This is a genomic window from Pseudomonas sp. JV241A (assembly GCF_900275665.1).
GTDB classification, from domain to species: Bacteria; Pseudomonadota; Gammaproteobacteria; order Pseudomonadales; family Pseudomonadaceae; genus Aquipseudomonas; species Aquipseudomonas wadenswilerensis.
In genome coordinates this window covers 1-57,671 of sequence record NZ_OPYO01000025.1, presented here as the reverse complement: position 1 = coordinate 57,671, position 57,671 = coordinate 1, and the positions used below count along the sequence as shown (strand labels likewise).

Annotated in this window: 41 protein-coding genes and 1 other RNA gene (1 of these 42 running past the window's edge); 14 read left to right on the top strand and 28 right to left on the bottom strand. The window is 63.4% G+C overall.

Annotated elements, in window-relative coordinates:
* The 6 genes from ligA to JV241A_RS16285 form a co-directional block, all read left to right on the top strand.
* Nucleotides 1-1,132 carry the end of an NAD-dependent DNA ligase LigA gene (ligA, locus tag JV241A_RS16310; RefSeq protein WP_134063521.1) on the top strand. It extends 1,223 nt beyond the left edge of the window, so only the last 1,132 of its 2,355 coding nucleotides appear in the window; the start codon falls outside the window, past its left edge; it ends in the stop codon at nucleotides 1,130-1,132.
* Between the two features lie 60 nt (nucleotides 1,133-1,192).
* Nucleotides 1,193-2,344, top strand: coding sequence for a putative zinc-binding metallopeptidase (locus tag JV241A_RS16305; protein WP_134063519.1), 1,152 nt, complete (start codon nucleotides 1,193-1,195; stop codon nucleotides 2,342-2,344).
* A gap of 76 nt (nucleotides 2,345-2,420) precedes the next feature.
* Nucleotides 2,421-7,079, top strand: coding sequence for an NEL-type E3 ubiquitin ligase domain-containing protein (locus JV241A_RS16300; RefSeq protein ID WP_134063517.1), 4,659 nt, complete (start codon nucleotides 2,421-2,423; stop codon nucleotides 7,077-7,079).
* A 191-nt stretch (nucleotides 7,080-7,270) separates the two neighbouring features.
* An RNA gene (gene ffs / locus JV241A_RS16295) (signal recognition particle sRNA small type) lies at nucleotides 7,271-7,367 on the top strand.
* A gap of 242 nt (nucleotides 7,368-7,609) precedes the next feature.
* The gene (gene dnaX, locus JV241A_RS16290) at nucleotides 7,610-9,634 is read left to right on the top strand and encodes a DNA polymerase III subunit gamma/tau (protein WP_115087990.1); all 2,025 of its coding nucleotides are present in this window, start codon (nucleotides 7,610-7,612) and stop codon (nucleotides 9,632-9,634) included.
* A gap of 69 nt (nucleotides 9,635-9,703) precedes the next feature.
* Nucleotides 9,704-10,030 (top strand): YbaB/EbfC family nucleoid-associated protein, encoded by a 327-nt coding sequence (locus JV241A_RS16285; RefSeq protein WP_010226011.1) that lies wholly within the window; start codon nucleotides 9,704-9,706, stop codon nucleotides 10,028-10,030.
* A gap of 49 nt (nucleotides 10,031-10,079) precedes the next feature.
* Here the strand turns inward: JV241A_RS16285 and JV241A_RS16280 are convergent, their stop codons facing one another.
* The 4 genes from JV241A_RS16280 to JV241A_RS16265 all read right to left on the bottom strand — a co-directional run bounded on the left by JV241A_RS16280 (nucleotide 10,080) and on the right by JV241A_RS16265 (nucleotide 15,093).
* Nucleotides 10,080-11,069 (bottom strand): fimbrial protein, encoded by a 990-nt coding sequence (locus JV241A_RS16280; RefSeq protein ID WP_134063515.1) that lies wholly within the window; start codon nucleotides 11,067-11,069, stop codon nucleotides 10,080-10,082.
* A 17-nt stretch (nucleotides 11,070-11,086) separates the two neighbouring features.
* Complete coding sequence (locus tag JV241A_RS16275) at nucleotides 11,087-13,555, bottom strand: fimbria/pilus outer membrane usher protein (protein WP_134063513.1); 2,469 nt, start codon at nucleotides 13,553-13,555, stop codon at nucleotides 11,087-11,089.
* 186 nt (nucleotides 13,556-13,741) lie between these two features.
* Nucleotides 13,742-14,488: a fimbria/pilus periplasmic chaperone gene (locus JV241A_RS16270; protein ID WP_115087986.1), complete on the bottom strand. Its 747-nt coding sequence runs from the start codon at nucleotides 14,486-14,488 to the stop codon at nucleotides 13,742-13,744.
* 59 nt (nucleotides 14,489-14,547) lie between these two features.
* On the bottom strand, nucleotides 14,548-15,093 hold the full coding sequence (locus JV241A_RS16265; RefSeq protein WP_115087985.1) for a fimbrial protein: 546 nt from the start codon (nucleotides 15,091-15,093) through the stop codon (nucleotides 14,548-14,550).
* A 364-nt stretch (nucleotides 15,094-15,457) separates the two neighbouring features.
* Here JV241A_RS16265 and recR point away from each other — a divergent pair, with 364 nt between their 5' ends.
* Nucleotides 15,458-16,060, top strand: a complete 603-nt coding sequence (recR, locus tag JV241A_RS16260; RefSeq protein ID WP_115087984.1) for a recombination mediator RecR — start codon at nucleotides 15,458-15,460, stop codon at nucleotides 16,058-16,060.
* Between the two features lie 78 nt (nucleotides 16,061-16,138).
* On the opposite strand, the gene JV241A_RS16255 is transcribed toward recR, so the two are convergent.
* From JV241A_RS16255 to ccoN (JV241A_RS16180), 16 genes are all read right to left on the bottom strand, one after another.
* Nucleotides 16,139-16,687, bottom strand: a complete 549-nt coding sequence (locus JV241A_RS16255; RefSeq protein ID WP_115087983.1) for an adenine phosphoribosyltransferase — start codon at nucleotides 16,685-16,687, stop codon at nucleotides 16,139-16,141.
* 54 nt (nucleotides 16,688-16,741) lie between these two features.
* A complete protein-coding gene (gene fnrA, locus JV241A_RS16250; protein WP_010226003.1) occupies nucleotides 16,742-17,476 on the bottom strand; it encodes a Crp/Fnr family transcriptional regulator FnrA in 735 nt (244 codons plus the stop codon).
* Nucleotides 17,477-17,691: 215 nt separating this feature from the next.
* Nucleotides 17,692-19,074 (bottom strand): oxygen-independent coproporphyrinogen III oxidase, encoded by a 1,383-nt coding sequence (gene hemN / locus JV241A_RS16245; protein ID WP_134063511.1) that lies wholly within the window; start codon nucleotides 19,072-19,074, stop codon nucleotides 17,692-17,694.
* Between the two features lie 83 nt (nucleotides 19,075-19,157).
* Nucleotides 19,158-19,841, bottom strand: coding sequence for a sulfite exporter TauE/SafE family protein (locus JV241A_RS16240; RefSeq protein WP_010226000.1), 684 nt, complete (start codon nucleotides 19,839-19,841; stop codon nucleotides 19,158-19,160).
* Nucleotides 19,834-20,046 carry a cbb3-type cytochrome oxidase assembly protein CcoS gene (gene ccoS / locus JV241A_RS16235; RefSeq protein ID WP_010225999.1) on the bottom strand — a complete coding sequence of 71 codons (213 nt, stop codon included), beginning with the start codon at nucleotides 20,044-20,046 and terminating at the stop codon, nucleotides 19,834-19,836. Before ccoS ends, JV241A_RS16240 begins: the two co-directional genes overlap by 8 nt.
* A gap of 12 nt (nucleotides 20,047-20,058) precedes the next feature.
* Nucleotides 20,059-22,512 (bottom strand): heavy metal translocating P-type ATPase, encoded by a 2,454-nt coding sequence (locus tag JV241A_RS16230; protein WP_134063509.1) that lies wholly within the window; start codon nucleotides 22,510-22,512, stop codon nucleotides 20,059-20,061.
* 102 nt (nucleotides 22,513-22,614) lie between these two features.
* Nucleotides 22,615-23,154 carry a FixH family protein gene (locus tag JV241A_RS16225; RefSeq protein WP_115087979.1) on the bottom strand — a complete coding sequence of 180 codons (540 nt, stop codon included), beginning with the start codon at nucleotides 23,152-23,154 and terminating at the stop codon, nucleotides 22,615-22,617.
* A 12-nt stretch (nucleotides 23,155-23,166) separates the two neighbouring features.
* A complete protein-coding gene (ccoG, locus tag JV241A_RS16220; protein WP_115087978.1) occupies nucleotides 23,167-24,582 on the bottom strand; it encodes a cytochrome c oxidase accessory protein CcoG in 1,416 nt (471 codons plus the stop codon).
* A gap of 252 nt (nucleotides 24,583-24,834) precedes the next feature.
* A complete protein-coding gene (gene ccoP / locus JV241A_RS16215; protein WP_115087977.1) occupies nucleotides 24,835-25,815 on the bottom strand; it encodes a cytochrome-c oxidase, cbb3-type subunit III in 981 nt (326 codons plus the stop codon).
* Complete coding sequence (locus tag JV241A_RS16210; RefSeq protein ID WP_010225992.1) at nucleotides 25,812-26,009, bottom strand: CcoQ/FixQ family Cbb3-type cytochrome c oxidase assembly chaperone; 198 nt, start codon at nucleotides 26,007-26,009, stop codon at nucleotides 25,812-25,814. Before JV241A_RS16210 ends, ccoP (JV241A_RS16215) begins: the two co-directional genes overlap by 4 nt.
* 5 nt (nucleotides 26,010-26,014) lie before the next feature.
* Nucleotides 26,015-26,623, bottom strand: coding sequence for a cytochrome-c oxidase, cbb3-type subunit II (gene ccoO, locus JV241A_RS16205; RefSeq protein ID WP_115087976.1), 609 nt, complete (start codon nucleotides 26,621-26,623; stop codon nucleotides 26,015-26,017).
* A complete protein-coding gene (gene ccoN / locus JV241A_RS16200) occupies nucleotides 26,623-28,065 on the bottom strand; it encodes a cytochrome-c oxidase, cbb3-type subunit I (protein WP_115087975.1) in 1,443 nt (480 codons plus the stop codon). The genes ccoO (JV241A_RS16205) and ccoN (JV241A_RS16200) overlap by 1 nt, the downstream gene beginning before the upstream one ends.
* A 487-nt stretch (nucleotides 28,066-28,552) precedes the next feature.
* On the bottom strand, nucleotides 28,553-29,500 hold the full coding sequence (ccoP, locus tag JV241A_RS16195; RefSeq protein WP_115087974.1) for a cytochrome-c oxidase, cbb3-type subunit III: 948 nt from the start codon (nucleotides 29,498-29,500) through the stop codon (nucleotides 28,553-28,555).
* Nucleotides 29,497-29,694 carry a CcoQ/FixQ family Cbb3-type cytochrome c oxidase assembly chaperone gene (locus tag JV241A_RS16190; RefSeq protein WP_115087973.1) on the bottom strand — a complete coding sequence of 66 codons (198 nt, stop codon included), beginning with the start codon at nucleotides 29,692-29,694 and terminating at the stop codon, nucleotides 29,497-29,499. Before JV241A_RS16190 ends, ccoP (JV241A_RS16195) begins: the two co-directional genes overlap by 4 nt.
* A 5-nt stretch (nucleotides 29,695-29,699) precedes the next feature.
* Nucleotides 29,700-30,308 carry a cytochrome-c oxidase, cbb3-type subunit II gene (gene ccoO, locus JV241A_RS16185; RefSeq protein ID WP_115087972.1) on the bottom strand — a complete coding sequence of 203 codons (609 nt, stop codon included), beginning with the start codon at nucleotides 30,306-30,308 and terminating at the stop codon, nucleotides 29,700-29,702.
* Between the two features lie 10 nt (nucleotides 30,309-30,318).
* Nucleotides 30,319-31,743, bottom strand: a complete 1,425-nt coding sequence (ccoN, locus tag JV241A_RS16180) for a cytochrome-c oxidase, cbb3-type subunit I (RefSeq protein WP_038996264.1) — start codon at nucleotides 31,741-31,743, stop codon at nucleotides 30,319-30,321.
* A gap of 49 nt (nucleotides 31,744-31,792) precedes the next feature.
* Between ccoN (JV241A_RS16180) and JV241A_RS16175 the strand changes: the two genes are divergently transcribed.
* A complete protein-coding gene (locus JV241A_RS16175) occupies nucleotides 31,793-32,482 on the top strand; it encodes an alpha/beta family hydrolase (RefSeq protein WP_134063507.1) in 690 nt (229 codons plus the stop codon).
* Between the two features lie 108 nt (nucleotides 32,483-32,590).
* On the opposite strand, the gene JV241A_RS16170 is transcribed toward JV241A_RS16175, so the two are convergent.
* Entirely contained in the window at nucleotides 32,591-32,875 is a 285-nt protein-coding gene (locus JV241A_RS16170; protein ID WP_010225980.1) for a pyrimidine/purine nucleoside phosphorylase, read from the bottom strand.
* 71 nt (nucleotides 32,876-32,946) lie between these two features.
* Nucleotides 32,947-33,498 (bottom strand): exonuclease domain-containing protein, encoded by a 552-nt coding sequence (locus JV241A_RS16165; RefSeq protein ID WP_115087970.1) that lies wholly within the window; start codon nucleotides 33,496-33,498, stop codon nucleotides 32,947-32,949.
* A gap of 207 nt (nucleotides 33,499-33,705) precedes the next feature.
* On the opposite strand from JV241A_RS16165, the gene JV241A_RS16160 reads away from it, so the two are divergent.
* Both JV241A_RS16160 and JV241A_RS16155 read left to right on the top strand, forming a co-directional pair.
* Nucleotides 33,706-34,467, top strand: coding sequence for a transporter substrate-binding domain-containing protein (locus JV241A_RS16160; protein WP_134063505.1), 762 nt, complete (start codon nucleotides 33,706-33,708; stop codon nucleotides 34,465-34,467).
* A 61-nt stretch (nucleotides 34,468-34,528) separates the two neighbouring features.
* Nucleotides 34,529-35,542: a GNAT family N-acetyltransferase gene (locus tag JV241A_RS16155; protein ID WP_115087969.1), complete on the top strand. Its 1,014-nt coding sequence runs from the start codon at nucleotides 34,529-34,531 to the stop codon at nucleotides 35,540-35,542.
* 60 nt (nucleotides 35,543-35,602) lie between these two features.
* On the opposite strand, the gene JV241A_RS16150 is transcribed toward JV241A_RS16155, so the two are convergent.
* Nucleotides 35,603-36,133, bottom strand: a complete 531-nt coding sequence (locus JV241A_RS16150; protein WP_115087968.1) for an RNA polymerase factor sigma-70 — start codon at nucleotides 36,131-36,133, stop codon at nucleotides 35,603-35,605.
* A gap of 336 nt (nucleotides 36,134-36,469) precedes the next feature.
* On the opposite strand from JV241A_RS16150, the gene JV241A_RS16145 reads away from it, so the two are divergent.
* Nucleotides 36,470-49,432, top strand: coding sequence for a non-ribosomal peptide synthetase (locus JV241A_RS16145; protein WP_134063503.1), 12,963 nt, complete (start codon nucleotides 36,470-36,472; stop codon nucleotides 49,430-49,432).
* 4 nt (nucleotides 49,433-49,436) lie between these two features.
* Here the strand turns inward: JV241A_RS16145 and JV241A_RS16140 are convergent, their stop codons facing one another.
* The 4 genes from JV241A_RS16140 to dsbD all read right to left on the bottom strand — a co-directional run bounded on the left by JV241A_RS16140 (nucleotide 49,437) and on the right by dsbD (nucleotide 53,302).
* A complete protein-coding gene (locus tag JV241A_RS16140) occupies nucleotides 49,437-49,916 on the bottom strand; it encodes a DUF417 family protein (protein WP_134063501.1) in 480 nt (159 codons plus the stop codon).
* Between the two features lie 76 nt (nucleotides 49,917-49,992).
* Complete coding sequence (gene dsbG, locus JV241A_RS16135; RefSeq protein WP_115087965.1) at nucleotides 49,993-50,757, bottom strand: thiol:disulfide interchange protein DsbG; 765 nt, start codon at nucleotides 50,755-50,757, stop codon at nucleotides 49,993-49,995.
* Nucleotides 50,742-51,599, bottom strand: a complete 858-nt coding sequence (locus tag JV241A_RS16130) for a TlpA disulfide reductase family protein (RefSeq protein WP_115087964.1) — start codon at nucleotides 51,597-51,599, stop codon at nucleotides 50,742-50,744. Before JV241A_RS16130 ends, dsbG begins: the two co-directional genes overlap by 16 nt.
* Entirely contained in the window at nucleotides 51,599-53,302 is a 1,704-nt protein-coding gene (dsbD, locus tag JV241A_RS16125; RefSeq protein ID WP_134063499.1) for a protein-disulfide reductase DsbD, read from the bottom strand. The genes JV241A_RS16130 and dsbD overlap by 1 nt, the downstream gene beginning before the upstream one ends.
* Nucleotides 53,303-53,477: 175 nt before the next feature.
* Here dsbD and JV241A_RS16120 point away from each other — a divergent pair, with 175 nt between their 5' ends.
* The 3 genes from JV241A_RS16120 (at nucleotide 53,478) to JV241A_RS16110 (ending at nucleotide 57,056) form a co-directional block, all read left to right on the top strand.
* A complete protein-coding gene (locus JV241A_RS16120) occupies nucleotides 53,478-54,161 on the top strand; it encodes a response regulator transcription factor (RefSeq protein ID WP_134063497.1) in 684 nt (227 codons plus the stop codon).
* Nucleotides 54,158-55,483, top strand: a complete 1,326-nt coding sequence (locus JV241A_RS16115; RefSeq protein WP_134063495.1) for an ATP-binding protein — start codon at nucleotides 54,158-54,160, stop codon at nucleotides 55,481-55,483. The genes JV241A_RS16120 and JV241A_RS16115 overlap by 4 nt, the downstream gene beginning before the upstream one ends.
* Before the next feature lie 160 nt (nucleotides 55,484-55,643).
* Nucleotides 55,644-57,056 (top strand): aspartate aminotransferase family protein, encoded by a 1,413-nt coding sequence (locus JV241A_RS16110; RefSeq protein WP_115087960.1) that lies wholly within the window; start codon nucleotides 55,644-55,646, stop codon nucleotides 57,054-57,056.
* Between the two features lie 382 nt (nucleotides 57,057-57,438).
* On the opposite strand, the gene JV241A_RS27825 is transcribed toward JV241A_RS16110, so the two are convergent.
* Entirely contained in the window at nucleotides 57,439-57,564 is a 126-nt protein-coding gene (locus JV241A_RS27825) for a hypothetical protein (RefSeq protein ID WP_275670888.1), read from the bottom strand.
* Between the last annotated feature and the right edge of the window lie 107 nt (nucleotides 57,565-57,671).

Genomic DNA, 57,671 nt, shown 5'->3' with positions numbered 1-57,671 from the left:
GCACATCCCCACCGAGTGCCCGGTATGCGGCTCGCAGGTCGAGCGCACCCAGCTGGTCAAGCGCAGCAAAGGCAAGGAGACCGTCAGCGAAGGCGCCGTGTACCGCTGCGTCGGCCGCCTGGCCTGCGCCGCCCAGCTCAAGCAGGCGATTATCCACTATGTTTCGCGCCGGGCCATGGACATTGAAGGGCTGGGCGAGAAGAGCGTCGAGCAACTGGTGGATGAAGGCCTGATCCGTTCACCGGCCGACCTGTACCAGCTGACCTTCGAGCAGATCGTCGACCTTGAAGGGTTTGCCGAGCTGTCGAGCAACAACCTGCTGGCAGCGATCGAAGCCAGCAAGAAGCCCGGCCTGGCGCGCTTCATCTATGCGCTCGGCATTCCTGATGTGGGCGAGGAGACGGCCAAGGTCCTGGCCCGTTCCCTGGGCTCGTTGCAGCGGGTCATGGCAGCCTTGCCGCAGGTGCTGACCTACCTGCCGGATATCGGCCTGGAAGTCGCTCACGAGATCCATAGCTTTTTTGAAGACGAACACAACCGGACGGTGATCGCCCAACTGCTCGAGCGCGGCCTGCAGTTGCAGGACGAAGGTGAGCTGAGCGCCGAATTCGCTGCCAGCACCACGCTGGCCGGTTTGATTGCCAAGCTGGATATTCCTTCGGTCGGGCCGACCGGCGCCGAGAAACTGGTGGCCAAGCTCGACAGCCTGGAGAAGATCATCGCTGCCGACGGCATCGACCTGCGCCAGGCCCTGGCAGCCAAGCCGGCCGAGGCGGTGCGTGCGTACTTCCAAGTGACGGAGAACGCTGCCCTGGCCCTGGCCATCGAAGCGCAGCTGCGCGACTTCGGCATGCACTGGTCGAGCGAGAAGAAAGTCGCCGAAGGCTTGCCCCTGGCCGGCCAGACCTGGGTGCTGACCGGCTCGCTGGAACGCATGAGCCGCGATGTAGCCAAGGACAAGCTGGAAAGCCTCGGGGCCAAGGTGGCCGGTTCCGTGTCGGCTAAAACCCACTGCGTGGTCGCCGGCCCCGGTGCCGGTTCCAAGCTGGCCAAGGCCAATGACCTGGGCCTGAAGGTGCTGGATGAAGATGCCTTCGTCGGCTTCCTGGCCGGTCACGGCATCGAGGTGTAAACACGGCACTCGCGGCGGTCGCCATGGTCTAGTCTTGGCAAGCAGCCAGGAGGGATCGCCATGTACCGTTTTTTCGAACAGCTGGGCGCCAGGATCGCGGCGCCCTTTGTCAGCCAGCAGCAGCGCCCGGATCGGGTCTGGCAGTGCCAATGCGGGCAGTCGGTGTTCTTTCGCAACAGCCAGTGCCTGGCCTGCCAATCGGCGCTGGGCTACTGGCCGCCGAGCAACCGGGTGGCGAGCCTCTTGCCCGGGCCTGCTGCGCGGCTCTGGCTGCTCGATGGCGAGCCTGAGGCCGGGCCGCTGCGGCGTTGCGCCAACCTCGATACCCCGGCTGCCTGCAACTGGCTGTTGGCCGACCGCGAGCCGGATAGCCTGTGCCTGGCCTGTCGCCTGAACCGGACCATTCCGGACCTTTCCATCGCTGACAACCACCTACGCTGGCGCAAGCTGGAAACCGCCAAGCGCCGGCTGACCGCGCAGCTGTTGCACCTGGGCTTGCCGGTGGAGCCGAAAGGCGAGGAGGGTGGCCCGGGCCTTGCGTTCGATTTCATCGGCGTCGATCTTGAGGGCAACGCACCAGTGACCGGTCATGCCAATGGCCTGATCACCCTCGATGTGCGCGAGGCCGATGATGACTGGCGCGAGCGGGTGCGGGTGCAGCTGCACGAACCCTATCGCACCTTGCTGGGTCACCTGCGTCACGAAGTCGGTCACTACTATTGGGACCGTTTGATTGCCGACAGCCATTGGCTCGACGGCTTTCGCGACCTGTTCGGTGACGAGCGCGAAAGCTACAGCGAGGCATTGGAGCGCCACTACCAGCAAGGTGCGCCGAGCGACTGGGCCGCAGCTCATGTCAGTGCCTACGCGATCATGCACCCGTGGGAAGACTGGGCCGAAACCTGGGCGCATTACCTGCACATGACCGATGCCGTCGACACCGCGCTGGCATTGGGCATGAATGCCAGCAGCCTGGAGCTGGACTTCCCGCCTTTCACCCGTGAAGACCTGTACCGCCCGGATGACCCCGGGGCAAAAGACTTTCTCGCCTTTATCAATGCCTGGGTCGAGCTGTCAGCGATGCTCAATGAGTTGTCGCGCAGCATGGGCCAGGTGGATTTCTATCCGTTTGTGCTGCCGTCGGCGGTGGTGGCCAAATTGCACTTCATTCATCTGCGCATTGCCGACTGTCAACTGGCGCCGGTGGCATAGCTATGTAGTGCAGCTGCTGCAGGACAATTCAATAGCCTCGTGTCTTTTGTGAAGCCATCACTGACAGGAGGACAGCATGACCCGCGCCCGCCAGAAAACCGACCCGGATGCCGAACACAGTCATCGGCAGAACAATCTCGATACCCTGGCACGCGCCTGCCCCGAATGGTTGTTGAAGGCTGATCTCTCCACCCGTCAATCCTACAGTCGCAGCCTGAGCAAGGCGCACAAGGCCGGGCGCGCGGCCAGGCAGGTCATGCAACGGATCGAGCCGCTGGAGCGGTTTGCGATCTCGCTGCTGAGCGAGAAACTGATCCAGCGTTTTCGCGTGTCTGTCGATGTGACGCAGGTGCAGCTCGATCATTACACCTGGTATTTATCGGCGCAGATCGGGTCGCCTTCGAACCTTCAGCGGGTCTCCAGACTGTGGCAGCAGGGCAGCCTTTTGCACATGGCCCTGCAGAATTTTACCGCTGCGCAAGCGGACGCCGTCGAGTCGGCACCAGGGTCGAAAGTGCACCTTGCCCAGGTGCAGATCAGCGCCATCGCGGCTTCTGACTTTATCGCCCTGTGCCGGGAAGTCGATATCGGCCGCCGTTACCAGGAACATCTCGCCTCGGTGCTGGCGCCAGGGCAGCCGGGCAGTACCTGGACCGGAGAGCCCAGCGCATCGGTGTTGTCGACCCTGGCCAGCACCAAAGCGGCCAATCTGGAACTCTCGGCACAGGTTGCATTCATGCGTGGGTATATCAGTTGGTCGGCTTACCAGATGCTGCTGGCGGTCAGCAATGGCGAGCAGTCTGTGCCCTACGACCTGCAACCGCTCGAATGCTGCCAGCTGGTGCTGCATGGTCATGTGCTGGAGGGCGTGCTGGTGTTTCGCCAGGCGCAGTCGCTTTACCCTTACCCGGTGTCTCGCAAGCGGGTGCTCTATGTACCGCAAGGGGCTGCGGGCGAGTTGCGTGAGTACGCTGATTTACCCTTCATGGTTACCGCGCTTTCCCGCCAGCTGATCTACACCACATTCAGGCAGGCCCTGTTGCGCCACGCGCCGCTGACCGAGCAGGCAGTGCTGAACAACAAGCTTGAAAGCGGCATCGACGGGCATGTCCGGGAACAACCGCTCAGTGGCAAGCTGTGCGAGCAACTGGTCCGGCGCCAATGCCTGCAGCGGCGCCAGGACAGCCTGGTGCTGGCAGTACCGACGGCGCAGGTCGATCATCAGCAACGCCAGCAACTGCTGGAAACCCTGGAAAGCGTCGGCTTGCAGGTGCTCAATCTGGTATCGCTGTTCGTCCCGGTGCTCAATGCCGCGATGCTGGCCTATACCGCCTATGACCTGATGTCCGAGGTGTACCACGGTATCGAGGACTGGAGCGAGGACAGGACCGATGAGGCCATGGAGCACTTGCTTGGCGTGGTTGAAACCATCGCCGTAGGCGCGGTGCTCGGGCTTGCGGCGCACAAGGTCGGGCGATGGGTGAACGAGCACGGCTTTTTTCAGAGTTTGCGGCCGGTGCAACGCTTCGACCGCTCCCTGCAACTCTGGAGTCCGGAACTCGAGCCCTATCGCCAGCGCCTTGAAGTGACGCCTGCAGCCATCGATCAGCGCGGGCGCTTGCTGGCCCATGGCAATGATCATGTGGTTATCGAAGGTCATGCCTACCGCGTCGAGCAAGATGGCGCCGGTGGTTCCTGGCAGATTGTCCACCCTGAACGTCCCCAAGCCTTCAAGCCCAGGCTTGAACACAATGGCGAAGGGGCCTGGCGGCATCAATGGGAGCGCCCCTGGGAGTGGTCTTCGGCCCGCTATGCCTTTCGCCGACTGGGGCCGCTGGCCCAGGGCATGGACGATGCGGACATTGCCCGCGTATTGCGCTGGGCCGACGTCGATGCGGCGCAGCTCTGCCAATTGCACATGGACAACGCACCGGTACCGGCTCTATTGCGCCAGGCCTGCGTGCACTGGCGTCTGGACAGGGACATCAGCGGATTCATCGCGGCGCTTGGGACGACGACTGTCAGCGATAACGCCATGGCGATTTTCCTCTTGCCGCATCTCCCGGGTTGGGACCCGCAACTGACGCCGCGCATCCAGGCCGCACAGGATTCGCTGCTGTTGACGGTGTTGCGGGATGCGCTGGGCGAGCAGCAGCTTGAGCAACTGGGCATCGAAGCCGAGGCGCTCGACACGCTGGCGCAGCAGAAATTCTGTGAGTTACTGGCGACCGAAGCGCAGGGGCAACGTCAGGCCCTGTTCGATTTCTGTCAGAGGCGGGCTGAACCGGCTGTGCAGGAAAGCAGCTTGCTAAGGCGGGATTTTCCTGGTTTGCCGGTAAGAATGGCCGAAGAGCTTCTGGGCCAGGCCCGCGAGGATCTGGTCGCCCGCATGCATCGTCAGGCACGGGTGCCCCTGGCAATAGCCCAAGGCGCCAGAAGGCAACTGAGTCAGTACCGATTCCTGTGTGTCCGCCAGGGCTTCGAATGGCCCTGGCGGCGCGATCACCGGTTCGACCAACTGGTCTTCGGTTTGCTCGAACATCTGCCTGGCTGGCCTTCCGGCTTGCGCATCGAACTGCACGGCCAGGACAGTGCCGGCGTGCTGCTGGCAAGTGCCGGAACAAACCTTCCGGGCCAGGTGCGCACCGTGGTCAAAAGTGCCGAGGGGCATTTCAGCATCGAGGGGCAGGAGGGGAGCGATACCGACCTGTTTACAATGTTGAACCCGTTATTGCCAGAGGGCGTGCGCCAGGAGGATGGCCAATCACTGGCTCAGGCACTGGCGGAGTTGGCCGATACCGACCGTAATCGCGCCCGACGCCTGAGTGGCCAGGTATTGTTGGAGGACCGGTTCAGGCCTCCGGTGCGCCTGGCCGATGGGCGGGTCGGCTATCCCTTGAGTGGCCGCGGTGCAGCGGACGAGCAATGGCAGTTTTATCGCGACCAGGCCAAGCAGTTGTTTCCGCGGCTCACGGATGCTGAACTCACCGATTACCTGCAAGGCCTGTCGATGGCCAGTGTCGATGTGCCCAGGCTGCTCAGGGAGAAAGCCGAGGAACTGGCCAGTTTGCGCGAGTCTTTGAGTGAGTGGGTGCAGGATCGTCCTGGGCCGCACTCCAGTGGCATGCAGCGGCGGCGTCAGCGTGTGGCTGACACGCTCATCATGGCCTGGCGCCGGCAGACACCTCGGGAATTCGGCGATACCGGCGAGCTGCGCGGCTACCGCCTGGACCTTGAAGGCGCCGACCTGGGTTCGCCGCCGCTGTTCCCGCTTGGCGTGGACTTCAGCCATGTTCAGCGCCTGTCGCTGAAAAATACTGGCCTGACGGCCATCCCCAACGGTTTTCTCGATGCATTCAGCAAGCTGCGCGTGCTCGAGCTTGGGCGTAACCGGCTCACGGAACTGCCCGCCATCATTATCGACATGACCCGCCTCGAAGAGCTGCGTTGCGCCGATAACGACATACAGTTGACCGAACGAACGGCGGGTATCCTGGGCAATCTGCGCCGGCTGGAGGTGCTTGACCTGAGTAACAACCCCTTGGGCACGCCTCCGCATCTGACCGGCCTCACCGGCCTGCGAAGCCTGAACCTGCGTTTCACCTCAATCGATGCGTTTCCGCAAGGCTACGTCGAACTGACGCGGCTGGAACTGGCCGATCTGCGTGACAACCAGTTGAGTGAGCTGCCTGAAACGCTGTACCAGTCACAGTCGCGCCCGGCGCGTGCCCTGTATTTGCAGGACAACCCGCTGTCGGCGTCGACAACTACGCAAATCGAGGCCTATCGTCAGCAGACCGGAATCAACCTGGGTGGCCTGGTCGAGTCGAACGAGATCGGGCCGGAGCTGTTCTGGACCCGGGGCGACAACGAAGCGTTGACACGCCAGCGTGAGGTGAAGTGGTTCAGCTTGCGCAAGGAGGCGGGTAGCCAGGAGTTCTTCCGCATCCTGGGCGAGCTGAGCATGACCGCCGAGTACGACGTGGCGCGCACCGAGTTGTTCGACAGGGTCTGGCGCATGATCGATGCTGCCAGCGCCGACAGTCAGTTGCGTGCCAAGTTGTTCAGGCTGGCGGGCCATCCGCGTACCTGCGGTAACAGTATTGCGCTGAACTTCAGCTACCTGGAAATCCAGGTCCAGGTCTTTCAGGCCCTGGCGACGAGCGAGAACTCCCAGGTGACCGCCCGGCTGCTGCGTCTGGGCAAGGGCCTGTTCCGCCTGGACAAGCTCGACAAGGTGGTGCTGGACGATATCAGGCTGCGGCGGGAAAGCGCCCAGGGGCGCTGGCGCGATGTCGAGGAAGTGGAAGTCAGCCTGGGTTATCGGGTCAGGCTGGCCGAAGCGCTGGACCTGCCGGGGCAGCCATCGGCCATGTTGTTCCCGGACCTGGAGATGATCAGCCCCGAGCAGATCGAGGCGGCCAGGCAGGCGATACAGGCTGCCGAAACGCCCGCGGCGCTGGCCGAGTACCTTGGCATGCAGGACTTCTGGTGCGACTGGTTGCGCCAGCGCGACACCCCGGCATTCCTTGCCCTGCGTAACTCGCTGGAGCAACAGGAGCAGGCGTTGGAAGAGCGTCGGGCCTCGATCAGCGATGTCGAGTACTACGCCGGCTACTCGAGCCTCTTCCAGGTGTTTCAGGAAAAAACCGCCGAACTGATCCAGAGCCTGAGCGAAGAGGCGGTGGGACGGGACCTGGCGGATGTTGCAAGCCTGCGTCACCTGCAAGGGTAAACATGCAGTAGAAGCCGCCTGCAGCGTGCCTGGGTGCAGGCGTTACTGAGCACGTTGCAGGCGCTGCCGGCTTTGCCCGAACGCCAAGTCATTGAGTAATGATGAGTTTTTAGCAATTAAAGGTTGTAACTTGGCTTGATGCCGTTACAATGGCGCGGCTCGTCGCCAGATGAGCTGCGTTATGGTGACCCCATCGGTCCCCCCGCAACGATCAACCGTGAACCCGGTCAGGCCTGGAAGGGAGCAGCCGCAGCGGTGACATTGTGTGCCGGGGTGTGGCTGGTGGGGTTGCCACCCATCATGCCTGTTGGCACTCTGTATTCCCCCCCCAGTTCGAACACCCGCCCGCGGATTCCTCCGCAGCCAGTATTTCTCCGCAGCCGGTTTAGTTGCCTGCGTGCCTGCGAGTCCAACCGTGTGGTGCGGGCTCCCCCAGATGTCTTCATCCGCGGTTGATATCGGCAGGGTGCAATTTTGCCCCCGCTCCGCTACGATTAGCGGTCTTCAGCTTGCAGTCGCGACGGTTTTCGATGAGTTATCAGGTTCTTGCACGTAAATGGCGTCCGCGCTCGTTCCGCGAAATGGTCGGCCAGACCCATGTGCTCAAGGCCTTGATCAACGCGCTGGACAACCAACGCCTGCACCATGCCTACCTGTTCACCGGTACCCGCGGCGTGGGCAAGACCACCATCGCGCGGATCATCGCCAAGTGCCTTAACTGCGAAACCGGTATCACCTCGACGCCCTGCGGCACCTGTTCGGTGTGCCGGGAAATCGACGAGGGGCGTTTTGTCGACCTGATCGAGATCGACGCCGCCAGCCGCACCAAGGTCGAAGACACCCGCGAGTTGCTCGACAACGTGCAGTACGCACCGAGCCGTGGGCGTTTCAAGGTCTACCTGATCGACGAAGTGCACATGCTCTCCAGCCACTCGTTCAACGCCTTGTTGAAAACGCTGGAAGAGCCGCCGCCCTACGTCAAGTTCATCCTTGCCACCACCGATCCGCAGAAACTGCCAGCGACCATTCTGTCCCGTTGCCTGCAGTTCTCGCTGAAGAACATGACCCCCGAGCGGGTGGTCGAGCACCTGAGCCATGTGCTCGGCGCCGAAAACGTACCCTTTGAAGACGATGCCCTGTGGCTGCTCGGCCGTGCAGCCGACGGCTCCATGCGCGATGCCATGAGCCTGACCGACCAGGCCATCGCCTTTGGTGAAGGCAAGGTACTGGCAGCGGATGTGCGGGCGATGCTCGGCACCCTGGATCATGGCCAGGTGTATGGTGTGCTGCAGGCCCTGCTCGAAGGGGACGCCCGGGCCTTGCTCGAAGCCGTTCGGCACCTGGCGGAACAGGGGCCGGACTGGAATGGCGTGCTGGCCGAGATGCTCAATGTGCTGCATCGCGTGGCCATTGCCCAGGCACTGCCGGAGGCGGTCGATAACGGTCAGGGTGATCGCGATCGGGTCCTGGCCCTGGCTCAGGCATTGCCGTCCGAGGATGTGCAGTTCTACTACCAGATGGGGCTGATCGGTCGACGCGACCTGCCATTGGCGCCGGATCCGCGTGGTGGCTTCGAGATGGTCCTGCTGCGGATGCTGGCGTTCCGCCCCGCCGATACCGACGATGCGCCGAAACCGGTGCTAAAGCCGGTGGGGATCAGCCAGGCCACAGCTGATTCTGCAAGCACGGTGGCAGCCGCCACCCAGGCTGCGCCGGTCATGGCTGTTGCACCGGTTGCGGCGCCAGCGCCAGTGGTTGCCGAGCCTGAACCTGTTGCCGAACCAGAGCCAGCGCCTGAACGTGTACCCGAGCCGGTCGAGGCCCCGGCGCCTGAGCCGGTTGTCGACCTGCCCTGGAACGATCCTGTCGCCTGCGAACCTGAAGTCGAGGCCACGCCGGTTGCTGTAGAGCCGCCTGCGCCTGCGCCGGTTCAGCAAGTTGCGCCACAGGACCTGCCCGCGCACGACGACGGTATTGGTTACAGCCCGGCCGGCATGGATCGCGACGACGAGCCGCCGCTGGACGAAGACTATTACGAGCCAGAAATGGACCCGGCCAGCTACAGTTATCTGGATGAGCTGGCCATCGAGCATGCCAACGAAGTTGACGCGCCGCCTGCCGAGCCATTGCCCGCCGCGCAACCGGCCACGGGCCTGGCGCTGAAATGGCTGGAATTGTTCCCGCAGTTGCCGATTTCCGGGATGACCGGCAATATCGCCGCCAACTGTACGCTGATCAGCGCCGAAGGCGACGACTGGCTGCTGCACCTGGACCCGGCTCACAGCGCCCTGTTCAACAGCACGCAACAGCGGCGCCTGAACGACGCGTTGAACCAGCACCTGGGCCGCACGCTCAAACTGACCATCGAGCTGATTCGCCCTGAGCAGGAAACCCCCGCCCAGGCCGCAGCCCGCAAACGGGCCGAGCGTCAGGGTCAGGCCGAGGCCTCGATCGAGGATGATCCGCTGATCCGGCAGATGATCCAGCAGTTCGGCGCCATGGTCCGCCACGATACGATTGAACCTGTCGACGCCCCGGTTGCCCAGGGCGAGTAACGGATAAACAGCAGCGGCCCGGGCCTGACCCGCGCCGCACCCCGTAACCTAATATTTGAGGTGATCCCCATGATGAAAGGTGGCATGGCCGGCCTGATGAAGCAGGCTCAGCAGATGCAGGAAAAAATGGCCAAGATGCAGGAAGAGCTGGCCAACGCCGAAGTGACCGGCCAATCCGGTGCCGGTCTGGTCAGCGTGGTGATGACCGGTCGTCACGACGTCAAGCGCATCAGCCTGGACGACAGCCTGATGCAGGAAGACAAGGAAGTGCTTGAAGACCTGATCGCCGCCGCCGTCAACGACGCCGTGCGCAAGGTCGAAGCCAACAGCCAGGAAAAAATGGGCGGCATGACCGCCGGCATGCAGTTGCCGCCGGGTTTCAAGATGCCGTTCTGAAGTCGTTGCACGGTTAAAAAAGCCAGGCTATTGCCTGGCTTTTTTGTGCTCAGTCGTAACTCATCAGGAACGTCGCCCGGCCTGGAGCAGAGCCGGGGGTTACCTGGGCGGTGGTCTGTACGTACTGTGCGCGCAAGGGGATCCGGTGCGTCACCGGGCCAGATCCCACGGTACCGCCTGGTTGCCGGGTGCCCAGCACGATTGGGGTGTTGTCGTTACGCAGCAGACGAATACCGATACCACGCGCAGTGGCGTGACTGGCCAGGCTGATGGTTGAGGACTGGTTGCCCGGGTTGCTGGCGTCGGTGATGGTATAGCTGACGTTGAGGCGGCTGCCACTGCTGCCGCCGACACAGTTGAGACGGATCTCAAGTGGCTGGGGCGCGGTGACCTTGCCCACGGCGTCGAAGAATCTTGCCGGATGATCCAGCAGATTGACGGGGATAGTTCTCGAACCTGGGTCGACGGCGCAGGTAGGCTCGGCTGAGACAACCTCGACTCTGGTTTGCACCATCGTCAGCCTGGCGGTGTTGGCCGGGGTATGCGGCTCAAAGGTTTGGCTAATGATTGTCTGCGGGAAAAACAGGACCCCGCTGTTCACCGGTCCGGTCTTGATCAACTGCAGTCTGTACCAAGGGGTGACGTCGGTAGTGCCGGCCGGATGCGTGATAGTGGGGACCGGCCAGCTATAAAAACGACTGGCGCCGGCTTCGGAGCCCGTGATCTTGATACCGATACCCTCCAGATTGGTTTGATGAATGCCTTCGCCGATGTGGGTGAAGACCGCGGTAAAACCGGCTCGCTGCCCATGGGCGGCAGAGCAGCGGTAGGCCATGCGTGTCGCGTACCGGGTGCCGCTGTCATAAATCACCTTGCCTACCGGATCTATTGCAGACACCGTCAGCTGCGAGTTTATGGTGATGTAGGCTTGGGAAGGGCTGGAGCCGATATGTACACAACTGGCGGTACTGATGCCGCTATGGGCCAGCAGCAGCAATCCTGTCGCGCCGGCGATGCGCGCGGGTAAAGAACAAAGCATGGGCAGGTCTCGACGGTTCAAGGGTGGGCTGGCGTTGCAAGGCAAACGGACTGAATGTTTTGCGGCGCGGCGCCCGCAGTTTTTTTCGCGGCGGCGGGCAGGGCATAGGTAATCCGGCAATTGCCTGTCGAGCCGTTGTCCCAGCGCACGATGATTTCACCTTCATCCTGAAGGCCGCGGGCGAACAGTTGGCTGCCTTGTCCGACGGCACCCAATTCATTGCCGTCGGTATCCACCACCGCTGCGCCAAACGGCAATGGCTGGCCATCGACCTGGCGGGCGTGGATAACGGCCGAACGCCCGGAGCGGGTCTGGAATACCAGCAGTGGAATGGCGCCGGCCCGCGGCACGGTCTGCTGGCTGCTCGATTGCAACTCGACGTCGGTCGACAGCCCCTTGGGGTCGATGGCAACCGTGTTGCGCCGGTAAGGCGTAAGGTTTGGTACTACGGCATAGCCACTGCTGTCGACTTTCAGCGCGGTGCCGGAGGTGACTCGTGCGCCATCGGCGTCTTTGGCGTGAATCAGGCCGAAGGTTTCACTCAAGGGTTGCGACAAGGTTAAACCGTCGGCATGGGCGACGATGGCGCCGCGCAGGCCAAGCGAGGCTTGCGAAGTGTGCCGTCCCTGGCTGAGTGAACCGCTGAGCTCGGCGGCCGAGCCGCGATAGAGTAGGTTGCTGCTGAGTGTATGGTTGTTCTGGCCATGATGGCGGTCCTGGCTGGCGGTGATGCCGTAGCTCAGGTGCTGATCGTCACTGGTGGCGCCCGTAAGGGTGGCCTGGGCCCGGCTGTTGCCGTTGCTGTCCCTGGAAATACTGCTGCTGAGGCTGCGCACACGCTCGCTGCCCAGTGGTAGGGACAGGCTCAGATAGAGGGTGTTGCCGGCGCGCCCGAAGCGGTCACGTTCCCGAGTACTGCTGAGGGTGTAGCCCAGGGTCTTGTAGTGATTGCTATAGCCGATCGAGTAGCTCAGATCACTGCCGGCATGGTCCCAGTAGCTCGACGCCGAGGCGCTCAGGTGCAGTTGGCCGTAATTTAGTGCCAACGGTTGGGCTAGTGACAGGGTGGTGCGGCTGCGATGGCGCTGGTAGCGCTGATCGCCGGCATCGCGCAGGAACTGGCGGCTGAGCTGGGCGTCCTCCAGGCCATAGAAGCCGCGGGTGGAGTAGCGATAGGTGGCCAGGGCGATCTGCGTGTCGGTTTCGCTCAGGGTCTTTGCGTAGCTCAGGCGCAGGCTCTGGCCTTGCTGACTGCCAAGCCCGGGCAGGTGGGTACGGGCCTGGGTAAGGTCGGCGCCGAACGCACCCAGCTCAGTGTTCAGGCTACCACCGAGCAAGGCTGAGCCATACCCGGATGCCAGGGTCATACCGCTGTAGGTGCTGACCAGGTTGTTCAGGCCATATTGCCAGGTGCCTTCGACGAACACCGGGTCGCTGTTCAGTTGCTGGTTGCGCAAGGTGCCCAGCGTTGCACTGTAGCGGCTGGCACCGGCGCGCAAGGACAACGGAACGGCGGCGTAAGGCACGGAGAAACTATGTTCGCGGCCGTCCGCCTCGGTCACTGTGACCTCCAGGTCGCCGCCGTAGCCGGTTGCATACAAGTCATCGATTTCGAATGCGCCCGGTGCGACGGTGGTTTCGTGCAGGGTTACACCGCGTTGTCGGATCAGCACTCGTGCGTTACTGCTGGCGATACCGCGCACCACTGGTGCATAGCCGCGCAGCGAGGCGGGCAGCATGCGATCGTCGCTGGCCAGGCGTATGCCGGTGTAGCTCAACGAATCGAACAGCCCGCCCGAGGTGTAGCTTTCACCCAGTGTCAGTTGCGAGCGCCAGGGGGTGATATCACGTTGGGCATAGCTGGCAATGCTCTGGTAGCGCTGCTGGCCTTGGTCGCTCCAGTTCAGCGAACCATCATGGCGCAGGCGCCACGGCCCGATATTGAGCCCGGCACCGAGCCCCAGGTAGGTCTGGCGAAAATTGCCCTGGCTGCGATGCTGGGTGCCGTAGGTGTTGAGGTTGTAATCGAGAAAACCCGCTGTTATGCCGCTGTCCCATTGTGACGGGTCCACCGTTTCGCGGGCGCTGCGTTTGACCGCGATTTGCGGCACCGACAAGTACAGGCGCTGGTTGGCAAAGTCCAGGCGGCTGCTGGCATCGTCCAGTGCTCCGTCGATGGGTATGCAGGCCTCGGCGGCAGAAAGTTGCTGTTGCGCGTGCGGGTAAAACTTGCTGCTATCCAGGCCGAGACGCTCTAGCAGGGCATTGTCGAAACAGGCCAGGGCTTCTTCGTTACCAGGCCGGGCCTTGAAACTGAGGTTGAAGCGCCCGTGCCACTCGTCGTTGACCACAACGTCCACATTGTAGATTCCAGGGCTTGCGACGTTGCGCCGCTCGAAGCGCGACAGGTCCACGGGCAGGTTACTGCCGTTGCCCAGGAATGCCGGTTCAAATTCAACCTGCGCGGATAAGGCGGTGTCGGCCATGACCGAAACGTGCCATGACAACAAACCGGACAGACCAACAGATAATCGGCTTATTGTTGAGACTGATTTTTTTCGGGGCGAGCGAAAGTGTAATGATATTAAAGTCATTTTCAGGGGTGCCAATATTAAACTTGGGCACGCACGAAAACTTCGAGAACGCCCGGAGTGTCGAGGAGGGAGAGTGGGCTAAGGGGATGGAGTACTGGCAGGCGTAGAGCTCAATAGTTGGTTATGGTTATTCCCGGCGCCGTAGTCGTTGATACTGGTGAAGTTGACCGTTGAGCGCGGGTTGACAGGTGACGAGGATATGAAGTGTCCCAGTGAATAAGGCGCAATGTAGCCCGTGCCCAGTGAAGTCGACTTGCCGTTATATTCAATTTTTATTTCACCGAGATTGACGTAGTAGGCCGACGGGTTACGGCCAACCAGCGTTTCAGGCTTGCCGTCTTGTCCAGGCGCTCGGTGCCAGGTCACCAGGGCCGGTGCGTCCTCGGCCTTGCCCGGCAGGCCCTGCGGGCGGTACAGCAGCTTGATACGGGTACGGAAGGCCAGTTGCAGGACATTGCTGTCCTTGGTTTTTGGCGGAACCTCAAGCATGTTGAACCAGAACAGCGACTCTCGATCACTGGCCATTGGACTGCCGGTATGCAGCAGGCGAATACTTTGCCCTTGTGCAGGTTCGACACGGGCCAGCACTGGCGTCACGGTAAACGGCACCTGGATGGTCTCGGGCGCGGCACGAGTATCGCCATCGTCTACCCAGACCTGGACCAGGCTGGGGTCTTTGCCATTGTTGACAAGGTTGACGGTGGCTTCGCGCTCTTGAGCCGCAAAGATGATGCGGGTACCGGTAATTACAACGCTGGCATGCACGGGCACACTGGCCGCCAGTAGCGCGAGGGCCGTCAGCAGGGAGGGGAAAAAGCGAGTCATGAATGCGAAATCCGACCTGATTAGGGGTAGCAGGCGCGCTGAGCGCGCCTGCCGGTTCATTACGGGAGATTGATCAGGTACTGAACACGGGAGTTGGCGGCACCCGGGGTGACCGTTGCGGCAGTGGCGTAGTACTGGCTGGTGTAGCGCAGGGTTGCCGCGCCGTCTTCAAGGTCAACCGGAATGGTGTTCTGCGAACCGGTTGGCCCGCCGATAATGATCTGTCCGCCTTGTTGGTTGAGCAGTTGGTACTGCACGTTGGTTGCGCTGGCAGGGCCGGCATCCATGTTCAGGCGGCCGTTTTGCACCAGGGCGCCTCCCAGGAACTCGATGTCTACCTGTCCGCCGCTACCGGCGGCACAGTTGGTCAGGGAGATCTCGAAGGTGCGAGGCTGGGCAATGCTGCCGGCCCCTGAGAACTCGCTGGTGTGCGCCGGGCTCATGGGGACGGTGAAGTTCTGGCCGCCAGGGCCGCCGTTGATGGTGCAGGTGGTGCCCGAGATACTGCCGGTGAATTCGATCTGTCCATCAGTTGCCTGGGCATGGAGGCTGATACCGGCCAGCAGCGGTAAAGACAGTGCAAAGCCCAAAGTACGTTTGTTCATTTGTTTTCCAGCTAGATTGATAAAGGTTGTGCGTTAATAAGTAAGTGAGTTGTTGTGGAGGCATATTTACTTGTTTTTTAACGCCGGGAAATTATGCGGTTTATTTGATTAGCTGGATGTAGGAAAGAGGGTGGTGGCAACGGGAGGATTTAGCCGGATGCTGTACGATTGGGAGTCTTTAGATGGGGTGTGCTTCTGCAGGTGTTTGAAGGTGTGCCAATTGCTGTATGTTATGTAGGTAATGTTCCTGCTTAAGAAATAGAAATATTATCTTCTTACGATGCTAATCTAAATGTCTGTAAGATTTGACGTTGGCCAGTCTGGCAGGTATAAACCGCCTTCACTTGCATCAAGGCCTTTTCCCATGAGTTTCAGCCCGCTTATCCGACAGCTGATCGACGCATTGCGCATCTTGCCTGGTGTCGGCCAGAAAACCGCCCAGCGCATGGCCTTGCAGCTACTTGAGCGTGATCGCAGTGGGGGGACTCGTTTGGCCCAGGCCTTGAACCAGGCCATGGAGGGCGTCGGGCACTGCCGCCAATGCCGGACCCTGACCGAGCAGGAACTGTGCCCGCAATGCTCCGACCTGCGGCGTGACGACACACTGTTGTGCGTGGTGGAAGGTCCGATGGACGTCTATGCCGTTGAGCAAACCGGTTATCGCGGCCGCTACTTCGTGCTCAAGGGGCATCTGTCGCCGCTGGATGGCCTGGGCCCGGAAGCCATTGGCATTCCGCAACTGATGGCGCGAATCGAAGAGCAGGGCAGCTTTACCGAAGTGATCCTGGCTACCAACCCGACGGTGGAAGGTGAAGCGACCGCCCATTACATCGCCCAGTTGCTGGCCGACAAGGGCCTGGTCGCTTCACGTATCGCCCACGGCGTGCCCTTGGGCGGTGAGCTGGAGCTGGTCGATGGCGGGACCCTGGCGCATTCGTTCGCCGGGCGCAAACCGATCTCGCTGTAATCCAGGCTCTTTATTCGCGGGGCAAGCCCGCTCCCACAGAACCTCAGCCTGTGGGGGCGGGCTTGCCCCGCGATGCTGTCAATACTCGCTCAGCGAGAACTCGGTCAGGCAAAAGGTCGGTACACCCGCCTCATTCAGGCGCTGCGAGCCGCCCAGCTCCGGCAGATCGATGATCGCCGCTGCCTCGAACACCTGCGCACCCATGCGCCGCACCAGCTTGGTGGCGGCCAGCAAGGTGCCGCCGGTGGCGATCAGGTCATCGAAAATCAGCACAGAGTCGCCTTCGCAGAGGCTGTCGGCGTGCACTTCGAGGAAGGCTTCGCCGTATTCGGTCTGGTAGCCTTCGGCGAGTACATCGGCCGGCAGCTTGCCTTGCTTGCGAAACAGGATCAGCGGTTTGTTCAACTGGTGGGCGATGATCGAGCCGATCAGAAAGCCGCGCGCATCCATGGCCCCGATATGGCTGAATTCGGTTTCGACGTAGCGTTCGATAAAGGCATCGGCGACATGGCGCAAGCCCCGCGGTGACTGGAACAGCGGGGTGATGTCGCGAAAGATCACGCCAGGCTTGGGGAAGTCCGGTACCGGGCGGATGAGGGCTTTAAGGTCGAAAGTGGCGCTGGGCATGAGGCGGGTATCCTGAAAAACGAATGCCCGCCAGTATACCTGTTATCCGAGGGGTCAGCTTTCCAGCGAACCACCGGCCAGGGCGCACAGCTGGATCGGGTCAAGGATATGGATTTCCTTGCCTTCGGCCTGGATCAGGCCGTTCTGCTGGAAGCGCGTGAACACCCGCGAGACAGTTTCCACTGCCAGGCCCAGGTAGTTGCCGATCTCGTTGCGCGACATGCTCAGGCGGAACTGGTTGGCCGAGTAGCCACGGGCACGGAAGCGCGCCGAGAGGTTGACCAGGAAGGTGGCGATGCGCTCATCGGCGGTCTTTTTCGACAGTAGCAGCATCATCTGCTGATCGTCGCGGATTTCGCGGCTCATCACCCGCATCAACTGGCGGCGCAGCTGTGGCAGTTGCACCGACAGCTCATCCAGGCGTTCAAAGGGGATTTCGCAGACCGACGTGGTTTCCTGGGCCTGGGCCGACACCGGGTAGGCCTCGGTGTCCATGCCCGACAGGCCGACCAGTTCGCTGGGCAGGTGGAAGCCGGTGATCTGTTCTTCGCCACTGTCGCTCAGGCTGAAGGTTTTCAGGGCGCCGGAGCGCACGGCATAGACCGAGCCGAAATTGTCGCCCTGGCGGAACAGAAACTCGCCTTTTTTCAGCGGACGCCCGCGTTTGACGATTTCATCCAGTGCATCCATGTCTTCCAAGTTCAGCGACAAGGGCAGGCACAGAGGCGCCAGGCTGCAATCCTTGCAATGGGCCTGGTTGTGGGGGCGCAGTTTGACTGGCTCGGACATTTCTTCAATCCTTGTGGGAATGCACACATAAGCCGTAAGGGTAACCCAGGGCAGGGTGTTTCGGCCAGCTTGGACGATTGTGTCGTCGGCAGGCGCAAGGATGCCATCTATAGACGGTGAGGCTTACAGCCTGTGCGCTGTAGAGCCTCTGAGCGCTGCTTGGCCCCGGTTTTATTGGGCGAAGCCAGAGAAAACTGCGACAAAAAACCTCAGTATCAGATCACGCGGGAAAAGCGCTGACGGTTGTGCAGGTCCAGGTAGGCGTCGAACACCATGCACACCGAACGCACCAGCAGCCGCCCGGCCGGCAGTACTTTGATGCCCACGTTACTCAGCTCGATCAGCCCGTCCTTGTGCATGGCCTGCAGGGCGGGCCACTGGTCCTTGAAGTAGCCGCGAAAATCGATGGTGAAGGCCCGTTCGATGGTCTCGAAATCCAGTTCGAAATGGCAGATCAACTGCTGGATCACCGCCCGGCGCAAGCGATCATCCTCGGTGCAGATCAGCCCGCGGCTGGTGGCCAGCTGGGCCGTGGACAAGGTGTCCTGGTAGGTGGTGAGGTCGCTGCTGTTCTGGCAGTAGAGGTCGCCGATCTGGCTGATTGCCGAGACCCCGAGGCCGATCAGGTCGCAATGGCCATGAGTAGTGTAGCCCTGGAAATTGCGCTGCAGGGTCGACTCTTCCTGGGCAATCGCCAATTCGTCGTCCGGCAGGGCGAAGTGGTCCATGCCGATGTACACGTAGCCGGCGGCCGTCAGTTGCTCGATGGTGTTGTGGAGCATTTCCAGTTTTGCCGCCGGGGCCGGCAAGTCAGCGCTGTCGATACGCCGCTGGGGCATGAAGCGCTCCGGCAGGTGGGCGTAGTTGAACACCGAGAGGCGGTCCGGTTGCAGCTTGATGACTTCTTCGACGGTGCGGGCGAAGCCTTCCGGTGTTTGCTTGGGCAGGCCGTAGATCAGGTCGAGGTTGATCGAGCGAAACTGCAGGGTGCGCGCGGCTTCGATGATCGCCCGGGTCTGCTCCAGGCTCTGCAGGCGGTTGATCGCCCGTTGCACCAGCGGGTCGAGGTCCTGCACGCCGAGGCTGACGCGGTTGAAGCCCAGTTCACGGAGCAGGCCCATGGTCGACCAGTCGGCCTCGCGCGGGTCGATCTCGATGCCGTAGTCGCCGGAGTCGTCGTCCAGCAGGTTGAAATGCTGGCGCAGGTGGGCCATCAGCTGGCGCAGTTCGACGTGGCTGAGAAAGGTCGGGGTGCCGCCGCCAAAGTGCAGTTGCTCGACGGTCTGCTTGGGGTCCAGGTGACAGGCGATCAGCTGGATTTCCTGCTCCAGGCGCTGCAGGTAGGGCGCGGCGCGGCCACGGTCCTTGGTGATGACCTTGTTGCAGGCGCAGTAGTAGCAGATGTTGGCGCAGAACGGCACATGCACATAGATCGACAGTGGGCGTACGGCGCGACGGCTGTCACGCAGGGCGTGCAGCAGGTCGAAGGAGCCGACTTCGCTGTGCAGTTGCACCGCGGTCGGGTAGGAGGTGTAGCGTGGGCCGGCCAGGTCGTAGCGGCGAATCAGGTCGGAGTCCCAACGAAGAACGTCGAGCATGCGGGCAGTCCCCAGAAAGAGCAGCAGTGTCCGGAGTCTAGGGAGCGCGGGGCAAACCCGTGTTGATTTGTATCAACGCCGCTTCAGTGGCCCATCAGCCAGTGTTGGTGCGGGCCCGGCAGGGTCCACAGGCCGAAGAGCATCACCAGCACACCGCCGGCAATGCGCACGCCACGCTGGCGCAGCAGGGCGCTGGTGCGTTCGGCGGCGAGGCCGGTGGCGAGCAGCACCGGCCAGGTGCCAAGGCCGAAGGCCAGCATCAGCAGTGCGCTGTCGGCGGCATTGCCCTGGCTCGCCGCCCAGAGCAGGGTGCTGTACACCAGCCCGCACGGCAGCCAGCCCCACAGGGCGCCAAGCAGCAGCGCGCGCGGCAGGCTGGAAACCGGCAGCAGGCGGTTGGCCACGGGTTGGATATGCCGCCACAGGCCTCGACCCAGGCCTTCGATGCGGGTCAGGCCGCTCCACCAGCCGGCCAGGTACAGGCCCATGCTGATCAGCAGCAGCGCTGCCAATACGCGCATGGCGGTCGCCACCGGGCTGTTGGCCACCGCCCAGCCGGCCAGGCCGAGCAACAGGCCGGCCAGGGCGTAACTGAGGATGCGCCCCAGGTTGTAGGCCAGCAGCAGGCGAAAGCGGCGGCTGCGTTGTTCCTTGGGGATGGCCAGGGTCAGCGCGCCCATCAGGCCGCCGCACATGCCCAGGCAGTGGCCGCCACCGAGCAGGCCGAGGATCAAGGCGGAGCTGAGCAGGGGTAGAAGTTCAGTCACGAGGCGGCGTACCGTCGTCGGGTTTCTTGCCGTCGGCCTCGTCCATGGCAGCCTGGTGCTGCGGGTCCTGGTCGTCGAACAGGATGCTGTGGGCCGGGCCGTCGAGGTCATCGTACTGGCCGCTGTCCACTGCCCAGAAGAAGATGTAGATGGCGATGGCGACGATCAGCAGGGCGGCCGGGATCATGATGTAAAGCGCGGGCATGGAGGCTCCTGGTCAGGCCGTCGCGGGATGCGTGGCAGTGGCTGGCGCATGGCTGGCCGGCAAGCCGCTGGCGCGGGTCAGGCGCAGGGCATTGAGGACCACGATCAGCGAACTGACCGACATGCCGACCGCCGCCCAGATTGGCGTGATCCAGCCCAGCGCGGCAAACGGCAGCATGACGCCATTATACGCCGTGGCCCACAGCAGGTTCTCGATAATGATCCGCCGGGTGCGGCGGGCCAGGCTGAAGGCCTGGACCAGGGCGTCCAGGCGGTTGGACAACAGCACCGCGTCGGCACTGGTCTTGGCGAGATCGGTGGCCGAGCCCATGGCGATGCTGATATCGGCAGCCGCGAGTATCGGCACATCATTGACCCCGTCGCCCAGCATCAGCACCTTGCGCCCTTGCTGTTGCAGGGCCTTGAGTTTTTCCAGTTTGTCGTCCGGGCGCAGGCCACCGATGGCCTGGTCGATCTGCAGTTCGGCAGCCACGCTCTGGACCATCGGCGAGCTGTCGCCGGACAACAGCAGGGTTTGCCAGCCACGGGCACGGCAGGCAGCCAACAGGTCGGCAGCGTCGCTGCGCAGGCGGTCGTCGAGGACGAACCAGGCCAGCGGGCCTCGCTGGTCACCGAGCAGCAACCATTGCCCGGCTTCGTCCGGCATTGCCGGTGCGGTGGTGCCACTGAGGGCGCAGGCGAAGCCCGCTTCGCCGATGCGTAGGCGCTGCCCGCCGACTTGGCCTTCCAAGCCCAGGCCGGGCACTGCCTGGACCTCTTCAGCGGCCTGGCTGGCGCGGCCAAACGCGCGGGCGATGGGGTGCTCGGAGCGGTTCTCGAGTGCCGCGGCGAGCATCAGGCAGCGGTCGGCATCGGTATCGCTCAAGGGGCGAATCGCCCGCAGGGTCAGGCGGCCTTCGGTGAGGGTGCCGGTCTTGTCGAAGATCACCGTGTCGATCTGGTTCAGGCCTTCCAGTACATGGCCGCGGGTCAGCAGCAGGCCGAGCTTGTGCAGGGTGCCGGTGGCGGCGGTCAGCGCGGTTGGGGTGGCCAGCGACAGGGCGCAGGGGCAGGTGGCAACCAGCATGGCCAGGACGATCCAGAACGCCCGCGCCGGGTCGATCTGCCACCAGAGCAGGCCGATGGCGGCGGAGGCGATCAGGGTGAACAGCAAGAACCATTGCGAGGCACGGTCGGCGATTTCCGCCAGGCGCGGCTTTTCCGACTGTGCCCGTTCCAGCAGGCGCACGATGGCCGAGAGGCGGGTGTCCTGGCCCAGGGCCTGGACCTCGACGGTCAGCGCGCTTTCGACGTTCAGGGTGCCAGCGGTGACTGCGTCGCCGGCACTGCGTGGTTGCGGCAGGTATTCGCCGGTCAGCAGCGATTCGTCGATGCTCGACTGGCCGCTGACAATACGCCCGTCGGCGGGGATCACATGACCTGGCTGGATCAGCACGCAGTCCTTCAGGCGCAGCTCGCTGAGCAGGATCCGCTCGCTCTGCCCGGCCGCGCCCAGGCGCAGGCACGAGGCCGGCAGCAGGTTGACCAGTTGCGCGGTGGCGGCGGCAGTGCGTTCGCGGGCGCGGCGTTCAAGATAGCGCCCGGCCAGCAGGAACAGGGCAAACATGCCCACCGCGTCGAAGTACAACTCGCCGCTGCCGGTGATCGCGGTCCAGATCCCGGCGCCGTAGGCCAGGCCGATGGCCAGTGACACCGAAACGTCCATGGTCAGGTGGCGGGTGCGCAGGTCGCGGGCGGCGCCGCGAAAGAACGGCGCGCAGCTGTAGAACACGATCGGCGTGGTGAGGAACATCGCCACCCAGCGCAGGATGGTGTGCAACTCAGGGCTCAGGTCGATGTTGAATTCCGGCCAGGTGGCCATGGTTGCCATCATTGCCTGGAACCATAACAGCCCGGCGACGCCCAACTGGCGCAGGGCTGTGCGGTTTTCGCTGGCCAACTGTTCGGCGGCGCGATCGGCCTGGTAGGGGTGAGCGGCGTAGCCGATATGGCGCAGCTCGGCGAGCAGTTTCGAGAGCGGCAACTGGCTGTCGGCCCAGCTCACCTGCAGGCGGTGATTGGACAGGTTCAGCCGCGCCTCGGCCACGGCGGGAAGGTTGCGCAGGTGTTTCTCGATCAGCCAGCCGCAGGCGGCACAACTGATGCCTTCGATCAGCAGAGTGGTTTCGGCCAGCTCGCCGCTGTGACGGACAAAGGGTTTTTGCACGTCGGCGCGGTCGTAAAGAGCCAGTTCGTCGACCAGTTGCTGAGGCAGGGCGTCAGGGTTGGCGCTGGCTTCACTGCGGTGCTGGTAATAGCTTTCCAGGTTGCCGGCGACGATGGCTTCGGCCACCGCCTGGCAGCCCGGGCAGCAGAACGCCCGCGGCTGGCCAAGCACCACGGCGGTGAAGTGGCTGCCGGCAGGCACGGGCAGGGCGCAGTGGTAGCAGGGCGTGGGGCTGGTCATGGTAGTCGTCGCAGATTTTTAGGGTGGCCGCATCGCTGGCAAGCCAGCTCCCACAGGGATAGTGCAACCTGTGGGAGCTGGCTTGCCAGCGATAGGGGCGACTCATTTTTCCAGGTGTTCAGCCCCTTGCAGAGCCTCGTCACCGAGAACCAGGGTCTTGTCGTGGGCGACTTCTTCTTCCTCGAACAGACGCCAGACATGCTCATCCTGGCTGCCCAGCAGCTCGACGAAGCGCCGGCCTTCGACCTTGTCGCTGAGCTGGCCGAGGTAGCGACCGGCTTCGCTGTCGCTGCGGGTCAGGACGATCTTGCGGTCTTTCTCCGGCTGGGTCGGCGAGATCAGGTTCAGTTCCAGGGTCTGCGGCTGGCTGTTGCCGGTCAGGCGCAGGTCGACTTCGCCGGTCAGCTCGTCCAGGTGCACGCTGGCCTTGAGGTTGAGGGTCTGGGCCAGCAGTTCACGGTCCAGCGAGCGGTTGATGCCTTTGCCGGCCTCGTAGTAGTTGTCGTTGACCAGGTTGTCCGGGTTGTTCACCGCAATGGTCACCATGGTCAGGCTGAGGGTCACCGAGGTGGCCAGCACCCCGATGATGATCCACGGCCAGAGGTGCTTGTACCAGGGGCTAGCGGCAGTTGCAGAAGGCATGGGCTCAGTCTCTTATCGAATTTGCGGGCCGATGAAGCGGCTCTTGGCTTCAACCTGGGTGGCGCTGTCGTCAGCGTCCTTGAGGGTGAAGATGACTTCGTTGGTGGTCGACGGCAGTTGTTCCGGGGCCATCGACAGTTGTACCGGCAGGCTGACGATGTCGCCGGCGGCGACGCGGATTTCCCGTGCGCCTTCAAGTTTGAGGTCAGGCAGGCCACCGGCCTCGAGCACGTAGACGTGATCGCGCTGGTCCTTGTTCATGACCTTCAGGCTGTAGACGTTCTCGATCCGCCCCTGGGCGTTCTCACGGTACAGCACGCGGTCCTTGCTGACGTCGAATCCGACCAGCGAACGCATGACAAAGGCGCTGGCCAGCAGGCCGATCATCGCCAGCAGGACTACGGCATAGCCGATCAGGCGCGGACGCACCATGTGGGTTTTCTGCCCCGACAGGTTGTGCTCGGTGGTGTAGCTGATCAAGCCTTTGGGGTAGTTCATCTTGTCCATGATGGTGTCGCAGGCATCGATGCAGGCGGCGCAGCCGATGCACTCGATCTGCAGGCCGTCACGGATGTCGATGCCGGTCGGGCACACCTGTACGCACATGGTGCAGTCGATGCAGTCACCCAGGCCCTTGGCCTTGTAGTCGAGGTCTTTCTTGCGCGGGCCGCGGGTTTCGCCACGGCGCGGATCGTAGGAAACGATCAGGGTGTCCTTGTCGAACATCACGCTCTGGAAGCGCGCATACGGGCACATGTACACACACACCTGCTCGCGCAGCCAGCCGGCATTGCCGTAGGTGGCCAGGGTGAAGAAACCGACCCAGAAGTAGGCCCAGCCGTCGGCCTGGCCGGTGAAGAACTCAATCACCAGCTCACGGATCGGCGAGAAGTAGCCGACGAAGGTCATGCCGGTGACAAAGCCGATGCTCAGCCACAGGCTGTGCTTGGCCAGCTTGCGCAGGAACTTGTTGCCGCTCATCGGGGCCTTGTCGAGCTTCATGCGCTGGTTGCGGTCACCTTCAGTGACTTTCTCGCACCACATGAAGATCCAGGTCCACACGCTTTGCGGGCAGGTGTAGCCGCACCAGACGCGGCCAGCGTAGACGGTGATGAAGAACAGGCCGAAGGCGGCGACGATCAACAGCCCCGAGAGCAGGATGAAATCCTGGGGCCAGATGGTGGTGCCGAAAATGTAGAACTTGCGCTCCGGCAGGTTCCACCAGACGGCCTGGTGACCGCCCCAGTTCAGCCATACCGTGCCGAAGTACAGCAGGAACAGGACGGCGCCGCCGACCATGCGCAGGTTGCGGAACACGCCGGTGAAGGCGCGGGTGTAGATCTTTTCTCGGGAGGCGTAGAGATCGACGCTGCTGTTGTCTTTACTGGCAGGCGGGGTGACGTCATGTACCGGAATCTGCTTGCTCATCATTGAGTCCCACGGCAGTGGTGAAGTGCCGCGGCCAGTACATGCCGGCCGCAGTCGGAAGCTTGCTGCTCTAGGGCGCATGATACGCCTGTGTTGCCGGTAGGGGGGAGGGGTGCGACCTTTGGCCGCGTTGGGGAATCGCAGGTAATAGTGTATTGGCCCGTGTCAATTGACGCAGATCATGGCTAGGGGCGGGGGTCTATAAAAAAGCCCCGGCAGTTTTACTGCCGGGGCTTTTGCCAGCTGGGCGAATTACTTCGCTTCAGCGGTTTTCTCAGGCTGGTGCGACAGACTGTAGACATAGGCCGCCAGCAAGTGGACCTTGTCGTTGCCCTGGATCGCTTCCTGGGCAGGCATCTGGCCCTGGCGGCCGTAACGGATGGTCTGCTGCAGTTGGGCGAAGCTCGACCCGTAGATGAACGCGGTCGGGTGGGTCAGGTCAGGCGCACCCATGGCCGGGGTGCCCTTGCCTTCAGGGCCGTGGCAGGCCACGCAGTTGGTGGCAAACAGCTTCTGGCCGTTGGCCGGATCGGCTTTGGCGTCCTTGGGCAGGGTGCGGCCATCGAGGTTGGTCAGCACGTAAGCGGCCACGTCGGCAACGCCTTGCTCGCCGATCACTTCGGCCCAGGCCGGCATCACGCCGTGACGACCGCCCATGATGGTGGCCTTGATGGTTTCCGGCTCGCCACCCCAACGCCAGTCGTTGTCGGTGAGGTTGGGGAAGCCGTAGGAGCCCTTGGCGTCGGAGCCGTGGCACACCGAGCAGTTGGAGGCGAACAGACGGCCACCCATCTTCAGCGCTTGCGGGTCTTTGGCCACTTCTTCAATGGGCATCGAGGCGAATTTGGCGAAGATCGGCCCGAACTTGGCGTCCGAGCGGGCCATTTCCTTCTCCCACTCGTGCACGCCGGTCCAGCCGGCCTGGCCGTTGGCGAACTCGGTTTTCTTGTCGTTGTCCAGGTACTGGTAGCCCGGCAGCAGGCCTTTCCAGTTACCCAGGCCCGGGTACAGCACCAGGTAGCCCAGGGCAAAAACGATGGTACCGACGAACAGCATGAACCACCATTTTGGCAGCGGGTTGTCGTACTCCTCGATGCCGTCGTAGGCGTGGCCCACGGTTTCTTCGGTGGTTTCGCTGCGCTGGCCCTTGCGGGTGGACAGCAGCAGCCAGGTCAGGGCGAAGATGGTGCCCAGACTCAAAACGGTGACGTACAGACTCCAGAAGGTAGTCATTCGTTGTTACTCCTAGACGCTTTCGCTTGCGCTTGCTCGACGTGCTTGCTGGCTTCGGGATCATCCGCGAAGGGCAGCATGGTCGCTTCGTCGAACTCGGACTTGCGCCGAGAACTGAACACCCACAACGCCAGGCCGATAAAGGCCACCATCACTACGACGGTGCCCAAGCCACGAATCATCCCGATATCCATCAATGTCACCGTTTGCTTTTGATGATGGTGCCCAGGCCTTGCAGGTAGGCAACCAGGGCGTCCATTTCAGTCTTGCCCTTGACCGCGTCGCGGGCACCGGCGATGTCTTCATCGGTGTACGGCGTGCCGAGGGTGCGCAGGACTTCCATCTTCTTCACCGTGTCCTTGTCGTCGAGCTTGTTCTCTACCAGCCACGGGTAGGCCGGCATCTTCGACTCGGGCACGACGTTGCGCGGGTTGTACAGGTGAGCACGGTGCCAGTCGTCGGAGTAACGACCGCCGACGCGGGCCAGGTCCGGGCCGGTACGCTTGGAACCCCACAGGAACGGGTGATCCCAGACGCTTTCGCCCGCGACCGAATAGTGGCCGTAGCGTTCGGTTTCGGCGCGGAACGGCCGGATCATCTGCGAGTGGCACTGCACGCAGCCTTCGCGGATGTAGATGTCGCGGCCTTCGAGTTCCAGCGCGGTACGTGGCTTCATGCCCTCGACCGGCTTGTTGGTGACGTCCTGGAAGAACAGCGGGACGATCTGGGTCAGGCCGCCGATGCTCACGGCGATGACCATGAAGAAGGCCAGCAGGCCGATATTCTTCTCGACTACTTCATGCTTCATCAGTGAGCTCCAACTACAGCGATCTGAGCGGCGGCTTCAGCTTCGGCCGGCTTCGAGGCGCGTACGGTACGGAAGACGTTGTAAGCCATCAGCAGCATGCCGGAGGCGAAGAACGCACCGCCCAGGGCGCGGACGATAAAGCCCGGGTGGCTGGCTTGCAGGGCTTCGACGAAGGAGTAGGTGAGGGTGCCGTCGTCGTTGATTGCACGCCACATCAGGCCCTGGGTGATGCCGTTGACCCACATCGAGGAGATGTACAGCACGGTACCGATGGTCGCCAGCCAGAAGTGTGCGTTGATCAGGCCGGTGCTGTGCATCTGCTCGCGGCCGTAGACCTTCGGAATCATGTGGTACAGGGCGCCGATCGAGATCATCGCGACCCAGCCGAGGGCGCCGGCGTGTACGTGGCCAACGGTCCAGTCGGTGTAGTGCGACAGCGAGTTGACGGTCTTGATCGCCATCATCGGCCCTTCGAAGGTCGACATGCCGTAGAACGCCAGCGATACCACCAGGAAGCGCAGGATCGGGTCGGTGCGCAGCTTATGCCAGGCGCCCGAGAGGGTCATCATGCCGTTGATCATGCCGCCCCAGCTTGGCGCCAGAAGGATGATCGACATGGCCATGCCCAGCGACTGCGCCCAGTCCGGCAGGGCGGTGTAGTGCAGGTGGTGGGGACCTGCCCAGATGTACAGGGTGATCAGTGCCCAGAAGTGCACGATCGACAGGCGATAGGAGTAGATCGGGCGCTCGGCCTGTTTCGGCACGAAGTAGTACATCATGCCCAGGAAGCCGGTGGTCAGGAAGAAGCCCACGGCGTTGTGGCCATACCACCACTGGATCATCGCATCGGTGGCACCCGAATAAGCCGAGTAGGACTTGAACAGGCTGACCGGCAAGGAGGCGTGGTTGACGATGTGCAGCATCGCGGTGACCACGATGAAGGCGCCGTAGAACCAGTTGCCCACATAGATGTGTTTGGTCTTGCGCTTGACGATGGTGCCGAAGAACACCACACCGTAGGTGACCCAGACAATGGCCAGCAAAATGGCGATCGGCCATTCCAGCTCTGCGTATTCCTTGGTCGTGGTGTAGCCCAGCGGCAAGGTCACGAGCGCGCCGACGATCACCGCTTGCCAACCCCAGAAGGTGAAGGCCGCGAGGCTGTCGGAAATCAGTCGCGTCTGGCAGGTTCGCTGCACGACATAGTAGGAAGTGGCAAACAGTGCACAACCACCGAAGGCGAAGATCACCAGGTTGGTGTGCAGCGGGCGAAGGCGTCCGAAGCTCGTCCACGGCAGGTCCAGGTTAAGCTGGGGCCAGACCAGTTGCGAGGCGATGAAGACACCAAGCCCCATGCCAAGGATCCCCCAGACCACCGTCATGATGGCGAACTGGCGGACGACCTTATAGTTATAAGCAGTCGGACTGATTGCTGTGCTCATTCTAAGGTTCCACGGTTTGGGTGTTTTTATAGGGTAAAAATCGGCGCAAGTATGTATAAACCGTGTGGTTATTGCAACGCGATGGCGCCCGCGCCGATCCTTGCCAACGCCTGCTCCACAGCGGTTTCGAGCCTTTTCGGCGGGCAAATTGTACACAATTAATTAGTTGATATGTGTACCAAAATTTGATTTTTCGTCTAAGGCAAAGGCTTCTGCCGAACGCTTGCTCAGTGCCGTTGATCACTCGCACATCGGCGCTTGAGTCGGCCCCATCAGCCTTTGCGCAGAACCGCTGACGAAAAATGCCCCAAAAAGGTGCAAGCGCGCCGGCTGTTTCAGTCGCTGTGGCAACAAGCTTAGTTGTGATCGAGGGGGGTGCAAGGCGTGGGCAGGGCGGGGTGCGACACTTGGTCGCAAGGGGCGAAGGGAACCGCCGCATCGGGTGCCGATGCGGCGGTTTGAGTCAAGGCTCAGTTACTCAATCGTTTTACTTGGCAGACAGGGTTTCGCCTTGGGCAGGTTCCTCCTGGGACAGGCTGTAGACATAGGCGGCCAGCAGGTGGACCTTGTCGTTACCCTGGATCGCTTCCTGGGCAGGCATCTGGCCCTGGCGGCCGTAACGGATGGTCTGCTGCAGTTGGGCGAAGCTCGAACCGTAGATGAACGCGGTCGGGTGGGTCAGGTCCGGTGCGCCCATGGCCGGGGTGCCCTTGCCTTGCGGGCCGTGGCAGGCCACGCAGTTGGTCGCGAACAGCTTCTCGCCGTTGGCAGGGTCGGCCTTGGCTTCCTTCGGCAGAGTGCGGCCATCGAGGTTGGTCAGGACGAACGCGGCCACGTCGGCAACGCCTTGCTCGCCAATCACTTCGGCCCAGGCTGGCATCACCCCGTGACGACCACCCATGATCGAGGCCTTGATGGTTTCCGGATCGCCGCCCCAGCGCCAGTCCTTGTCGGTGAGGTTAGGGAAGCCGTAGGCACCCTTGGCGTCCGAGCCGTGGCAGACCGCGCAGTTGGAGGCGAACAGACGGCCGCCCATTTTCAGCGCCTGGGGATCCTTGGCCACTTCCTCCACCGGCATGGCGGCGAACTTGGCGAAGATCGGTCCGAACTTGGCGTCGGCCTTGTTCATTTCCTTTTGCCATTCGTTGGTCTGGGTCCAGCCGTCCTCATAACCGGGCAGGATGCCTTTCCAGTTGCCCAGGCCCGGATAGAGGATCAGGTAGCCGACCGAAAACACCAGGGTGCCGACGAACAGCCAGAACCACCACTTGGGCAGCGGGTTGTCGTACTCCTCGATGCCGTCGAAGCTGTGGCCCATGGTCTGGTCGGTGGTGCCTTTGGTTTCGCCCTTGCGGGTGCCCAGCAGCAGCCAGGTCAGGCCGATCAGGCTACCGATGGTCAGTACGCAGATGTACGTACTCCAGAAGGTGGTCATTGCCCGTTACTCCTCGGTTCGGGTTCGTTGGCGGCAGGTGCCAGGCGCTCGTCGGCGAATGGCAGCAGGCTGGCTTCGGCGAATTCACGGTCACGCCGGCCGTTGAACACCCACAGCGACAGGCCGATGAAGGCGATGGCCACCAGCAGGGTGCCCAGGCCTCGTAGCTGGCCGATATCCAGTGTGAAGTCCATGGCGCTTACCTCTTGTTCTTGATCGCGGTGCCGAGCACCTGCAGGTAGGCGACCAGCGCGTCCATTTCGGTCTTGCCCTTGAGCGACTCCACCGCGCCGCTGATGTCGGCGTCGGTGTACGGCACGCCGAGGGTGCGCATGGTGCGCAGCTTGGTCTCGGTGTGGCTGCTGTCGACCGGGTTGGCGACCAGCCATGGGTAGGCCGGCATCTTCGACTCGGGCACGACGTTGCGCGGGTTGTACAGGTGCGCACGGTGCCAGTCATCGGAGTAGCGGCCGCCAACGCGGGCCAGGTCCGGGCCGGTACGCTTGGAACCCCAGAGGAACGGGTGGTCCCAGACGCTTTCACCGGCTACCGAGTAGTGGCCATAACGCTCGGTCTCGGCACGGAACGGCCGGATCATCTGCGAGTGGCACTGCACGCAGCCTTCACGGATGTAGACGTCGCGGCCTTCCAGTTGCAGCGCGGTGTAGGGCTTCATGCCCTCGACCGGCTTGTTGGTGACGTCCTGGAAGAACAGCGGGACGATCTGGGTCAGGCCGCCGATGCTGACGGCAAACACCATCAACAGCACCAGCAGGAAGACGTTCTTCTCGATTACTTCGTGTTTCATCAGGGTCTCCTCAGGCCAGCTGCGCGGCGGCAGGGGCGGTCGCGGCCACCGGGGCACGCACGGTGCGCCAGGTGTTGTACGCCATCAGCAGCATGCCGGTGAGGAAGATCGCCCCGCCGACGAAGCGCACGATGAAGCCAGGGTGGCTGGCCACCAGGGTTTCGACGAAGGAGTAGGTCAGCGTGCCGTCTTCGTTGACTGCGCGCCACATCAGGCCCTGGGCGATGCCGTTGACCCACATCGAGGCGATGTAGAGCACGGTGCCGATGGTCGCCAGCCAGAAGTGCGCGTTGATCAGGCCGAGGCTGTACATCTGCTCGCGGCCGAAGACTTTCGGGATCATGTGATACAGGGCGCCGATCGAGATCATCGCGACCCAACCGAGGGCGCCGGCGTGGACGTGGCCGATGGTCCAGTCGGTGTAGTGCGACAGGGCGTTGACGGTCTTGATCGCCATCATCGGGCCTTCGAAGGTCGACATGCCGTAGAACGCCAGGGACACCACGAGGAAACGCAGGATCGGGTCGCTGCGCAGCTTATGCCAGGCGCCCGAGAGGGTCATCATGCCGTTGATCATGCCGCCCCAGCTTGGCGCCAGGAGGATCAGCGACATGATCATGCCCAGCGATTGCGCCCAGTCGGGCAGGGCGGTGTAGTGCAGGTGGTGGGGACCTGCCCAGATGTACAGGGTGATCAGCGCCCAGAAGTGCACGATCGACAGGCGATAGGAATACACCGGACGCTCGGCCTGTTTCGGCACGAAGTAGTACATCATGCCGAGGAAGCCGGCGGTCAGGAAGAAGCCTACGGCGTTGTGGCCGTACCACCACTGGACCATGGCGTCGGTGGCGCCACCGTACAGCGAGTAGGACTTGGTCAGGCTGACCGGGATTTCCAGGTTGTTGACGATGTGCAGGATCGCCACGGTGATGATGAACGCACCGAAGAACCAGTTACCGACATAAATGTGCTTGGTGGTGCGCTTCATCAGCGTGCCGAAGAACACCACGGCGTAGGCCACCCAGACAATGGTGATCAGGATGTCGATCGGCCATTCCAGTTCGGCGTATTCCTTGGAGCTGGTATAACCCAGCGGCAGGCTGATGGCAGCCAGCAGGATCACCAGTTGCCAGGCCCAGAAAGTGAAAGCTGCCAGGCGTGGCGAGAACAGGGTGGTCTGGCAGGTGCGCTGGACCGAATAATAGGAAGCGGCGAACAGTGCGCAACCACCGAAGGCGAAGATCACCGCGTTGGTGTGCAGCGGTCGCAGGCGGCCGAAGCTGGTCCAGGGGAGGTCGAAGTTGAGCGAAGGCCAGACGAGTTGCGCGGCGAGAAAAACGCCGAGCCCCATCCCGACGATTCCCCACACCACCGTCATAATGGCGAATTGGCGGACCACCTTGTAGTTGTAGGCGGTACTGCTGGTTGTGTTCATGTATGGGTTCCCATCCACGGTTATAGGCAGACTAAACAGCGAGGCAAGCATGAGTAATGGGCAACTGGCCGGTATTGACGGGGATCAATGGGCGCGGCTGGTCGAAAGCCGCGGCTGGCTGTGGAATGCCCCGCAAAATCAGGGGGATGGCCAGCATTCGGGGTGCCTGATCCTGGCCCATGGCGCCGGTGCGCCGATGGATAGCGGGTTCATGCAGGAAATGGCGCAAAGGCTGGCGGAGCAAGGGCTGGGGGTGCTGCGCTTCGAGTTTCCCTACATGGCCCAGCGGCGCACGGATGGTGGCAAAAGGCCGCCAAATCCGCAGGCAAAGTTGCTGGACTGCTGGCGTGAGGTGTACGCGCAGGTGCGACCATTGGTCACTGGGCCATTGGCCATTGGCGGCAAGTCCATGGGCGGACGCATGGCCAGCATCCTGGCTGACGAGTTGGAGGCTGATGCGCTGGTGTGCCTGGGCTATCCGTTTTATGCAGCGGGGAAACCGGAAAAGCCGCGGGTGGCGCACCTGGCTGAACTGAAGACACCGACGTTGATCATTCAGGGTGAACGCGATGCCCTGGGCAATCGGCAGACGGTGGAGGGGTACGAGCTGTCGTCAGCGATCGAACTGTGCTGGCTGCAGGCGGGGGATCATGACCTGAAGCCGCTGAAGGCTTCGGGGTTCAGCCATGCCGATCATCTGGCGACGGCGGCGGACAGGATTGTCGCGTTTCTGAAGTGAGGGGGCTGCTGCGCAGCCCATCGCTGGCAAGCCAGTTCCCACAAGTTGTTCACCGCAATCCTTGTGGGAGCTGGCTTGCCAGCGATGGGGTCGGCGCCTGATTCAGGCTTAGCCGCGATACTCGCACAGGTAAGCAGTATCAACCGCCACCTTCAGCTGGAACTTGCTGTTGGCCGGCACATTGAACTGGCTGCCGGCGCTGAAGGTTTCCCAGTTGTCGCTGTCGGGCAGTTTGACGGTCAGGGCACCCGACACCACATGCATGATTTCACGCTGGGCAGTGCCGAACTCGTATTCGCCCGGGGCCATCACGCCAACCGTGGCCGGACCTTCAGCGGTGCCGAAAGCGATCGACTTGACCGTGCCATCAAAGTACTCGTTGACTTTAAACATGGGCGACTCCTGAAAAAGGGGCTAAAAAGGCAGGCCAGTATGCCCAAGGCCCGGAGCGCCGTCATCCGCTTTCAGGTGCCATTGGCCGGCAGGGTCAGGGGCAGCAGGCGAGCGGTGTTGCGTGCGTCTTCCAGGGCCCGGTGCTGCTGGCCACTGAACTGCAGGCCAGCCAGCTGCAGCGCGCCATTGAGGCCTAGCGGCCGCTGCAGTTGGCGGGCTTTGGCGAAGCGTTGCTTGAGGTTGATGTGCGGCAGGGTCTCGAGCAGGCTGCCGAGCTGATACTGCTGCCATTCCTGCAGCAGTTGCTTACGGTCGTAGTCGCCCCAGCTGACCCAGCCCTGCAGGTGCTTGGCATGATGACCGAGCCAGCGCTCGAACTGCGCCCAGACTTCGGCGAAGGTTGCCGCCGTGTCGACATTGGCCTGGCTGATGTGGGTCAGCTCGCGGCAGAACGGGGTCAGTTGCGGTCGCCGCCGCGGGCGCACGAAACGCTGGAAATGCCCAACTTCCCTGCCCTGGCGGTCGACCAGGGTCGCGCCGATTTCAATGATTTCCATCTCCGAGACCGGCCAGCCGCCATCGTCTGTGGTTGCTTCAAGGTCGATCACCAGCCAATGGCCCATAGTAGGCTCCCATGCAAGACTGGTTAGAGCGTAGCCAAACTCGCGCGCGGCGGGTATCCCCTGGCGTTTTGCCTGCTGTGCTTGGCACAACCGACAGTTGTGCAACGCCTTGAAAACGCCTAGCTTAGGCAGATTCCGGTTCAAACCCGCAAAGAGTGTGTTGCTTTGAGTTCAACGCCCATGCCACAGACGGTGTCCTTGCTGTTAATGCTTGCCGCAATGTGGCTGCTTCCGTCGGTCCGGGCGGCCGAAGAAATCGAGGTCAAGGTTGGGGCGGCGCATTTCCCTCCCTATACCGTGCGCCCGGAGCAGGGGGCCGATACCGGCCTGTTGCCGCAACTGGTCGAGGCGCTCAACAACAACCAGCAGCGTTACCGCTTTATCCTGGTACCCACGTCCATCCCGCGGCGCTTCGGCGACTTTCAGCAGGGCCGCACCGACATGGCGATCTTCGAGAATCCCGAATGGGGCTGGCAACAGATCCCCCATGTGAGTGTCGACATGGGCCTGGAAGATGCCGAGGTCTTCGTCACCCATCGCCAGCCTGGACGTGACCAGAACTACTTCACCGATCTCAAGGGCAAGCGCCTGGCGCTGTACAGTGGTTACCACTACGCCTTTGCCGATTTCAATCCCGACCCCAGGTACCTGGCCGATACCTACAACGCGACCCTGACCTATTCCCATGACAGCAATTTGCTGATGGTCCAGCGCGGCCGCGCGGATATCGCCCTGGTCACCCGTTCATACTTCAGTGACTTTCTGGTCCGTAACCCGCAAAGCGCCGAGCAGTTGCTGGCGTCCGACCGCGTCGATCAGGTCTACCATCACTACGCACTGTTGCGCCCCGACGCGCCCATCAGTGGTGCGGAGTTTGCCAGGCTGTTGCAGTCCCTGCGTGACAAGGGCGCGTTGCTGAAAATATTCCAGCCTTACCGTATCAGCGTCAGCACCCCCAAGGCCGACTAAATTTGCCTGGGCTGGCGACGTTCACAAGGGTGAGCCGATCATTCCCTTGTGAGCCCAGATCATGCCATTCGATTCTGCTTCGCCGACTTTGTCCTTGCCTCGCTGGCGCAGCCTCAGCGCCGATGAAGGTGATTGCCACCTGAGCCTGGTGCTCGAAGGCAGCCCGTTGGTGCGTGTGCGCCTGCAACGCGGCGAAACCTTGCAGGTCCAGCTTGAAGAGCATGCCCGCGACCGTGTGCAACAGGCCCTGTGGGCTGTTTGCTACTGGCTGTTCGCCCGTGATCCCGGCTGCCAGCGCCTGACCTGGCAGCTGCATCAGCCGCCGCAGGAAGCCTTGAACAGCGGTTTGCTGATCGCCACGCAGGTGAAGGGCCAGTACTTGTGTGAGCGCAGCCTGTTCTGGCAGCTGCCCCAGCCCTGGCTTGGCCAGCCCTTAGCGGGCGTCTATCCGCAACAGATGCAGATCAGCGACGGCAAGCGACACCCTCGGCGTGCGCCAAAGCCGCGTGGCGAAGTGTATCGGCGCTTCGATGCGCGCTTGGGTGCCTGGGTCTCGCTGCGCACCCTGGAAATCGACCAGGACCTGGAGCGTTTCAATCGCTGGCAGAACAACCCGCGGGTGCTGAACTTCTGGCAGGAGGGCGGGAGCCTGGAGCAACACCGCGAGTACCTGAACAAGCTTGAGGCCGATCCCCACAGCCTGACCCTGATCGGCTGTTTCGATGACCAGCCCTTCGCCTACTTCGAAGCCTACTGGGCCAAGGAAGACCGTATCGCGCCGTTCTATGCGGTGGATGACTACGACCGTGGCATTCACATGCTGGTGGGCGAAGAGCTGCACCGTGGGCCGCACAAGGTCGCCAGCTGGTTGTCAGCGCTGGTGCATTACCTGTTCCTGGATGACCCGCGCACCCAGCGCGTCGTGGCTGAACCGCGGGCGGACAACGGCAAGATGATCGGCTACATGCACGATCAGTGTTTTCATTGCGAGAAGGAGTTCGACTTTCCGCACAAGCGTGCGGCATTGATGATTCTGGGCAGGGAGCGGTTTTTCGAAGGTTGCAAGTTGCTCTGACCCCAAGCGGCAAGCGGTATCACCACCCTCTTGCCGCTTGAAACTTGTAGCTTGCCGCTCTCAAGCCCTCTGGCTTGAGACCTTGCGACAATGCACCAGGGCATCGCGAATCATGAAGTTGACCAGGGTCGGCGAGACGCCCAGTTCCTTGGCGATGTCCTTTTGCGGTACGCCATGCAGGCGGTACATCTCGAAGGCATAGCGGGTGCGTTGGGGCAGATCGTTCAGGGCCTCGGCGATGTGTTCCAGGGTGGTGAAGTTGGTATGCGTAGCTTCTGGCGAGGCGCCCTGGATGACCACATTCAGGCCCTCCTCTTCGCTGCCGGAATACTTGAGCTCCATCGCCTGCTTGCGGTAGTGGTCAATGGCCAGGTTGCGCACGATCTGGAACAGGTAGCTGAGCTGGGCCTTGAACGAGGAAGTGATCTGCGGCGCCGAGCTGAGTCGGAAGAAAGCATCCTGAACGACATCTTCGGCCCGCGAGTGGCAGCCGGTGATGCGTGCGGCAATCTTCACGAGGATGCTACGGTTGTCGACAAACGCCTGGAGTAACGGTGAATCGCACTTACTTGTGGATAGTTGTTCCGCCATGGAAATCACCTTATCTCTAAGAGGGAAGTGGAGCACTCCAGATCCGGAGGCTTCCTACGACGTGCGACAAACTATTCGTAATGATAATTATTGTCAAATGCGAAAGTTAATAAGTCTCTATGCTTTTTGGTTCTAAGCTTGCGCTTTGTGACCGGCTTCAAATTCCACCTTTTTTCTCCCTGCCTGGCGCTGGCCACGGGCCTTAATTATTTCTCCGGCCCATCCGTTCCTCTCTGTACATCCTCGGCTCTGGCAAGACGCACCTCGGTGCCTGGAAGCCCGCCCTGCGCGCCACCCGAGACCTGATTTTACGTACAGACTCTGGCAGGAACCCCCATGATGGACGCCTTCGAACTCCCGGTTACGCTGGTCCAGGCATTGGCCCAACGCGCGGCGCTTACCCCCGACCGCGTTGCCTTGCGCTTTCTGGCCGAGGATCCGTGCGATGAAGCCGTGCTGTCCTATCGCGAGCTCGACCAGCGGGCGCGGACCATCGCCGCCGCCTTGCAGGCGCGCACCGAAGTGGGGGATCGGGCGATCCTGTTGTTTCCCAGTGGCCCGGATTACGTCGCGGCGTTCTTCGGCTGCCTCTACGCCGGCGTCATCGCGGTGCCGGCTTATCCGCCAGAATCATCGCGGCGTCATCATCAGGAGCGTTTGCTGTCGATCATCGGCGATGCCGAACCGCGCCTGCTACTGACCATCAGTGCCTTGCACGACAACCTGCAGGCCCTCGAGGTGCTGGCAGAGCCAAGCGCGCCACAGCTGCTGGCGGTCGATACCCTGGCTCAGGAGCAGGCCGGCAGTTGGCAGGCGCCGACCCTGCAGGCCGACGACATTGCATTTTTGCAGTACACCTCCGGCTCCACAGCCTTGCCCAAGGGCGTGCAGGTCAGCCATGGCAACCTGGTGGCCAACGAAGTGCTGATCCGCCAGGGTTTCGGCATCGATGTAAACCCGGATGACGTGATCGTCAGCTGGCTGCCGCTGTACCACGACATGGGCCTGATCGGCGGCTTGCTGCAACCGATCTTCAGTGGCGTGCCCTGTGTGTTGATGGCCCCGGCGTACTTCCTCGCCCGGCCGCAGCGCTGGCTGCAAGCGATCAGCGATCACGGCGGCACCATCAGCGGAGGACCGGACTTCGCCTATCGGCTGTGCAGCGAGCGGGTCAGTGCCGCGGCAATGGCCAGCCTTGACCTGAGCAAATGGCGCGTGGCCTATTCCGGTTCCGAGCCGATCCGCCAGGACAGCCTGCAGGCCTTCGCCGACAAGTTCGCTGCCTGTGGCTTTGTGCCTGAGAGTTTCTTTGCCAGTTACGGGCTGGCCGAGGCCACGTTGTTCGTCAGCGGCAGCACCCGAGGCCAGGGGATTGGCGCGCTTGAGCTGGATGCCCTGGCGCTGGCGCGCAACAACACAGAAGCGGGCAGGGGCACGGTGCAGATGAGTTGCGGGCGTAGCCAGCCCGGGCATGCCGTGCAGATTGTCGAGCCGCACAACCTGACGCTGCTGGCCGACAACCGGGTCGGCGAAATCTGGGCCAGTGGCCCGAGCATCGCCAAAGGCTACTGGCGCAACCCCGAAGCCACGGCCCGCACCTTCGTCGAGCAGGGCGGGCGCACCTGGCTGCGTACCGGCGACCTGGGTTTTTTGCGTGACGGCGAGCTGTTCGTTACCGGCCGCCTCAAGGACTTGCTGATCGTGCATGGGCACAACCTCTACCCACAGGATCTGGAAAAGACCCTGGAGCGTGAAGTCGACGTTCTGCGTAAAGGCCGGGTGGCGGTGTTCGCGGTCGATGACCGGGGCGAGGAGGGCATCGGCGTTGCCGTCGAGATCAGCCGCAACGTGCAGAAAGTCATCACGCCTGCGAGCCTGATCAAGACCCTGCGCCAGGTGATCGCCGATGCCTGCCAGCAGGCGCCGGCGGTGGTGCTGCTGCTCAACCCCGGCGCGTTGCCGAAGACCTCCAGCGGCAAGCTGCAACGCGCCGCCTGCCGGTTGCGCATGGACGACGGCAGCCTCGATTGCTACGCGCGCTACCCTGATCAGCAAGCAGCGGCCGTAGCCGATCAAACCGCGTCGGCGACCGGCATGCAGGCCCGGATCGGTCGTCTGTGGCGTGAGCAGTTGGGCGTGGAGCAGGTGGCCGCGGACGATCACTTCTTCCTGCTCGGTGGCAACTCGATTGCCGCCACCCAGGTCTGCGCGCGCTTGAGTGACGAGCTGGATCTTGAGGTGGGCGTACGGGTGCTGTTCGAGGCACCGACCCTGGCCGACTTCAGTGCCGCGGTGACGGCGTTGCAGAGCGATGGCGGTGTCGCCCGTGGCGCCATCAGCCGCCTCGGCCGCGCGCAGGCCTTGCCGCAGTCGCTGGCACAGAATCGCCTGTGGCTGACCTGGCAGCTTGAGCCGCACAGTGCGGCGTACAACATTCCCGGCGCGCTGCGCCTGCGTGGCGAGCTGGACGAAGCGGCATTGCAAGCCAGCTTCCAGGCCCTGGTCGAGCGTCACCAATCCCTGCGTACGGTGTTTGCCGAGCAGGATGGCCAGGCCTTGCAACGCGTCCTGCCGAGCCTGGCGTTGACCTTGCAGCGCCTGGATCTGTCTGCTGCCCGTGCGCAAGAAGTACTGGCGCAGCGCGAAGCCGAAGCGGTGCAGCCTTTCGACCTGCAGCAGGGCCCGCTGCTGCGCGTGACCCTGGTGCGCCTGGACAGCGAAGAGCATCAGCTGTGGGTGACGTTGCACCACATCATCGCCGACGGCTGGTCGATGAACATTCTCATCGACGAGTTTTCGCGCCTGTATGCGGCCCGCTGCCAAGGCCAGGACGCCAAGCTGCCGGCCTTGGGGCTGGACTACGCCGACTACGGCAGTTGGCAGCGCCAGTGGCTGGCCCAGGGCGAAAGCGCCCGGCAACTGGCGTACTGGAAGGATCGGCTGGGTGAGCAGCAGGCGGTGCTCGATCTTGCCACCGATTACCCGCGTTCAAACCGCCACAGCAACGCCGCCGCCCGCTTGAGCGTGCGCCTGCAGCCCACCCTGGCGGAAGCTTTGCGCAGTATCGCCCGCGCCCATGACGCCACGCTGTTCATGGTCTTGCTGGCCGGTTTCCAGAGCCTGTTGCATCGCTACAGCGGGCAGACCGACATCCGCGTCGGCGTGCCCAACGCCAACCGTCCGCGCCTGGAAACCCAGTGCCTGGTGGGCTTTTTCATCAACACCCAGGTACTGCGTGCGCAGCTCGATGGGCGCTTGCCGTTCAACCAGTTGCTGGCCCAGGTGCGCCAAGCCACGCTGGAGGCCCAAGCCCACCAGGACCTGCCGTTCGAACAACTGCTCGAAGCCTTCCCCGAAGCTCGCGAGCAGGGCCTGTTCCAGGTCATGTTCAACCACCAGCAACGCGACCTCAGCGCCCTGCGTCGCCTCCCGGGGCTGCTTGCCGAAGAACTGCCGTGGCACAGCCGCGAAGCCAAGTTCGATCTGCAGTTGCACAGTGAAGAAGACCATCAGGGCCGCCTGATCCTGTCGTTCGACTACGCCGTGGAGCTGTTCGATGCGGCGACCGTCGCACGAATCAGCGCACAGCTGGTCGGTTTGCTGGAACAAGTCTGCGCTCAACCGCAGGTCGCCATCGGCGCTGTGCAACTGCTTGACGCCGATGGCCGCGGGCAATTGCTCGCATGGGGGCAGGCGCCGACGGTACCGGCGCAACAGTGGGTGGTCGACCAGCTCAACGAGCAAGCACGCCTGGCTCCAGAGCGCACTGCCCTGGTATGGCAGGGCGGCAGCCTCGATTACGCCAGCCTGCATCAACAGGCCAACCGCCTGGCCCATTACCTGCGCGACAAGGGCGTCGGTCCGGATGTTTGCGTGGCCATCGCCGCCGAACGTTCGCCGCAACTGCTGGTCGGCCTGCTGGCCATTCTCAAGGCCGGTGGTGCCTATGTGCCGCTGGACGTCGATTACCCGGCCGAGCGCCTGGCCTACATGCTCGCCGACAGCGGTGCTAGCCTGCTGCTCAGCCACAGCGATGTGCTCGAACGCCTGAGCCTGCCGACGGATGTCAGCGCCATCGCGATGGACCGCCTCAAGCTCGACAGCTGGCCAAGCCAGCCGCCGGGCCTGCACCTGCACGGCGACAACCTCGCCTATGTGATCTACACCTCCGGCTCCACCGGGCAGCCCAAAGGCGTTGGCAACACGCATGCGGCACTGGCCGAGCGTCTGCAATGGATGCAGGACCGCTATGAGCTCAATGACAGCGACGTGCTGATGCAAAAGGCGCCGATCAGCTTCGACGTGTCGGTGTGGGAATGCTTCTGGCCGCTGGTCAACGGCTGCCAACTGGTGCTGGCCGGCCCCGGCGAGCACCGCGACCCGCAACGCATCGCCAAACTGGTCCGCGAACATCGCGTAACCACCCTGCATTTCGTCCCGGCCTTGCTTCAGGTGTTTGTCCAGGAACCGCTGGCCGCGCAGTGCAGCAGCCTGCGCCGGTTGTTCTCCGGTGGCGAAGCCTTGTCGGCGAACCTGCGCGAGCGGGTGCTGCAGGTATTGCCGCAGGTGGCCTTGCATAACCGCTACGGCCCGACCGAAACCGCCATCAACGTCACCCACTGGCAGTGCAGCGATGCCGACGGTGCGCGCTCGCCGATCGGCCGGCCGCTGGCCAACGTGTTGTGCCGGGTGCTGGATGATGAGCTCGAACTGACGTCGCCCGGCGTAGCGGGTGAGCTGTATCTGGGCGGTGCCGGCCTGGCTCGGGGGTACCTGGGGCGTGCGGGGCTCACCGCCGAACGTTTCGTGCCGCAGCCCGATGGCGACGGCCAGCGTCTGTACCGCAGTGGCGACCGGGCGCGCTGGCTGGCTGATCTGGGTGCGCTGGAGTACCTCGGGCGGCTCGATCAGCAGGTCAAGCTGCGGGGGTTCCGGGTCGAGCCGGAAGAGGTCGAGGCCTGCCTGCTGGCGCAGGCGGGTGTCGAGCAGGCGCTGGTGATGATTCGCGACACCGCCGCCGGCCCGCAACTGGTCGGTTACTACAGTGGTATCGACGCGAGCGCGCAGTGGCTGGCGGCACTGGCAGAGCAACTGCCCGCCTACATGGTGCCGGCGCAGTTGGTTCACCTGGCGCAAATGCCGCTGGGCCCGAGCGGCAAGATCGAGCGCAAGGCCTTGCCCGAGCCGCAATGGCAATCGCGTGAACACATCGACCCGGGCACCACCCTGCAACAGCAGATCGCCGCGATCTGGCGCGAGGTGCTGGGTATCCAGCGGGTCGGCTTGCAAGATGACTTCTTCGCCCTTGGCGGCCACTCGTTGCTGGCCACCCAGATCATTTCCCGCACCCGCCAGGCTTGCAACGTCGAGTTGCCGCTGCGCACCCTGTTCGAAGCCAGCGAACTGGGCGCCTTTGCCTCTGCGGTCGAGGCGATCCAGCACAGTGGCGCGCACAACCTGCAGGGCGAGATCCAGCGCATCGACCGTCGTCAGGCCGTGCCGCTGTCCTACTCCCAGCAACGCATGTGGTTCCTCTGGCAGATGGAACCGGACAGCCCGGCCTATAACGTCGGCGGCATGGCCCGCCTGAGCGGGGTGCTGGATGTCAGCCGCTTCGAACAAGCGCTGCAGGCGCTGATCGTGCGGCACGAGACGCTGCGCACTACCTTCCCGAGCATCGACGGCGTGCCCTATCAGTGCGTGGCCGAAGACAGCAACCTGCAGATGAGCTGGCTGGATTTCTCCAGTGCCGCAGCGCAGGTACGCGAGCAACGCCTGCAGGCCTTCGCCGACGAGCAGGCGCACCAGCCGTTTGACCTGGAGCGCGGGCCGCTGCTGCGCGCCTGTCTGGTCAAGGCCGGCGAGCGTGAGCATTACTTCGTCCTGACCCTGCACCACATCGTGACCGAAGGCTGGGCCATGGACATCTTCGCCCGCGAGCTGGGCGAGCTCTACGAGGCTTTTGTCGACGAGCGCGAATCGCCGCTGCAACCCTTGCCGGTGCAGTACCTGGACTACAGCGTGTGGCAGCGCCAGTGGCTGGAAAGCGGCGAGCGCCAGCGCCAGCTGGACTACTGGCAAGCCAAACTGGGCGATGAGCATCCGGTACTCGAACTGCCGGCCGACCGTCCGCGTCCGGCGGTGCAAAGTCACCGTGGCGAGCTCTATCGCTTCGACCTGAGCCCGGAGCTGGCAGCGCGAGTACGTGCTTTTAATGCCGAGCGCGGCCTGACCCTGTTCATGACCATGACCGCAACCCTGGCCGTGCTGCTCTACCGCTACAGCGGCCAGACTGACTTGCGCATCGGCGCGCCGGTGGCCAACCGCATCCGTCCGGAAAGCGAAGGCCTGATCGGTGCCTTCCTCAACACCCAGGTGCTGCGTTGCCAGCTTGATGGGCAGATGCGTATCGGCGAGTTGATCGAGCAGGTGCGCCAGACCGTGATCGACGGCCAGTCCCATCAGGACCTGCCCTTCGATCAGCTGGTCGAGGCCTTGCAGCCACCACGCAGCAGCGCCTACAACCCGCTGTTCCAGGTGATGTGCAACGTCCAGCGCTGGGAGTTCCAGCAAAGCCGTGAGCTGGCCGGCATGCAGGTCGAGTATCTGGTAAACGATGCCCGCGCTACCAAGTTCGACCTTAACCTGGAAGTCACCGACCTCGACCGCCGCCTGGGTTGCTGCCTGACCTACAGCCGCGACCTGTTCGATGCGCCGCGTATCGCGCAAATGGCTGCCCACTGGCAGAACCTGTTGGTGGCAGTGCTGGGTGATCCCGAGCAACGCCTGGGCGAATTGCCGTTGCTGGCGGCGGTCGAGCAAAAGGCTTTGTGCGATTCGCTCAAGGGAGACAACACCCTGGCGCTGGATCACAACATTCATCAGCTGTTCAGCGAGCAAGCCGCGCATCAGCCTGATGCCCCGGCCCTGACGTTCGCCGGGCAGCACCTGAGCTACGCCGAGCTTGACGCCCGCGCCAACCAGTTGGCCCGTGTGCTGCGTGAGCATGGCGTCGGCCCGCAGGTGCGCGTCGGCCTGGCCCTGGAGCGCTCGCTGGAGCTGGTAGTTGGCCTGCTGGCGATCCTCAAGGCCGGTGGCGCCTATGTGCCACTGGATCCGGAATACCCGCTGGAACGCCTGCACTACATGATTGAAGACAGCGGCATCGAACTGCTGCTGGGCCAGCGTGCGCTGTTTGAGGCCCTCGGCGAGTTGCCCGCCAAGGTCGGTCGCTGGTGCCTGGATGAGGACCGTGACGGCCTCGCGGCTTACAGCCGCGAAGCCTTGCCGTCGCTGACCTTGCCGGGCCATCAGGCCTACCTGATCTACACCTCCGGTTCCACCGGCAAGCCCAAGGGGGTGGTGGTCAGCCATGGCGAAATCGCCATGCACTGCCAGGCGGTGATCGAGCGCTTCGGCATGCGCAGCGATGACTGCGAGCTGCACTTCTATTCAATCAACTTCGACGCGGCCACCGAGCGCCTGCTGGTGCCGTTGCTTTGCGGTGCGCGGGTGGTCCTGCGTGGGCAAGGGCAGTGGGGCGCGGAAGAAATCTGCACGCTGATCCGCGAACAGCAGGTATCGATACTCGGCTTTACCCCAAGCTACGGCAGCCAGCTCGCCCAGTGGTTGGCCAGCCACAACGCAAGCCTGCCGGTGCGCCTGGTCATCACTGGCGGTGAGGCACTGACCGGCGAGCACCTGCAGCGCATTCGCCAGGCGTTCACGCCGCAGCAGTTCTTCAACGCCTATGGCCCGACCGAAACCGTGGTCATGCCCCTGGCGTGCCTGGCTCCCGAGCAACTTGAAGCCGGCGCCGGCAGCGTGCCGATCGGCCGCGTGGTCGGTGCCCGCACGGCGTACATCCTCGATGCCGACCTGGCCCTGGTGCCGCAAGGTGGCATTGGCGAGCTGTATGTCGGTGGCGCCGGCCTGGCCCAGGGTTACCACGAGCGCCCCGGTTTGAGCGCCGAGCGCTTTGTCGCCGACCCGTTCAGCGACAACGGCGGGCGCCTGTACCGTACCGGCGACCTGGTGCGCCAGCGCGCTGACGGTCTGGTGGAGTATGTCGGTCGAATCGACCATCAGGTGAAGATTCGCGGCTTCCGTATCGAGCTGGGCGAAATCGAAACCCGCCTGCTCGAACACCCCGCGGTGCGCGAGGCCGTGGTCCTGGCCCTGGACATGCCCGGTGGCAAGCAGCTGGCCGGTTATCTGGTCTGCGATCAGGCGCGGGCGGACGCCGCCGGGCAGGTTGCCCTGCGTGAAGCGCTGAAGGCGCAACTGCGCCTGCACCTGCCGGACTATATGGTGCCGACCCACCTGGTGCTGCTTGAGCAAATGCCGCTCACCGGCAATGGCAAGCTCGACCGCCGCGCCTTGCCGGCGCCGGACCTGGAGCAGGGCCGCCAGCACTATGAAGCGCCGCGCAGCGAGCTGGAGCAGCAGTTGGCGACGATCTGGCGCGAGGTACTGAACGTGCAACAGGTCGGTTTGCAGGACAACTTCTTCGAACTGGGCGGCGACTCGATCCTGTCGATCCAGGTGGTCAGCCGTGGGCGTCAGGCCGGGCTGCATTTCACCCCGCGCGACCTGTTCCAGCATCAGACCATCCAGACCCTGGCCACGGTGGTCAGCCGCAGTGAAACCACTCAGGTCGATCAGGGCCCGCTGAGCGGACGCGCAGCGTTGACGCCGATCCAGCACTGGTTCTTCGACAGCGACGTGCCGCAACCCCAGCACTGGAACCAGGCGGTATTGCTGGTGCCGGTCGAACGCTTGAATGGCAAGACCCTGGAGCAGGCGTTGCAGCAGTTGCTGCAGCACCATGATGCCTTGCGCTTGCGCTTCACCCAGGCAAACGCTCAATGGCAGGGCGAGTACGTCCAGGCCGACCATCGCGAGTTGCTCTGGCAGGCTTCGGTAGCCGATCTGGGCGCCTGCCAGGCGCTGTACAGCGATGTGCAGCGCAGCCTCGACCTGGCACAGGGGCCGCTGCTGCGCGCCTTGCTGGTCGAAGACGGCGAGGGTCGCCAACGCCTGTTGCTGGCCATCCACCACCTGGTGGTCGATGGCGTGTCCTGGCGCGTGTTGCTGGAAGATCTGCAAGCGCTGTACCGCGGTCAGCCGCTGGCGGCCAAGACCCGCGCCATGAGCGATTGGGCGGCACGCCTGGTGGCTTATGCCGGCAGTGACTCGTTGCGTGACGAGCAAACCTGGTGGCAGGCACAGTTGGGCACCGCCAGCCGCGAACTGCCCTGCGATCATCCGCAAGGGGCCAACCTGCACCGGCAGGCGCAAACCCTCAGCGTGCGCCTGGATGCGACCCGCACCCGGCAACTGCTGCAGGAGGCGCCCGCTGCCTATCACACCCAGGTCAACGACTTGCTGCTGACCGCCCTGGCCCGCGTACTGTGCCGCTGGAGCGGTGACAGCACGGTGCTGGTGCAACTGGAAGGCCACGGCCGCGAGAGCCTGTTCGAGGACATGGACCTGACCCGTAGCGTCGGCTGGTTCACCAGCGCCTACCCGTTGAGCCTGAGCCCACTGAACGTCGAAGAAGCCGCGGGGCAGGGCGCTTCGATCAAGGCCATCAAGGAACAACTGCGTAATGTGCCGCACAAGGGTCTGGGCTACGGCGTGCTGCGCTACCTGGCCGATGCGCCGGTGCGCGAAGCCATGGCGGCGCTGCCCCAGGCGCGTATTACCTTCAACTACCTGGGCCAGTTCGACCAGCAGTTCCAGGCCGATGCGCTGTACCAGCCGGTGGATGAAAGCGCCGGGCTCGCCCACGACCTGGCGGCGCCGCTGCCCAACTGGCTGAGCGTCGATGGCCAGGTGTATGGCGGTGAACTGCAACTGCGCTGGACCTTCAGCCGTGAGCGCTATGACCCGCAGACCATCGAAACACTGATCGAGGCCTACCGGCTCGAGCTGATCACCCTGATCGAGCATTGCCTGACCCCGGGCACCGGCAGCTTCACGCCCTCGGACTTCCCCCTGGCGCAGCTGAACCAGGAGCAGATCGATGCCTTGCCGGTCGCCGCTGCACAGATCGAGGACGTCTACCCGCTGACGCCGATGCAGGAGGGACTGCTGCTGCATACCCTGCTGGAGCCGGGCACCGGCATCTACTACATGCAGGACCGCTACCGGATCAACAGTGCCCTCGACCCGCAGCGTTTCGCTGAGGCTTGGCAAGCGGTGGTCGGCCGTCATGAAGCCTTGCGCGCCTCGTTCTGCTGGAACGCCGGCGAGGCCATGCTGCAGATCATTCACAAACCGGGCGCGACGCCGGTCGACTATCAGGACTGGTCAGCCATCCCTGAAACTGAACAGGAAGCGCGCCTGCAAGCGCTGCACAAGCAAGAGCGCGAAGCCGGTTTCGACTTGCTCCGGCAGGCGCCGTTCCACCTGCGCCTGGTGCGGGTGGGCGAGGACCGCTACTGGTTCATGATGAGCAACCACCACATCCTTATCGATGCCTGGTGCCGTTCGCTGCTGATGAATGACTTCTTCGAGATCTACCTGGCCATGGGTGAGGGCCGTCAGGCGCAGTTGCCGGTGCCGCCGCGCTACCGCGACTACATCAGCTGGCTGCAGCATCAGGACCTGGACGAGGCGCGCCAGTGGTGGCGCACTAACCTCGAAGGCTTTGAGCGCAGTACCGCAGTGCCCAGCGACCGGCCATTGTTGCGTGACCACGCGGTAGAGAATGCCGGGATGCTGGTCGGCGATTGCTACACCCGCCTCGATGCCGCCGATGGCGCCCGCCTGCGTGAGCTGGCCCAGGCCCATCAGTTGACCATCAATACCTTTGCGCAAGCCGCCTGGGCCCTGGTGCTGAGCCGCTACAGCGGCGAGCGCGACGTGGTCTTCGGCGTTACGGTGGCCGGTCGCCCGGTGAGCATGCCGCAGATGCAGCGCACCGTCGGGCTGTTCATCAACAGTATTGCCCTGCGGGTGAAACTGCCCACAGCGGGCGAGCGCTGCAGCGTGCGCCAGTGGCTGCAGGGCCTGCTCGAGCGCAACATGGAGCTGCGCGAGTACGAATACCTGCCGCTGGTGAGCATCCAGGAGTGCAGCGAGCTGCCCAAGGGCCAGCCGCTGTTCGACAGTCTGTTCGTGTTCGAGAACGCGCCGGTGGAAGTTGCCGTGCTGGATCGTGCACAGAGCCTGAACGCCAGCTCCGATTCCGGGCGCACCCATACCAACTTCCCGTTGACCGCCGTCTGCTATCCGGGCGATGACCTGGGGCTGCACCTGTCCTTCGACCAGCGTTACTTCGATACCGCCACGGTCGAGCGCTTGCTGGCCGAGTTCAAGCGTTTGTTGCTGGCGCTGGCCGAGGGCTTCCAGGGGGATGTCAGCGAGCTGCCGTTGCTCGGTGAAACCGAGCGGCACTTTTTGCTCGACGACTGCAACCGCAGCGAGCAGGCCTACAGTCTTGAGCAAAGTTACGCCGAACTGTTCGAAGCACGGGTTGCCGCGCACCCGCAGCGGGTGGTTGCGCGGTGCCTGGAGCAAACGCTGAGCTATGCCGAGCTCAACCGCCAGGCCAACCGCCTGGGCCATGCGCTGATCGCCGCCGGGGTGGCGATCGATCAGCCGGTGGCATTGCTGGCCGAACGCGACTTGCCGTTGCTGGGCATGATCGTCGGCTGCTTCAAGGCGGGGGCTGGTTACCTGCCGCTTGACCCGGGCCTGCCGGTTACGCGCCTGCAACGTATCGTCGAACTGAGCCGCACGCCGGTGCTGGTGTGCAGTGCAGCCTGTGCCGAACAGGGGCGTGCCTTGCTCGACGAACTGAGCTGTGCCGGGCGCCCGAAACTGCTGGTCTGGGAGCAGATCCAGGGGGCAGTCGGGCCGGACGGCAACCCGGGCATCTATAGTGCGCCGGACAACCTCGCCTACGTGATCTACACCTCAGGCTCCACCGGGCTGCCCAAAGGGGTGATGGTCGAGCAGCGCGGCATGCTCAACAACCAGTTGAGCAAGGTGCCCTACCTGCAATTGGACGAGCAGGACGTGATTGCCCAGACCGCCTCGCAGAGCTTCGATATCTCGGTCTGGCAGTTCCTCGCCGCACCGCTGTTCGGTGCTCAGGTGGCCATCGTGCCGAATGCCATCGCCCACGACCCGCAAGGCCTGCTGGAGCACGTGCAGGCTACCGGCATCACCGTGCTGGAGAGCGTGCCTTCGTTGATCCAGGGCATGCTCGTCAACGAGCATCAACAGCTCGATGACCTGCGCTGGATGCTGCCGACCGGTGAGGCGATGCCGCCGGAGCTGGCCTCGCAATGGCTGCAGCGTTATCCGCACATTGGTCTGGTCAATGCCTATGGCCCGGCCGAATGCTCGGATGACGTGGCGTTCTTCCGCGTCGATGCCGCCTCGACCCGGGGCAGCTACCTGCCGATCGGCACGCCGACCGACAACAACCGCCTGTACCTGCTTGGCGACGATCAGCAACTGGTGCCGCTGGGTGCCGTAGGTGAGCTGTGCGTTGCCGGTACCGGCGTCGGCCGTGGCTATGTCGGTGACCCGGTGCGTACTGCGCAAGCCTTTATCCCGCATCCGTTCGGTGCGCCTGGCGAACGTTTGTATCGCACTGGCGACCTGGCGCGTCGACGTACCGACGGTGTGCTCGAGTACGTCGGGCGTATCGACCATCAGGTGAAGATCCGCGGCTACCGCATCGAGCTGGGCGAGATCGAAGCGCGCCTGCATGAGCAAAGCGAGATTCGCGATGCGGCGGTGGGCGTGCAGGATGGGGTCAATGGCAAGCATCTGGTCGGCTATCTGGTGGCCAGCACTGCGGGTGCCGATACCAGCGTGTTGCTGGAGCAGGTCAAGCAGCGCCTGCGTGCCGAGTTGCCGGAGTATATGGTGCCTCTGCACTGGGGCTGGCTCCAGCAACTGCCGCTCAATGCCAACGGCAAGCTCGACCGCAAGGCCTTGCCGGCCATCGACATCGGCGCCCAGCACAGCCAGGCCTACCTGGCGCCGCGCAGCGAGCTGGAAACGACTCTGGCCAGCATCTGGGCCGAAGTACTCAAGGCTGAACGGGTCGGGGTGCGCGACAACTTCTTCGAGTTGGGCGGGCATTCGCTGCTGGCTACCCAGATCGCCTCACGGGTGCAGAAGGTGCTGCAACTGAACGTGCCGCTGCGGGCGATGTTCGAGTGCAGCACCGTCGAGGAACTGGCGACCTACGTCGAAGGCCTGAAGGCCAGTGAGCTGAGCGACGACAAGGTCGACCGTCTCAGTGACCTGATGGCCGAGCTGGAAGCACTGTAGGGCTTCAGGCCGGGGTAGGGCTGCTGCGCAGCAGGTCGTGCTTGAGCAAGGCGACCGAAGCCGCCAGCAGCACGGCGTCCTTGATCAGGAAGGACGTCGCTCCACCCATGGCCGGGAACCCGCCGGCGCTGTTCTCCCAGCCGCCAGGAGTGGTAAGGATCAGGGTCAGGGTTGTCAGGTAGGTGACCACCGAACCGAGCGCCCCGATCACTGCCACCCGCGGTTGCCAGATACCGGCCAGCAACGCCGCGCCAATCGCCCATTCCGCTACCCCCAGCGCATAGCTGGCACCTTGGATGCCAAAGGCCAGGTGCAGCCAGGACAACAGCGGGCTGTTATCGATCAGCGGGATCAACGCCTGGGCTTCGTAGTCGAACCACTTGGCATAGCCAAAACCGAAGAAGATCAGGATCAGGCTCCAGCGCAGCAGCTGGATATCCAGGGAGGAGCGGGTGAAACGGTCGAGGCAGGCAGGGCGGGTCATGGCAAGGTCCTGTGGTTGGATGAGGCAGGTATCCTGCAGACGCCTTGACCGCCCTGTTGTTACATCAGCCGGTCGCTCACCGCTTGCCGAGAATCTTGCCAAGCAGCTCCGGTCGCGGTGCGCCCTGCTGGGTTTGCAGCTGTTGCTGGTCGTCCAGGTAGAAAATTGCCGGCGTCGCTGACAGGCCGAGTTCTTCCATCACCGCCAGGTTGGCGTCGAGCTTGCTCTGTACGGCTTCGGGAATCTTGTCCAGGGCCTTGAGGGTGCTGGCCTTGCCGGCCTTCTCATGTTGCGCGAGGGCCTTGGCCGGGTCCTTGCTGGCCAGCAAGGTGGCTGATTTACCCGGGCTGTCCTCGCGAATGATGCCGACCATGATATGCCGCAATTGCACCTTGCCCGACTCGACCCAGGGCCGCGCCTGTTGCCAGAACATATTGCAGTATGGGCAGTTGGGGTCGCTAAACAAGTAGACGATACGCGGCGCGTCGGCCTTGCCGTCGGCGATCCAGGCGGTGTTCTCCATCTTCGCCCAGACTTCCTTGGCCATCGGTGCATACACCAGTTTTTCCAGCGGCGCCTGGCTCAGGTCCTTGCCCTGCTCATCGAACAGGCTGCCCACCAGCACGTGTTTGCCATCGGCAGTCAGGTACAGCGCCAGGCCGCGGTTCTGGTACTCGGCAGCATAGCCGCGCAGGCCATCGGGAGCGTTGAAGCTGCCTTTGATTTTCGCGCCTTTGGCCTCCAGTTGCTGGATGGCTTTGGGCAAGTCTTCAGCCAGCACCAGCTGGCTGGTCATCAAGCCCAGGGCCAGTGTGAGGGGCAGTTTCAGCAGAGATCGCATGCGACGTTCCTTGTGGGGGATGGGGCGGCAGGCGCGGGCGCGCGCTCGAAGGATTGCAGGGCATGGCTGAGGCTGGCCCGCGACAGCTCGCCGAGGTGGCTGCCGACCAGGCGGCCCTCGGCGTTGTAGAACAGGGTGGTGGGCAGGGCCATGGAGCCGACCTTCTGCGCCAGTTGGCCGCCGCTGTCGAATAGCACGTGGGAGAGGTTCAGGCCGGTGGTGGCAAGGAAGGTGACCACGGTTTGCGGCGCTTCGCCCTGGTTGACGAACAGGAAGGTGATGTCCGGGTAGTCGCCCTGGGCCTGTTGCAACACCGGCATCTCGCGCCGGCACGGCGGGCACCAGGTGGCCCAGAGGTTGATCACCAGTGGCTTGCCGCGGTATTCGGCAAGCTCAACGGCTTGGCCATTGGCCTTGCGCAGGCTCATCTCGGGCAGTTGCGTGCCTTGATCATAAAGATGGCTGGCCAGGCTGCCGAGCAACCAGAACAGACCACCACTGAGCAGGCCCCAACCCAGCGGCCGACGCAGGGCGGGGCGGCGGTAACCCTGCCACAGGGCACCGAGGGCCACGGCAACAAGCGCTGGCCAGAGCAGGAAACCGCCGTCACGCAGGTCGATGATCTGCAGCAGGTCGTCGCGGTACATCGACCAGTAGCTGATGACGAAGCCCAGGCGGGCGCTGAGCAGACCCAGCAGGAACAGGCCGAACAGTACCGACTCCGGGTTGTCGCCGCCATGCTTGGCGACGCGCCAGCCAACCAGGCTGGCCAGGGCCAGGGCGCAGATCAGCAGCAGGTGGTTCAGGGCCATGGTCAGCGGCCCGAGAGAAACTGTCAGCATCAGCCTTGGCTCCGGGTAGTGACCCAGTGTTGGAGGAAGTTCGCCGCATCGATTTCACCGGTGATGCGTCGGGCCCGGCGTTCGCTGCCCTCTGGGCCGATCCAGATCAGGCTGGGAGGGCCGGGGACCTGATAGCGCTGCAGCAACTCGCGGCTGGACGCTGCATCGGCAGTTACATCCAGGCGCAGCAAGCGTACGCCGTTCAGCGCCGCCAGCACATCGGCGCGGGCGAATACCTGTTTTTCCATGACCTTGCACGACACGCACCAGTCAGCATAGTAGTCGAGCATCACCCACTGGCCCTGGGCCTTGGCCGCCGCCAGCTCGCGCTGCAGTTCGGCCGGCTGGCTGACGGTGGTGAAGGCATCACGGTGAGCGCCAGGGGCTGTCGGGGCGGTGCTGGCGGTGAACGGTTGCAGCGGTTGCCAGGGGTCATTGCCACCGGCGGCAGCGCCGACGATCAACAGGCTGCCCCAAAAACCCAGCAGCAGCGACAGCGCGCGCAGCGGGCGCAGTGCCTGCATGGCCGGCCAGGCGGCCCAGGCCAGGGCGATCAGCCAGGCCCCGGCAAGGCCCAGCCATAGCGACGCTTCCAGTACCGCGCGCAAGGTATACAGGGCCATGGCCAGGAAGACAAAGCCGAACAGGCCCTTGACCCGGTTCATCCAGGCGCCCGGGCGGGGCAGGTAGCGGTTGCCGAGGGTGACCAGCAACAGCAGCGGCAGGCCCATGCCCACGCCCAGGGTGAACAGCACCAGGCCGCCGTGCACGGCGTTGCCGCTCTGGGCGATGTACAGCAGGGCGCCGGCCAGCGGTGCGGTCATGCACGGGCCCATCAACAGGCCCGACAAAGCTCCGAGCAAGGCGGCGCCATACAGGTTGCCGCCACGGGTGCCGTGCCCTGCACGCTCCAGGCGGTCACGAATCCACACCGGTAGCTGCAGCTCGAAAGCACCGAACATCGGCAGGGCCAGCAGCACGAACAGCCCGGCCAGGGTGCCCAGCAGCCAGGGTTGCTGCAACCAGGCCTGGAAGCTGGCGCCCAGCAGTGCGGCGACCACGCCCAGGGCGGCATATACCAGGGCCATGCTCAGCACATAGACACTGGCCAGCAACCAGCCACGGCGGGCACTGGCACCGCTGCCCAGTACCAGCCCGGCGAGAATCGGCAGCATTGGCAAGGAGCACGGGGTGAAGGCCAGCAGCAGGCCCAGGCCGAGAAAGGCCAGCAGGTTCCAGGCCAGGCTGGACTGCTGCAGGCCACCGGCCAGGGCCTGATCGCTGGCCTGGGGGGTGACAGTTGCGCCGCCCAGGCTGACCAGGCTGGTTTGTGGCGGGTAGCACAGCCCGGCATCGGCGCAGCCCTGCCAGCCCATGCGCAGCTCACCGTTGGCGCTGGCGGGCAGGATCAGTTCCAGTTCGCCACGGTATACCTGGGTTTCACCAAAATATTCATCGCTGTGGGGCAGGGCGGCGGGCAGCTGGGGCTGCTGCTCCGGCGCCAGGCCGTCGAATTTCAGGCGTTTCTGGTACAGGTAGTAGCCATCGGTGATTTGCCAGTGCAGGCGCATCTGCCCCGACTCCAGGCGTTCGCTGCTGAACACGAAGGCCTTGTTGACTGGCAGGAAATCGCTCTGGGCAAAGGGGTTGGCCTGGCTCAGGCCGCTTAGCAGGAACATCAGGGCAAACAGAAAAACGCGCATGTCGAAGCCTTGGCAATGCGATGAAGCGCTAACTCTGGCCCAGCCCGATTAACCGAAAGTTAACCCGGCAACCAACGGCTGTCGCCCGGGCCGCGACGGCTGCGCCTGGGCGCGGCATAATCCTGGGTTAATCCGCCTGGGCTTGAATAAGGCCTTTACTGACCGAGACCCCACCATGCACGTACTGCTCTGCGAGGATGATGACCTGATCGCCAGCGGCATCAGTGCCGGCCTGACCGCCCAGGGCATGACCGTCGACCGGGTGGCCAGTGCCGGCGCGGCCCAGGCCATGCTCCAGGCCGCGGCGTTCGACGTCATGGTGCTCGACCTGGGGCTGCCCGACGAAGATGGTCTCAAGCTGTTGCAGCGCCTGCGGCAGCAGGGCGAGTCGTTGCCGGTGCTGATCCTCACCGCCCGTGATGCGGTCACCGACCGCGTCGATGGCCTGCAGGCCGGCGGCGACGACTACCTGCTCAAACCCTTCGACCTGCGCGAACTGGCTGCACGCCTGCACACCTTGCTGCGCCGCGCTGCCGGGCGAGCGGTGAACATCATTGAGCACGGCCCGCTCAGCTATGACCCCAGCAGCCGCGAAACCTGCCTGGGTGGCCAGCCGGTCGACCTGTCGCGTCGCGAACAGGCGCTGTTGCAGGCACTGTTGCACAACCGTGGCCGGGTGCTTTCCAGCGAGCAGCTCAAGGACAGCGTTTACGGTTTTGGCGATGAGGTCGAGAGCAATGCCCTGAACGTGCATATCCATCACCTGCGGCGCAAGCTGGGCAACGGTATCGTCGAGACGGTGCGTGGCCTGGGTTATCGCCTGGGGCCGGCGCAGTTGCCGGAGGAGCCGCAACCATGACCCTGCGTTTGCGCCTGACCCTGATCCTGGGTACCGCCTTCATCGTCATCTGGGTGCTGGCCGCGGCCTGGATGCTGCGCGACCTGCGCATGCAGATGATGTTTTCCCTCGACCAGCGCCTGGTGGCCTCGGCGCGCATGGTCGCCGGCCTGGTCGACCAGTTGCCGCAGCCGTTGTCGAGCAAGGGCGAGGGTACGCGCCTGAGCGCTGATCAACTGAGCGTCGATGGCATGGCCTGCCAGGTCAGTTCGCTGCGTGGCGAAATCCTCGCCCGCAGCCACAACAACGAGCAGCCCCTTGATGATCAGCGCAGCGGTTTCCACGACCAGACCATTGATGGCGCGCGCTGGCGCAGCTTTACCTATGCCCACGGCGATGTACGCATTACCACCGCTGACCGGCACCAGGAGCGCGAGGCACTGAACCGCTCGATTCTGCTAGCGGCTTCGGCGCCGGTGCTGATGGCATTGCTAGGCAGTCTCGGTTTGCTGTGGATGGGGGTTGGCAAGGGCCTGGCCCCGCTCAATCGCATGCGCGATGCCTTGCGCCGGCGCAGCCCGGACTCCCTCGAGCCGCTGCAGGTGCGCGGCCTGCCCAGCGAGTTGCAGCCGTTGCTGGAAACCCAGAACCAGCTGTTTTTGCGCATCGGCCAGACCATCGAGCGCGAACGCCGGCTGACCGACGATGCGGCCCATGAATTGCGCAGCCCGCTGACGGCAATCAAGACTCACCTGCAGGTGGCGCGAATGACCGACGGCGAAGTGCGCGAGCAGGCCCTTGAACATGCCGAGCAGGGCGCTGATCGCCTGCACCGGACCCTTGAGCAACTGTTGTTGCTGGCACGGGTGGAGGGTCGCCTGTCGTTTGAAGACGGACTGCAATGCAATGCCGAGCAGATTGCTCGCCAGGCGATTCAGGACACCGGCGTCGACAACGCCCGGCGTATTGATCTGCAGCTGGCGCCGGGCGCGGCCCAGGTCTACCTCGGGATGCCTACCCCGCTGGCGGTGACGGCATTGCGCAACCTGCTCGACAACGCCCTGCGTCATACCCGCGGAAGCGAACCCGTGGAGCTGGCGGTGCAGATGGACCAGGACCGGGTGGCATTCCTCGTGCGCGATCATGGCCCCGGCATTCCCGAGCAAGACATAGAACACCTGACCGAGCGTTTCTGGCGCCACAGCCAGAGTGGCGGTTGCGGGCTGGGCCTGGCCATCGTCCAGGCGATTGTCCAGCGTTGTGCCGGTAGCTTGCGCTTCGACAGCCGCAGCGACGGCTTGAGGGTGCTGCTGCATATTCCGCTGCGAACGAACCCGGCCTGACTGGCCTGGGCAGCAGGACGCTGACAAAAATCCTCACAGGCGAGGGGCGAGCGGCTAAATCCTTGCTGCGCTGAAGCGTTTTTCAAGCGACAACAACCCGCACACCTCTGGCAACAGGCGCGTGACGGGCACATCCGCTTGCTTGCGAGGGTTTCCCCAGATGTCAGTCGCTACCAGCCTTGCCCAGGCGCTGCCGGTATCTTCAGCCGCAGACGCTCCTGAAACACTTTACGCGTTCGATGAGTCGCCGTTGCTCGCGCGGCAAAAACTGCAGGAATCCAATGCCCGCAGCTACCCGCGGCGAATCCCGCTGGCGCTCAAGCGCGCCCGTGGCATTTATGTCGAGGACGTCGAAGGGCGTCAGTTCATCGACTGCCTGGCCGGTGCCGGTACCCTGGCGCTGGGTCACAACCACCCGGTGGTGATCGAGGCGATTCAGCAGGTGCTGGCCGATGAGCTGCCGCTGCACACCCTGGACCTGACCACGCCGGTCAAGGACCAGTTCGTCCAGGACCTGTTCAGCCTGCTGCCGGAGCAACTGCGCAGCGAAGCGAAGATCCAGTTCTGCGGTCCGACCGGCACCGATGCAGTGGAAGCGGCGCTGAAACTGGTGCGCACCGCCACTGGACGCAACACCGTACTGTCGTTCCAGGGCGGCTACCACGGTATGTCCCAAGGCGCCCTGAGCCTGATGGGCAGCCTGGGGCCGAAGAAGCCGCTGGCTGCCTTGCTCGCCAATGGCGTGCAGTTTCTGCCTTACCCCTATGACTACCGCTGCCCCTTCGGGCTGGGCGGCGAGGAGGGTGTGAAGGTCAACCTGCACTACCTGGAAAACCTGCTGAGCGATCCAGAAAGCGGCGTGCAACTGCCGGCGGCGGTGATTGTCGAAGTGGTCCAGGGCGAAGGCGGGGTGATTCCGGCGGACATCGAATGGCTACGCGGTGTGCGGCGCATCACTGAAAAAGCCGGTGTAGCGCTGATCGTCGACGAAATCCAGAGTGGCTTTGCCCGTACTGGCAAGATGTTCGCTTTCGAGCACGCTGGCATCACTCCGGATGTGGTGGTGCTGTCCAAAGCCATCGGCGGCAGCCTGCCGCTGGCGGTGGTGGTCTATCGCCAGTGGCTCGACACCTGGCAGCCTGGCGCCCACGCCGGCACCTTCCGCGGTAACCAGATGGCCATGGCTGCGGGTTCGGCGGTGATCAATTACCTCAAGCGACATGACCTGTGCGCTCACGCCCAGGCCATGGGCGAGCGCCTGGTGGCCCACTTGCGCCGCTTGCAGGAGGTTTTTCCGCAGTTGGGTGATATCCGCGGGCGCGGTCTGATGCTGGGGGTCGAGCTGGTCGATCCAAAAGGGCAGGTCGATGCCCAAGGGCATCCAGCCGTCTGCCCGCGTCTGGCCCCCCTGGTGCAGCGCGAATGCCTCAAGCGCGGCCTGATTCTGGAGCTGGGCGGTCGTCAGGGCGCGGTGGTGCGCTTTCTGCCACCGTTGATTATCACTGCCGAGCAGGTTGATGAGGTGGCGGCGCGTTTTGCTCGTGCTGTCGCTGCGGCGGTGGCCAGCCTGTAAACGGCCCAGGCATGTAAAAGCCCGGGGCAGTGCACCGGGCTTTTTTATGGTTCTTCACGCTATCCTGGGGACTATGATTCTTGGGTTGGGTTGGGGCGGGATGTTGAGGCTTCTAGCTTATCCATTCATTGTGGCGCCGCTGCTGGCCCCTTCCGCCTTTACGGCGGGTCCCTTTTGTCTTGGCAAAAGGAACCAAAACCGCTCGCTCCAGCATACGGCCCTACGCTGCGCTCCGGGTTCCTTCGCTACGGTGCCTTCCAGGGGCATCGCGGCCTACGACTTGCTACGCCAAGTCTACGTCTCGCGTCTTCGGCCTGGGCCGAAGGGTGCTACGCACCAGCCCCCTCCAGACACCTACGCTCAGCCTCCTGAAGTCGCGAAGTTACGGGGCGCCTGCACTGGCGTATCTGCGAAAGCAGATGTTGGCGAAGCCATGCTGACGCAGGAGCGGGACAAGCCCGCTGGTAAAACGAGTACCAACTTGCTTGGTCTTGATCTTGATGTTCATGCACGTACTTCCAGGCGCCGCGAAAGACGACTTCAGGAGGCCGAGCGAAGGTGCCGTAGCGAGGGGACCCGAAGCGCAGCGTAGGGCCGTATGCAGGAGCAAGCGGT

Excerpts from the sequence above, each read along its gene's own strand:
- JV241A_RS16275 (WP_134063513.1), bottom strand. The coding sequence starts at position 13,555 with ATGGCCGACACCGCCTTATCCGCGCAGGTTGAATTTGAACCGGCATTC.
- dsbD (WP_134063499.1), bottom strand. The coding sequence starts at position 53,302 with ATGCGCGTTTTTCTGTTTGCCCTGATGTTCCTGCTAAGCGGCCTGAGC.
- JV241A_RS16170 (WP_010225980.1), bottom strand. The coding sequence starts at position 32,875 with ATGTTTAAAGTCAACGAGTACTTTGATGGCACGGTCAAGTCGATCGCT.
- JV241A_RS16225 (WP_115087979.1), bottom strand. The coding sequence starts at position 23,154 with ATGCCTTCTGCAACTGCCGCTAGCCCCTGGTACAAGCACCTCTGGCCG.
- JV241A_RS16140 (WP_134063501.1), bottom strand. The coding sequence starts at position 49,916 with ATGACCCGCCCTGCCTGCCTCGACCGTTTCACCCGCTCCTCCCTGGAT.
- JV241A_RS16145 (WP_134063503.1), top strand. The coding sequence starts at position 36,470 with ATGATGGACGCCTTCGAACTCCCGGTTACGCTGGTCCAGGCATTGGCC.
- JV241A_RS16130 (WP_115087964.1), bottom strand. The coding sequence starts at position 51,599 with ATGCTGACAGTTTCTCTCGGGCCGCTGACCATGGCCCTGAACCACCTG.
- JV241A_RS16175 (WP_134063507.1), top strand. The coding sequence starts at position 31,793 with ATGAGTAATGGGCAACTGGCCGGTATTGACGGGGATCAATGGGCGCGG.
- JV241A_RS16265 (WP_115087985.1), bottom strand. The coding sequence starts at position 15,093 with ATGAACAAACGTACTTTGGGCTTTGCACTGTCTTTACCGCTGCTGGCC.
- JV241A_RS16115 (WP_134063495.1), top strand. The coding sequence starts at position 54,158 with ATGACCCTGCGTTTGCGCCTGACCCTGATCCTGGGTACCGCCTTCATC.
- JV241A_RS16280 (WP_134063515.1), bottom strand. The coding sequence starts at position 11,069 with ATGCTTTGTTCTTTACCCGCGCGCATCGCCGGCGCGACAGGATTGCTG.
- JV241A_RS16155 (WP_115087969.1), top strand. The coding sequence starts at position 34,529 with ATGCCATTCGATTCTGCTTCGCCGACTTTGTCCTTGCCTCGCTGGCGC.
- JV241A_RS27825 (WP_275670888.1), bottom strand. The coding sequence starts at position 57,564 with ATGAACATCAAGATCAAGACCAAGCAAGTTGGTACTCGTTTTACCAGC.
- ccoG (WP_115087978.1), bottom strand. The coding sequence starts at position 24,582 with ATGAGCAAGCAGATTCCGGTACATGACGTCACCCCGCCTGCCAGTAAA.
- JV241A_RS16120 (WP_134063497.1), top strand. The coding sequence starts at position 53,478 with ATGCACGTACTGCTCTGCGAGGATGATGACCTGATCGCCAGCGGCATC.
- ccoS (WP_010225999.1), bottom strand. The coding sequence starts at position 20,046 with ATGCCCGCGCTTTACATCATGATCCCGGCCGCCCTGCTGATCGTCGCC.
- dnaX (WP_115087990.1), top strand. The coding sequence starts at position 7,610 with ATGAGTTATCAGGTTCTTGCACGTAAATGGCGTCCGCGCTCGTTCCGC.
- JV241A_RS16270 (WP_115087986.1), bottom strand. The coding sequence starts at position 14,488 with ATGACTCGCTTTTTCCCCTCCCTGCTGACGGCCCTCGCGCTACTGGCG.
- JV241A_RS16300 (WP_134063517.1), top strand. The coding sequence starts at position 2,421 with ATGACCCGCGCCCGCCAGAAAACCGACCCGGATGCCGAACACAGTCAT.
- JV241A_RS16160 (WP_134063505.1), top strand. The coding sequence starts at position 33,706 with ATGCTTGCCGCAATGTGGCTGCTTCCGTCGGTCCGGGCGGCCGAAGAA.
- ccoN (WP_038996264.1), bottom strand. The coding sequence starts at position 31,743 with ATGAACACAACCAGCAGTACCGCCTACAACTACAAGGTGGTCCGCCAA.
- JV241A_RS16210 (WP_010225992.1), bottom strand. The coding sequence starts at position 26,009 with ATGGATATCGGGATGATTCGTGGCTTGGGCACCGTCGTAGTGATGGTG.
- JV241A_RS16110 (WP_115087960.1), top strand. The coding sequence starts at position 55,644 with ATGTCAGTCGCTACCAGCCTTGCCCAGGCGCTGCCGGTATCTTCAGCC.
- ccoN (WP_115087975.1), bottom strand. The coding sequence starts at position 28,065 with ATGAGCACAGCAATCAGTCCGACTGCTTATAACTATAAGGTCGTCCGC.
- ccoP (WP_115087974.1), bottom strand. The coding sequence starts at position 29,500 with ATGACCACCTTCTGGAGTACGTACATCTGCGTACTGACCATCGGTAGC.
- JV241A_RS16255 (WP_115087983.1), bottom strand. The coding sequence starts at position 16,687 with ATGCCCAGCGCCACTTTCGACCTTAAAGCCCTCATCCGCCCGGTACCG.
- JV241A_RS16150 (WP_115087968.1), bottom strand. The coding sequence starts at position 36,133 with ATGGCGGAACAACTATCCACAAGTAAGTGCGATTCACCGTTACTCCAG.
- fnrA (WP_010226003.1), bottom strand. The coding sequence starts at position 17,476 with ATGTCCGAGCCAGTCAAACTGCGCCCCCACAACCAGGCCCATTGCAAG.
- dsbG (WP_115087965.1), bottom strand. The coding sequence starts at position 50,757 with ATGCGATCTCTGCTGAAACTGCCCCTCACACTGGCCCTGGGCTTGATG.
- JV241A_RS16285 (WP_010226011.1), top strand. The coding sequence starts at position 9,704 with ATGATGAAAGGTGGCATGGCCGGCCTGATGAAGCAGGCTCAGCAGATG.
- JV241A_RS16305 (WP_134063519.1), top strand. The coding sequence starts at position 1,193 with ATGTACCGTTTTTTCGAACAGCTGGGCGCCAGGATCGCGGCGCCCTTT.
- JV241A_RS16230 (WP_134063509.1), bottom strand. The coding sequence starts at position 22,512 with ATGACCAGCCCCACGCCCTGCTACCACTGCGCCCTGCCCGTGCCTGCC.
- ccoO (WP_115087976.1), bottom strand. The coding sequence starts at position 26,623 with ATGAAGCATGAAGTAGTCGAGAAGAATATCGGCCTGCTGGCCTTCTTC.
- JV241A_RS16190 (WP_115087973.1), bottom strand. The coding sequence starts at position 29,694 with ATGGACTTCACACTGGATATCGGCCAGCTACGAGGCCTGGGCACCCTG.
- JV241A_RS16165 (WP_115087970.1), bottom strand. The coding sequence starts at position 33,498 with ATGGGCCATTGGCTGGTGATCGACCTTGAAGCAACCACAGACGATGGC.
- ccoP (WP_115087977.1), bottom strand. The coding sequence starts at position 25,815 with ATGACTACCTTCTGGAGTCTGTACGTCACCGTTTTGAGTCTGGGCACC.
- ccoO (WP_115087972.1), bottom strand. The coding sequence starts at position 30,308 with ATGAAACACGAAGTAATCGAGAAGAACGTCTTCCTGCTGGTGCTGTTG.
- recR (WP_115087984.1), top strand. The coding sequence starts at position 15,458 with ATGAGTTTCAGCCCGCTTATCCGACAGCTGATCGACGCATTGCGCATC.
- hemN (WP_134063511.1), bottom strand. The coding sequence starts at position 19,074 with ATGCTCGACGTTCTTCGTTGGGACTCCGACCTGATTCGCCGCTACGAC.